The sequence below is a fragment of the Eggerthella lenta DSM 2243 genome (assembly GCF_000024265.1).
Classification (GTDB): Bacteria; Actinomycetota; Coriobacteriia; order Coriobacteriales; family Eggerthellaceae; genus Eggerthella; species Eggerthella lenta.
Window position 1 is genome coordinate 1 of the sequence record NC_013204.1, and the last position, 57,671, is coordinate 57,671.

General features: G+C 61.3%; 44 protein-coding genes and 4 tRNA genes (1 of these 48 running past the window's edge). 42 read left to right on the forward strand and 6 right to left on the reverse strand.

Annotation, left to right across the window (positions count from 1 at the left end):
* The first annotated feature begins 66 nt into the window (after positions 1-66).
* The 8 genes from ELEN_RS00005 (at position 67) to ELEN_RS00040 (ending at position 13,253) form a co-directional block, all read left to right on the forward strand.
* Positions 67-1,182, forward strand: a complete 1,116-nt coding sequence (locus ELEN_RS00005) for an ATP-binding protein (RefSeq protein WP_012809449.1) — start codon at positions 67-69, stop codon at positions 1,180-1,182.
* Positions 1,183-1,305: 123 nt separating this feature from the next.
* Entirely contained in the window at positions 1,306-2,868 is a 1,563-nt protein-coding gene (gene dnaA / locus ELEN_RS00010) for a chromosomal replication initiator protein DnaA (protein ID WP_009305586.1), read from the forward strand.
* A 362-nt stretch (positions 2,869-3,230) separates the two neighbouring features.
* Positions 3,231-4,331, forward strand: a complete 1,101-nt coding sequence (gene dnaN / locus ELEN_RS00015; protein WP_012809450.1) for a DNA polymerase III subunit beta — start codon at positions 3,231-3,233, stop codon at positions 4,329-4,331.
* Positions 4,332-4,349: 18 nt separating this feature from the next.
* Complete coding sequence (recF, locus tag ELEN_RS00020) at positions 4,350-5,612, forward strand: DNA replication/repair protein RecF (protein WP_009305588.1); 1,263 nt, start codon at positions 4,350-4,352, stop codon at positions 5,610-5,612.
* A complete protein-coding gene (locus ELEN_RS00025; RefSeq protein WP_012809451.1) occupies positions 5,609-6,184 on the forward strand; it encodes a hypothetical protein in 576 nt (191 codons plus the stop codon). The genes recF and ELEN_RS00025 overlap by 4 nt, the downstream gene beginning before the upstream one ends.
* Positions 6,185-6,349: 165 nt before the next feature.
* Entirely contained in the window at positions 6,350-8,302 is a 1,953-nt protein-coding gene (gyrB, locus tag ELEN_RS00030) for a DNA topoisomerase (ATP-hydrolyzing) subunit B (protein ID WP_157011223.1), read from the forward strand.
* Between the two features lie 71 nt (positions 8,303-8,373).
* Positions 8,374-11,172 (forward strand): DNA gyrase subunit A, encoded by a 2,799-nt coding sequence (gene gyrA / locus ELEN_RS00035; RefSeq protein WP_012809452.1) that lies wholly within the window; start codon positions 8,374-8,376, stop codon positions 11,170-11,172.
* Between the two features lie 413 nt (positions 11,173-11,585).
* The gene (locus ELEN_RS00040) at positions 11,586-13,253 is read left to right on the forward strand and encodes an MATE family efflux transporter (protein WP_009305592.1); all 1,668 of its coding nucleotides are present in this window, start codon (positions 11,586-11,588) and stop codon (positions 13,251-13,253) included.
* Between the two features lie 31 nt (positions 13,254-13,284).
* Here the strand turns inward: ELEN_RS00040 and ELEN_RS00045 are convergent, their stop codons facing one another.
* Positions 13,285-13,794, reverse strand: a complete 510-nt coding sequence (locus ELEN_RS00045) for a bifunctional nuclease family protein (RefSeq protein ID WP_009608949.1) — start codon at positions 13,792-13,794, stop codon at positions 13,285-13,287.
* Positions 13,795-14,019: 225 nt separating this feature from the next.
* Between ELEN_RS00045 and ELEN_RS00050 the strand changes: the two genes are divergently transcribed.
* Positions 14,020-14,096, forward strand: a tRNA-Ile gene (locus tag ELEN_RS00050).
* Between the two features lie 109 nt (positions 14,097-14,205).
* Positions 14,206-14,281: transfer RNA gene (locus ELEN_RS00055), tRNA-Ala, on the forward strand.
* Between the two features lie 136 nt (positions 14,282-14,417).
* On the opposite strand, the gene ELEN_RS00060 is transcribed toward ELEN_RS00055, so the two are convergent.
* Positions 14,418-15,536, reverse strand: coding sequence for an IS256-like element ISEle1 family transposase (locus ELEN_RS00060; RefSeq protein ID WP_009307321.1), 1,119 nt, complete (start codon positions 15,534-15,536; stop codon positions 14,418-14,420).
* A 478-nt stretch (positions 15,537-16,014) separates the two neighbouring features.
* Between ELEN_RS00060 and ELEN_RS00065 the strand changes: the two genes are divergently transcribed.
* From ELEN_RS00065 to ELEN_RS00090, 6 genes are all read left to right on the forward strand, one after another.
* On the forward strand, positions 16,015-16,584 hold the full coding sequence (locus ELEN_RS00065) for a J domain-containing protein (protein ID WP_012809453.1): 570 nt from the start codon (positions 16,015-16,017) through the stop codon (positions 16,582-16,584).
* 212 nt (positions 16,585-16,796) lie between these two features.
* Positions 16,797-18,608, forward strand: a complete 1,812-nt coding sequence (gene typA / locus ELEN_RS00070; protein ID WP_009305596.1) for a translational GTPase TypA — start codon at positions 16,797-16,799, stop codon at positions 18,606-18,608.
* Between the two features lie 247 nt (positions 18,609-18,855).
* The gene (locus tag ELEN_RS00075; RefSeq protein WP_012809454.1) at positions 18,856-20,112 is read left to right on the forward strand and encodes a peptidylprolyl isomerase; all 1,257 of its coding nucleotides are present in this window, start codon (positions 18,856-18,858) and stop codon (positions 20,110-20,112) included.
* 193 nt (positions 20,113-20,305) lie between these two features.
* Positions 20,306-21,316: an ABC transporter ATP-binding protein gene (locus tag ELEN_RS00080; protein WP_012809455.1), complete on the forward strand. Its 1,011-nt coding sequence runs from the start codon at positions 20,306-20,308 to the stop codon at positions 21,314-21,316.
* Positions 21,317-21,379: 63 nt separating this feature from the next.
* Positions 21,380-21,471 (forward strand) — tRNA-Ser (locus ELEN_RS00085).
* 57 nt (positions 21,472-21,528) lie between these two features.
* Positions 21,529-21,621 (forward strand) — tRNA-Ser (locus tag ELEN_RS00090).
* A gap of 155 nt (positions 21,622-21,776) precedes the next feature.
* Here the strand turns inward: ELEN_RS00090 and ELEN_RS00095 are convergent.
* Positions 21,777-23,657 carry an RICIN domain-containing protein gene (locus ELEN_RS00095; RefSeq protein WP_012809456.1) on the reverse strand — a complete coding sequence of 627 codons (1,881 nt, stop codon included), beginning with the start codon at positions 23,655-23,657 and terminating at the stop codon, positions 21,777-21,779.
* A 132-nt stretch (positions 23,658-23,789) separates the two neighbouring features.
* Complete coding sequence (locus ELEN_RS00100) at positions 23,790-23,987, reverse strand: hypothetical protein (RefSeq protein ID WP_143924724.1); 198 nt, start codon at positions 23,985-23,987, stop codon at positions 23,790-23,792.
* A 137-nt stretch (positions 23,988-24,124) separates the two neighbouring features.
* Here ELEN_RS00100 and ELEN_RS00105 point away from each other — a divergent pair, with 137 nt between their 5' ends.
* The 4 genes from ELEN_RS00105 to ELEN_RS00120 all read left to right on the forward strand — a co-directional run bounded on the left by ELEN_RS00105 (position 24,125) and on the right by ELEN_RS00120 (position 29,261).
* Positions 24,125-25,105, forward strand: coding sequence for a hypothetical protein (locus tag ELEN_RS00105; protein WP_012809457.1), 981 nt, complete (start codon positions 24,125-24,127; stop codon positions 25,103-25,105).
* A 9-nt stretch (positions 25,106-25,114) separates the two neighbouring features.
* Complete coding sequence (locus ELEN_RS00110) at positions 25,115-28,177, forward strand: LamG domain-containing protein (RefSeq protein ID WP_012809458.1); 3,063 nt, start codon at positions 25,115-25,117, stop codon at positions 28,175-28,177.
* A 13-nt stretch (positions 28,178-28,190) separates the two neighbouring features.
* Complete coding sequence (locus tag ELEN_RS00115) at positions 28,191-28,646, forward strand: hypothetical protein (protein WP_012809459.1); 456 nt, start codon at positions 28,191-28,193, stop codon at positions 28,644-28,646.
* 144 nt (positions 28,647-28,790) lie between these two features.
* The gene (locus tag ELEN_RS00120; protein ID WP_009305599.1) at positions 28,791-29,261 is read left to right on the forward strand and encodes a MarR family winged helix-turn-helix transcriptional regulator; all 471 of its coding nucleotides are present in this window, start codon (positions 28,791-28,793) and stop codon (positions 29,259-29,261) included.
* Positions 29,262-29,654: 393 nt separating this feature from the next.
* Here ELEN_RS00120 and ELEN_RS16070 read toward each other — a convergent pair whose 3' ends face one another.
* A complete protein-coding gene (locus ELEN_RS16070; protein WP_143924725.1) occupies positions 29,655-29,990 on the reverse strand; it encodes a hypothetical protein in 336 nt (111 codons plus the stop codon).
* 29 nt (positions 29,991-30,019) lie between these two features.
* On the opposite strand from ELEN_RS16070, the gene ELEN_RS00125 reads away from it, so the two are divergent.
* The 8 genes from ELEN_RS00125 (at position 30,020) to ELEN_RS00160 (ending at position 38,371) form a co-directional block, all read left to right on the forward strand.
* Positions 30,020-30,538, forward strand: a complete 519-nt coding sequence (locus tag ELEN_RS00125) for a hypothetical protein (protein WP_012809460.1) — start codon at positions 30,020-30,022, stop codon at positions 30,536-30,538.
* A gap of 851 nt (positions 30,539-31,389) precedes the next feature.
* Entirely contained in the window at positions 31,390-31,683 is a 294-nt protein-coding gene (gene rpsF, locus ELEN_RS00130) for a 30S ribosomal protein S6 (RefSeq protein WP_009305601.1), read from the forward strand.
* A gap of 58 nt (positions 31,684-31,741) precedes the next feature.
* The gene (locus ELEN_RS00135; protein ID WP_009305602.1) at positions 31,742-32,197 is read left to right on the forward strand and encodes a single-stranded DNA-binding protein; all 456 of its coding nucleotides are present in this window, start codon (positions 31,742-31,744) and stop codon (positions 32,195-32,197) included.
* A 21-nt stretch (positions 32,198-32,218) separates the two neighbouring features.
* Positions 32,219-32,479 (forward strand): 30S ribosomal protein S18, encoded by a 261-nt coding sequence (gene rpsR / locus ELEN_RS00140; RefSeq protein ID WP_009305603.1) that lies wholly within the window; start codon positions 32,219-32,221, stop codon positions 32,477-32,479.
* Between the two features lie 15 nt (positions 32,480-32,494).
* Positions 32,495-33,031, forward strand: coding sequence for a 50S ribosomal protein L9 (gene rplI, locus ELEN_RS00145; protein ID WP_012809461.1), 537 nt, complete (start codon positions 32,495-32,497; stop codon positions 33,029-33,031).
* Positions 33,032-33,332: 301 nt separating this feature from the next.
* On the forward strand, positions 33,333-34,745 hold the full coding sequence (gene dnaB, locus ELEN_RS00150) for a replicative DNA helicase (RefSeq protein ID WP_009305605.1): 1,413 nt from the start codon (positions 33,333-33,335) through the stop codon (positions 34,743-34,745).
* Between the two features lie 36 nt (positions 34,746-34,781).
* Positions 34,782-36,068 carry a metallophosphoesterase family protein gene (locus tag ELEN_RS00155; RefSeq protein WP_009305606.1) on the forward strand — a complete coding sequence of 429 codons (1,287 nt, stop codon included), beginning with the start codon at positions 34,782-34,784 and terminating at the stop codon, positions 36,066-36,068.
* Positions 36,065-38,371, forward strand: a complete 2,307-nt coding sequence (locus tag ELEN_RS00160) for an AAA family ATPase (RefSeq protein ID WP_009305607.1) — start codon at positions 36,065-36,067, stop codon at positions 38,369-38,371. Before ELEN_RS00155 ends, ELEN_RS00160 begins: the two co-directional genes overlap by 4 nt.
* Before the next feature lie 310 nt (positions 38,372-38,681).
* Here the strand turns inward: ELEN_RS00160 and ELEN_RS00165 are convergent, their stop codons facing one another.
* Positions 38,682-38,939 (reverse strand): helix-turn-helix domain-containing protein, encoded by a 258-nt coding sequence (locus ELEN_RS00165; RefSeq protein ID WP_009305608.1) that lies wholly within the window; start codon positions 38,937-38,939, stop codon positions 38,682-38,684.
* Positions 38,940-39,109: 170 nt separating this feature from the next.
* Between ELEN_RS00165 and ELEN_RS00170 the strand changes: the two genes are divergently transcribed.
* The 14 genes from ELEN_RS00170 to ELEN_RS00235 form a co-directional block, all read left to right on the forward strand.
* Complete coding sequence (locus ELEN_RS00170) at positions 39,110-39,901, forward strand: helix-turn-helix domain-containing protein (RefSeq protein WP_009608913.1); 792 nt, start codon at positions 39,110-39,112, stop codon at positions 39,899-39,901.
* Positions 39,902-40,069: 168 nt separating this feature from the next.
* Positions 40,070-40,990 carry an AEC family transporter gene (locus ELEN_RS00175; protein WP_009608964.1) on the forward strand — a complete coding sequence of 307 codons (921 nt, stop codon included), beginning with the start codon at positions 40,070-40,072 and terminating at the stop codon, positions 40,988-40,990.
* A gap of 57 nt (positions 40,991-41,047) precedes the next feature.
* A complete protein-coding gene (locus ELEN_RS00180; protein WP_009305611.1) occupies positions 41,048-42,631 on the forward strand; it encodes an amidohydrolase in 1,584 nt (527 codons plus the stop codon).
* Between the two features lie 36 nt (positions 42,632-42,667).
* On the forward strand, positions 42,668-43,894 hold the full coding sequence (locus tag ELEN_RS00185; protein WP_012809463.1) for a bifunctional ornithine acetyltransferase/N-acetylglutamate synthase: 1,227 nt from the start codon (positions 42,668-42,670) through the stop codon (positions 43,892-43,894).
* A gap of 105 nt (positions 43,895-43,999) precedes the next feature.
* On the forward strand, positions 44,000-44,923 hold the full coding sequence (locus ELEN_RS00190; RefSeq protein ID WP_012809464.1) for an AEC family transporter: 924 nt from the start codon (positions 44,000-44,002) through the stop codon (positions 44,921-44,923).
* 502 nt (positions 44,924-45,425) lie between these two features.
* A complete protein-coding gene (locus tag ELEN_RS00195; RefSeq protein ID WP_009305614.1) occupies positions 45,426-46,742 on the forward strand; it encodes an adenylosuccinate synthase in 1,317 nt (438 codons plus the stop codon).
* A 342-nt stretch (positions 46,743-47,084) separates the two neighbouring features.
* Positions 47,085-48,377 carry a phosphoribosylamine--glycine ligase gene (purD, locus tag ELEN_RS00200; protein WP_009305615.1) on the forward strand — a complete coding sequence of 431 codons (1,293 nt, stop codon included), beginning with the start codon at positions 47,085-47,087 and terminating at the stop codon, positions 48,375-48,377.
* On the forward strand, positions 48,378-49,694 hold the full coding sequence (locus ELEN_RS00205) for a coproporphyrinogen III oxidase family protein (RefSeq protein ID WP_015759778.1): 1,317 nt from the start codon (positions 48,378-48,380) through the stop codon (positions 49,692-49,694).
* A 287-nt stretch (positions 49,695-49,981) separates the two neighbouring features.
* The gene (locus tag ELEN_RS00210) at positions 49,982-54,097 is read left to right on the forward strand and encodes a prepilin-type N-terminal cleavage/methylation domain-containing protein (RefSeq protein WP_015759779.1); all 4,116 of its coding nucleotides are present in this window, start codon (positions 49,982-49,984) and stop codon (positions 54,095-54,097) included.
* A complete protein-coding gene (locus tag ELEN_RS00215; protein ID WP_015759780.1) occupies positions 54,097-54,738 on the forward strand; it encodes a hypothetical protein in 642 nt (213 codons plus the stop codon). The genes ELEN_RS00210 and ELEN_RS00215 overlap by 1 nt, the downstream gene beginning before the upstream one ends.
* A complete protein-coding gene (locus ELEN_RS00220; RefSeq protein WP_009608928.1) occupies positions 54,738-55,058 on the forward strand; it encodes a hypothetical protein in 321 nt (106 codons plus the stop codon). Before ELEN_RS00215 ends, ELEN_RS00220 begins: the two co-directional genes overlap by 1 nt.
* Position 55,059: 1 nt before the next feature.
* Positions 55,060-55,596 carry a hypothetical protein gene (locus ELEN_RS00225; RefSeq protein WP_009608934.1) on the forward strand — a complete coding sequence of 179 codons (537 nt, stop codon included), beginning with the start codon at positions 55,060-55,062 and terminating at the stop codon, positions 55,594-55,596.
* Positions 55,597-57,303 (forward strand): GspE/PulE family protein, encoded by a 1,707-nt coding sequence (locus ELEN_RS00230; RefSeq protein WP_015759781.1) that lies wholly within the window; start codon positions 55,597-55,599, stop codon positions 57,301-57,303. It abuts the gene before it with no gap.
* A 63-nt stretch (positions 57,304-57,366) separates the two neighbouring features.
* A protein-coding gene (locus tag ELEN_RS00235; protein WP_015759782.1) for a type IV pilus twitching motility protein PilT crosses the window boundary here: on the forward strand, positions 57,367-57,671 show its beginning. The gene runs 751 nt beyond the window's last position; the window shows 305 of its 1,056 coding nt (coding positions 1-305); the start codon lies at positions 57,367-57,369; its stop codon lies off the right edge, out of view.

The window sequence follows — 57,671 nt, forward strand, 5'->3', positions numbered from 1 at the left end:
AAACGCTACAATGCCTTTGAATGTTGCTGAAAAATGCTGAATATCGAATCTGAAAACGGAACACCATTGGACAACCAGATTGAAAAAGCAGATCATCAGGATGAAACCGCTGATGAAAACGTGGAGCCTTTCGACTACACGCATGTACACGCCGTAGCGCGCATCGCGCTGTATGACGATCTTCGCAGCGCCCCGCGCGTGACGGAGATACACCCGGCGCCGACGGCTGAATTCATTGAAAGCCTTGCTTCGAAAATTTATGAACAGGCTAAAAACGCCGGAGGGACCATTCCGTACACCGTCATCCGCGAAGTATCGGAAAACTTCATCCACGCGCGTTTCGCCGAGGCTACCGTGTCCATCCTGGACGAGGGCAATACCATCCGTTTCGCCGACCAGGGCCCGGGCATACCTTATAAGGATCAAGCGCAGATCCCCGGGTTCACATCCGCCGTGGAGCCGATGAAACACTATATTCGCGGCGTGGGGTCGGGCTTGCCCATCGTGAAAGAGTACCTCGATTTCTCGCACGGCACCATCACCATTGAGGACAACCTGGGAACAGGCGCCGTAGTGACCATCAGCCTACGTGCGGGCGAGGCGACCGATATGCCGCCCGTCGACCAATCGAGCGCGCTTCACCCTGCATCCGCGCAACCATCGGCCATGGAACCCGCTTACCCGATGCACGAGGCGCCGCAGCAGCTGCAGCAGCAGATTCCTCCCCAGCAGCCGATGCAGCAACCCGCCTACCCGGCGCAATACGGATACGCAAACCCACCGTATCCGCAGGAAGCCGCGCCCGCACGACCGCCTTACGGTTACGAGCCCGAACCGCAGTACGCGCCCCCGCGCTATGCGCAGAATCCCTACGCGGCAGGCGCGCCCTACTATCCCCAGCACGGTGCCCCGGCTCATCGCGCTCAGGGCATGGACATGCAAGCCCAGCATGCGATGGCGCCGCTTATCCCCCCGTTGTCGCAACGCGAGCGCGACTTCCTGCCCATCTTCCTGAGCGAAGGAGCCCTGGGAGTAACGGACCTGTCGCGTTTGACCGGCGTGCCGCAATCAAGCACGTACGTGGCGCTGTCGAAATTAGAGGAAGCCGGGCTTATCGAGAAAACGGTCGGACAGAAGCGCATTCTGACCGATCTGGGATACCACGTGGCAAATTCCCTATAATCGGCCTTTACCCGGCTTCGATCTGTTAATACAATCGAAGCGGCGGCGGGTGGCGCCCGCTTGACGCACGAGAGAGATGTTTCACGTGAAACATTCGCGATGCCCCCATCAAGGAAGCAAGCTATGAACAGCGAAAAACTCGAGCAGGTCTGGTCCGAAGTATGCGGCCAGGTGAAAAGCTACAACAATATCGATCCGTCGCAGATCAACGCGTTCTTCTCACGCCTGCATCCGCAGGCTATGAGCGACGGGTTCCTCATGATCACCGCGGACAACGACTTTATAAAGACATGGATCGAGCGTCATTATGTCGAGTTCATCAAACGCGCGCTGAACGACCTGTACCACATGCCGTTCACCGTGATCATCGAAGTGGACATCACAGCCGCCGAGCCTCCCGCTCCGGCGCCTGCTCCTCCCGCCGCGCAGGCAGCCCCGGCGGCAACCATGGCGACGGCGGCAGAAACGCCTGCGCCCGTCAGCTCTCCGCAGCCCGCGCCGGCTCCTGCCGCGAATGCCGCAAGTTCGCCGCAAATCGACGCAGGCCGTCCCGAAGCGCATAGAGGGGCGGTAGGGGAAGAGGTCGCCGGCGTCGGCGCGAAACGAGAAATAGCGCTCGACGGCCCCGACAGCCCCGCGTCCACGCTTACGTTCGAGAACTTCGTCATCGGCGATTCGAACCGCATGGCGTACTCCATGGCCGTGGCCGTGGCCGAGATGCCGGGCAAGGCGCACCTCAACCCGCTGTTCATCTACGGCAAGTCGGGTCTGGGGAAAACGCACCTCATGCGCGCCATCCAGAACTACATCAACGAGACGATGCCGCAGCTTTCCACCATCTACGTGGACTCGGCCGAGCTGTTGAGCGACTACATGGAGGCCAGCGCGGCGCACGACAAGCAGAAATCCAGCTACAAGAACTTCAAGACGCGCTACGAGGAAGCCGACGTGCTGCTCATCGACGACGTCCAGTACCTGCAGGGCAAGAAGCAGACGCTCGACATCGTGTTCCAGATATTCAACAAGCTGACCAGCCAGGGCCGCCAAGTGGTGCTGTCGGCCGACCGCGCGCCGAAGAACATCGACATCGACGAGCGCTACCGCAGCCGCTTCAACTCGGGCGGCACGTTCGACATCCAGCCCCCCGAGATCGAGACGAAGCTGGGCATCGTGAAAAGCTTCGTGGACGAGTACCGCGAGTCGGAAGGGTCGCACGACTTCAACATCCCCGACGACATCCAGATGTACATCGCGGAAAGCTCCAGCTCGAACATCCGCGAGCTGAAGAGCGCCGTCACGAAGGTGATCTACCAGATGACGTTCTTCAACCAGCCCGACCTCAAGCTGGACGACGTGCGCACGCTGCTGGAGAACCACTTCACCGGCGGCCCTTCGAAGCGCCTCACCATCGCCGACATTCAAAAGGAAGTGGAGAACTTCTACAAGGTGAGCCACGCCGACCTCGTGGGCAAGAAGCGCACGCGCAACATCATCTACGCGCGCCAGATAGCCATATACCTGTGCCGCCAGATGCTCGACCTGCCGTTCAACGACATCGGCAAGAAGTTCAACCGCGACCACTCCACCGTAATGTACTCGGTGACCAACGTCGAGGAGAAGATGAAGGAGAACCGCGAGCTGCGCGAGGAGCTGGAAGCGCTGCGCGGGCTCATCAACGAGATGTAGCGTACGCGCGTTCGGCGGAAAGATGACTGAAACATGACTGACAAGTTGCCGAAAAGCGGTGCAACCCTATGGAAAGATAATAAAAGCGATAATTGATGTTGAGGGAGGGCGCTCGGTCTGCACGATCGATTCAGGAAGAATTCCAAGGGTTGACATGCGATAACGTAGGTTTTCCACATTTCCACCGCCCTTATTATTACAACTATTAAAACCTTAGATATATTAGAGAAGATCAAGAGCAAAGAGCAAAACCCGAAAACCCGCATTCATACGTCATGCCGATCATACGCAATGTTTCACGTGAAACATTCGAACCTCTATAATGACGGCAGCGCTCGCTGCTTCTAGAGAAAGGGAACGTCTTGAAATTCAGCATCAACCAATCGGAATTGCAGAACGCGTTGTCCGTGGTGCTCAAGGGCATCGCAACCCGATCGACGCTTCCCATTCTGTCGGGCATCTACCTCGACGCGCACGACGACACCCTTACGCTTCAAGCGACCGACCTCGAGCTGTCCATCCAGTACTCGGTTGCGGCGCTCATCGAGGAGACGGGCAAGGCCGTGGTTCCCGGCAAGCTGTTCTCCGAGATCGTGAAGAACCTGCCCGACGCAGCCGTGCACGTGGCAGCCGAGGACGACTCGGCGGTCATCACGTGCGACACGGCGTCGTTCTCCATCAAGACGCTCGACGCGGAGGACTTCCCCGGATTCCCTCACGTGGACGTGCAGCAGGAGGTGTCCATCCCCTTCACGCAGTTCGCTTCCATGGTGAAGCGCGTGGCGCGCGTGGTGTCGAAGGACGAGAGCCGCGCCATACTCACGGGCGTGCTGATCACGCTCGAGGACACCACGCTCAAGATGGTGGCCACCGACTCGTATCGCCTCGCCATCACCGAGGCCGAGCTTCCCGAATCCAGCGCCGAGGAGTTCCAGGCGGTCATCGCGGGATCGTTCTTGCAGGAGATATCTTCGCTGCCGCGCTCGGAGGACGACCTCAAGCTGGCGCTGGCTGAGAACCAGATCGTCGTCACGTACCATGACACCGTATTCATCAACCGCCGCCTGGAAGGCAACTTCCCGAACTACCGCCAGCTGCTGCCCGATTCCTACGCCACGCGCGTGAGCATGGACGTGGGGCACCTCGTGGCCGGCGTGAAGCGCACGTCGCTGCTGGGGCAGACCAGCTCGCCGGTGCGCTTCGCCATCAACATGGCGTCGCAGACCGTGCAGCTGTCCGCCGTGGCGCAGGACGTGGGCTCGGCCCAGGAGACGCTGTCGTGCGAGGGCGAAGGCGAGGACGTGGAGATCGCTTTCAACTACGCCTACGTGTTGGACGGGCTGTCCTCGGTGAGCACCGACAACGTGTTCCTCGAAGTGCAGTCGTCCATGAAGCCCGGCATCTTCAAAGCTGACGAGGGCGAGAACTTCCTGTACCTCGTCATGCCCGTGCGCATCGCGTAAGGACGCGCGCGGCATATCGTGGATCTGGCCATCGCCCATATCTCGTTTCTGAACTTCCGCAGCTACGAGGCGTTCGATCTCGACGGCATCGGTCCGCTCACGGTGCTCGTGGGTCCGAACGCCGCGGGGAAGACGAACGTCGTCGAGGGAATAGGCCTGCTGACGGCGCAATCGTCGTTTCGACATGCGCCCGTCGACCAATTGGTGCGCGCCGGGGCTCCCTTCGCGCGCTTGACGGCCGACGTCACCGACGGCAGCCGTCAGCTTGAGCTGGCGGTACAGATGGCCGAGGGCAAGAAGAAGCACCTGCTGAACGGGAAGCCCAAGCGCACAGCCGACCTGAAGGGCCTCGTACCGTCCGTGACGTTCACGCCCGACGACCTGGAGCTGGCGAAAGGGGCCATGTCGGTGCGCCGCGCCGCGCTGGACGCGCTGGGCTCGCAGCTGTCGGCCAACCACTACCTCATCCGGCGCGATTACGAGAAGGTGCTGCGCCACAAGAACCGCCTGCTGAAGGACGAGGCGCCGGCTGCGCTGGTGGGGGCGATGAACGAGACGCTGGTCACGTGCGGCGCGCAGCTTTCGTGCTACCGCGCCGCGCTGTTCGAGAAGCTGGCGGCTTCGATGGCGTCGTACTACGCTGAGATCACCGACGGGCATGAGCGGCTGGACGCGGGCTTCGTCCCTTCGTGGGAAGAGCACGATCCCCTTTCGTTCGCCACGCGCACGTTCGGGCGCGACGAGGCGCGCGAGGCGCTGGCGGATGCGCTTGCGCGCCGCGGCGGCGAGGAGCGCGTGCGAAAGCGGGCGCTCGTGGGCCCGCATGCCGACCGCATCGAGTTCTTCATCGACGGCAAGAACGCCGCCCTGTTCGGCAGCCAGGGGCAGCAGCGTTCGGTGGTGCTGGCGTTCAAGCTGGCCGAGGCCACGCTGATCCAGGACATTTTGCGCCAAAAGCCGGTGCTGCTGCTGGACGACGTGATGAGCGAGCTGGACGCCGCGCGCCGCCGCGCGCTGGTGGCGTTCATCTCGGGCGACATCCAGACGTTCATCACCACGACGAACCTCGCCTACTTCGACGACGACCTGCTGGGCGGCGCTCGCATCGTAGAGCTGGAGAAACCGCGCAAAACCGGCGAAATGCCTGACGAGGATCGAATGTTTCACGTGAAACATTCGCCGATCGACGCGCAACCGGCGCGCGGGGAGGCCGAAGAGCGCGACGGGCAGCCGTCCGATCCGGCCGAACAACCTTCGGCGCGAATCGAGGGGGACTCATGAGGAAGCTGGGCGAGAGCATCAACGAGCTGATGGCCGCGCTGGCCGCCGGCGACGACGCGTCGCGCAAGGCGCAGCGCGCCGCCGCCGTGAACGTGGCGTGGCGCAACGCGGTGGAGGCCGTGTACAAGGATGCCGCGCAGATGGTGCTCGACCACGTGAACGCCGTGTACATCATGGCCGCCGACGAGGTGGTGAAGGGCGCGACGACGAAGGCGTCGCATACGGGCACGGGCGCGCAGCTGGTGGTGTACGCCGACGACAGCCTCATCCGCTCGGATCTCGATGCGCGCCAAGAGTTCCTCAAGATGAAGTTGAAAGAACAAGGCGAGCACGTGGAGACGTTCAAGATCCTGCCTTCGCGCTTCGAAATGAAGGCTCGCCATCCCTTCCGCCGCGCGGAAGAGGACGGTGCCGTCGAGCGCGCTGCGCGCGCGAGTCGCGAGGAAACCCCGCGCACGCCTTTGTCGCCCGAAGAGGAAGCTGCTCTCGAAGCCAGCGTGGGGGCGGTGGAAAGTCCCACGGTCCGCAGGGCGCTCGAGAGGGCGATACGTGCCGATAAAAATCGCATTTAGCGGTTCGATGCGAAAAATAATGATCGAATACGAGATCGCGGCTCGTACGGCTTCTAAAACCCTTCATACTTGATGGATTTTATTGGTATCAAGGCATGGTTATGGTAGAATTTTCAGGTTAGCGCGAATCAGCGCTGCACTCACACATCGCACTATAAAAGGAGCATGTCAGTGGCAAACAAACCTGACCATTACGACGGTTCTGACATTCAGGTCCTCGAGGGCCTGGAGGCGGTCCGCAAGCGTCCGGGCATGTACATCGGCTCGACGGGTCCTCGCGGCCTGCACCACCTGGTGTACGAGGTCGTCGACAACGCCGTCGACGAAGCGCTCGCCGGATACTGCGACGAGATCAAGGTGTGGATCCATCAGGACAACTCGATCTCGGTCGACGACAACGGGCGCGGTATCCCGATCGACAAGCACCCGAAAGAGAAGATCCCCACCGTCGAGGTGGTGCTCACCATCCTGCACGCAGGCGGCAAGTTCGGCGGCGAGGGCTACAAGGTGTCCGGCGGCCTGCACGGCGTGGGCGTCTCCGTCGTGAACGCGCTGTCTTCCCGCGTGGAAGTGCAGGTGCGCAAGGAGGGCAAGGAGTACTTCATCGGCTTCGACCACGGCAAGACGTCCGAGAAGCTGCGCGAAGTTGGCCCCACGAAGCGCGGCAACGGCACGACCGTGTCGTTCTGGCCCGACCCGGAGATCTTCACCGAGACCACCGTGTACGATTTCGACACTCTGGCGAACCGCTTCCGCGAGATGGCGTTCCTCAACAAGGGCCTCAAGATCGTGCTGTACGACGAGCGCGTCACCGATGCCGACGGCAAGCCGCGCACCGAGGTGTTCCAGTACGCCGGCGGCATCGTCGACTTCGTGAAGTTCCTGAACGAGGGCAAGGAAACGCTGAACAAGCCCATCTACTTCGAGGCCGAGAACGACGACGGCACCGTTGAAGTGGCCATGCAGTGGTCCACCTCGTACTCCACGAACTCCGTCATGGCGTTCGCGAACAACATCAACACGCACGAAGGCGGCACGCACCTCGACGGCTTCAAGCAGGCCGTCACGCGCACCATCAACGAGTACGCCCGCTCGAAGGGCATCCTCAAAGAGAAGGATTCCAACCTCTCCGGCGACGACACGCGCGAGGGCTGCGCGGCCATCGTGTCCGTGAAGCTGCACGACCCGCAGTTCGAGGGCCAGACGAAGACGAAGCTGGGCAACACCGAGATCCGTCCGCTGGTGCAGAACGCCGTGACCCAGGGCCTGGCCGAGTACCTCGAGGAGAATCCGACCCCGGCCAAGCGCATCATCGGCAAGGCCACCCAGGCGCTCAAGGCTCGCGAAGCCGCCCGCAAGGCGCGCGAGATGACGCGCCGCAAGGGCGTGCTGGACTCGTTCGCGCTGCCGGGCAAGCTGGCCGACTGCTCGTCCAAGACCCCGGAGAACTCCGAACTGTTCATCGTAGAGGGCGATTCCGCAGGCGGCTCGGCCAAGCAGGCCCGCGACCGCAAGACGCAGGCTATCCTGCCCTTGCGCGGCAAGATCCTCAACGTTGAGCGCGCGGGCTTGCACCGCTCGCTTTCCAGCGACACCATCAGCTCGCTGATCACGGCTATCGGCACGAACATCGGCGACGACTTCGACGCCGACCAGTCGCGCTACCACCGTATCATCATCATGACCGATGCCGACGTCGACGGCGCGCATATCCGCATCCTGCTGTTGACGTTCTTCTACCGCTACATGCCGGAGCTCATCAACCGCGGCTACATCTACATCGCACAGCCGCCCATCTTCGGCCTCAAGAAGAAGAACTCGCGCTCGCCGAAGATCGAGCGCTACATCTACGACGAGAGCTCGCTGGGCTCGGTGCTGGCCGAGTACGACGATCCGAACAAGTTCGACGTGCAGCGCTACAAGGGCCTGGGCGAGATGGACCCGGATCAGCTGTGGGAGACCACGATGGAGCCGGCTACCCGCACGCTTCTGCAGGTGAGCATCGACGACGCCGCCGAGGCCGAGCGCGTGGTGAGCGACCTCATGGGAGACCAGGTGGAGCCGCGCAAGGAGTTCATCCAGAAGCACGCGCGCGACGTCCGATTCCTGGACATCTAGCGTTCTGGTGGTCTGACGACCGCCGGAATACCTCGCTGACTTACTACGCCAACCTGTAAGGTAGGAGATTTATGGCAGACAACAACGATTCTTTCGACGAGTTCTTGAATCGCGCCGAAGAGGATTACGACGCGGGCGACATCGAAGCGGCCGAGGCCGGCGACGAAGACGACGTGCTGAACGACGTCGAGGGCGGTGAGGACGAGTCGCGCCCCGGCGCGTTCGTGTCCGAGGAGAACAAGGCGCGCTCGCTGATCGACATGTCGTCGATCGCGAACCCGCACGGCTCCATCGTCGAAGGCGCCAACGGCGGCGAGGGCACCATCGTGCGCTCCGCCTACCTCGGCAAGGAGATGCAGACGTCGTTCCTGGAATACGCCATGAGCGTCATCGTCTCGCGCGCCCTGCCGGACGTGCGCGACGGCTTGAAGCCGGTTCACCGCCGCATCCTGTACGCCATGAACGAGTCCGGCTACACGCCGAACCGCCCGCACATGAAATCGGCCCGTACGGTCGGCGACGTCATCGGCAAGTACCACCCGCACGGCGACTCCGCCGTGTACGACACGATGGTGCGCTTGGCCCAGCCGTTCTCGATGCGCGTGCCGCTGGTGGACGGCCACGGCAACTTCGGCTCCATCGACGGCGACGGCGCGGCGGCCATGCGTTACACCGAGTCCCGTCTGGACAAGGTGGCCATGGAGCTGCTGCGCGACCTGGACAAGGAAACGGTCGACTTCCAGCCCAACTACGACGAGAGCCTCGAAGAGCCCACGGTTCTTCCCGCGCGCTTCCCCAACCTGCTGGTGAACGGCTCGCAGGGCATCGCCGTGGGCATGGCCACGAACATCCCGCCGCACAACCTGGGCGAGACCATCGACGCCACGTGCCTCATGCTGGACAACCCCGACGTCACCACCGAAGAGCTGATGAAGGCGCTGCCCGGCCCGGACTTCCCCACTGGCGGCATAATCATGGGCAAGAAGGGCATCCGCGACGCGTACGAGACGGGCCGCGGCTCGCTGACCGTGCGCGCGAAGTGCAAGGTGGAAGAGGGCAAGAACGGCCGCAGCTCCATCGTGGTCACCGAGATCCCCTACCAGGTGAACCGCCAGCGCCTGCTGGAAAAGCTGGGCGAGCTGGTGCGCGAGAAGAAGCTGCCCGAGATCAGCAACATCCACGACGGCGCCGACCGCCACGGCATCGACATCATCATCGACCTCAAGAAGGACGCCATCCCGCAGGTGGTGCTGAACAAGCTGTACAAGCACACGCAGCTGCAGGTGGGCTTCGGCGTGATCATGCTGTCGCTGGTGGACGGCGCGCCGCGCGTGCTTTCGCTGAAGGAGATGCTGCACTACTACATCGCGCACCAGGAAGAGGTCATCGTCCGCCGTACGCGCTACGAGCTGGCGAAGGCCGAGGAGCGCGCGCACATCCTCGAAGGCTTGATCATCGCGCTGGACAACATCGACGAGGTCATCCACATCATCCGCTCGTCGCAGACCGACAAGGAAGCGGCCGAGCGCATGACCGAGCGCTTCGGCCTGACCGACAAGCAGACCGCCGCCATCCTCGAAATGCGCCTGCGCCGCCTGACCGGCTTGGAGCATCAGAAGATCGAGGACGAGTTGAAGGAGCTGCTGGAGAAGATCGCGTACTTCAAGCGCGTCCTGTCCGACGACCAGCTGGTGCACGACATCATCAAAGAGGAGCTGTCCGAGGTCAAGAAGAAGTTCGGCAGCCCCCGCCGCACGCTCTTGTCCGAGGCGGCCAAGGATCTCGATGTCGAGGATCTCATCGCCGAGGAGAGCATGGTCGTCACGATGACGAAGGCCGGCTACGTGAAGCGCCTGCCCGTGGCCACCTACCGCCAGCAGAAGCGCGGCGGCAAGGGCATGTCGGGCGTGAACCTCAAGGACAACGACTACGTCGAGCACCTGTTCGTGGCGTCGACGCACTCCTACATGCTGTTCTTCTCCACGAAGGGCAAGGTGTACCGCCTGAAGGTGTACGAGCTGCCCGAGGCGTCGCGCCATGCGCGCGGCACGGCCATCGTGAACCTGCTGCCGCTTGAGAAGGGCGAGACCATCTCGGCCGTCATCGCGACGAAGGACTTCCCGTCCGACGAGTACCTCATGTTCGCCACCGAGCACGGCATGGTGAAGAAGACGTCGATGGACCTGTACGACCGCACGCGCCGCGACGGCCTGATCGCCATCAGCCTGAAGGACAACGACCGCCTCATTTCGGTGAAGCGCGTGGCTCCGGGCGAGAAGGTGCTCATGGTGTCCAGCGCAGGCAAGGCCATCATGTGGGACGAGGGCGAAGTACGTGCCATGGGCCGCGACACCATGGGCGTGCGCGGCATGAACGTGCCGCCCATCGCCAAGGTGCTGGGCATGGAGATCGCGCAGCCCGATACCGACCTGTTCGTCATCACCGAGAAGGGCTACGGCAAGCGCACCCCCATCGCCGAGTACCCCGAGCACCATCGCGGCGGCCAGGGCGTGTTCACCATCACGATGACCGAGAAGAAGGGCCTGCTGGCCGTCATGAAGATCGTCGCCGAAGACGACGAGATCATGATTATGTCCGAGGAAGGCGTGTGCGTGCGCACCCCGGTGTCGGGCATCTCCGAGCTCGGCCGTTCCACGCAGGGCGTGTGCGTGATGAAGACGGCCGACAAGGACCGCGTGACCGCAGTGGCCATCTCCAGCCGAGGCAAGAAGAAGAAAGCCTCCGGCGCGCAGGTGGAAGGCGAGGAGCTGGACGAGAACGCCATCGATGAGCTTGAAGACGGCGCCGAAGGCACCGCCGAGATCGAGAGCGTCGAAGAAGCAGAGAACGCGGAAGGCGACGAAGAGTAGAAAACAGCCTCCAGCGTAACCTTGAATGCCCCGCCTCGCATCCTGCGAAGCGGGGCATTTCTTGTCGTGAGAGCCCGCAAGCGGGCGGCCAGCAGGCCGCCCCTACGGCGTGCGATCCCTCGTAGGGGCGGCCTGCTGACCGCCCGCCCACCCGCAAACGACGCGGGCGACCCCCCATGCAAGAAAATGTTTCATGTGAAACATTCAGCCTCTTTCGCGTTATCGCTTGCGGCTCTCTTCGTTCGCGATGTTTCACGTGAAACATTTTCTTTCCCTCTGCCTCATGAATGCGAAAAACATGAAGGAACCCGCAGCCCCCTGGCGGGTTGTTGACGTGCCGTATACTGCACGCCTCATGACTGTTATCGACGGCCGCCAACGCGGCCGTTCATGCGAAAGGAGGACGGAAACCCATGTATCGAGCAGCTGCCGCGCAAGCGGCGCGCCTGTCGTCGAAAGCGCGCGGAGCCGCGAAGCGCGCGCAAACGACGCGCCGCGAACGCGCCCTGCGTTCTCCGGCGGAGAAAACCACAGCCGGCGACGTGTTCGTGCTTTCCGTCCCGCTGTTCGTGGAACTGTTCATGCAAATTATGATCGGGAACATCAACCAATTTATGCTGGCGCCGCTGGGAACCGAGCCGGCCGCCGCGGTGGGAAACGCGCTGCAGATCCTCAACATCGTGACCATCGCGCTGTCGGCCATGGGCACGGCTTCCACCGTGCTCGTGACCCGCGTGCTGGGGAAATCGTCGGCGACCAGCAAGGTGTCGGAGATCGCCACTGTGGCCCTCGTGGTGAACGTAGCGCTCGCGGCGGCCATGACCGCGGTGCTGTTCCTCTTTTGGCCGCAGTTCTTCTCCTGGCTGCACATCGACGGGTCCATCACGGGAATGGCGTCGTCGTTCCTGCTGATCGTCGGCTCCACCACGGTGGTGCAAGGCGCGTTCTTCGCGTTCACGGCTTTGCTGCGCAGCTACGCGCGCGGCGCCGACGTGATGCGCGCCAGCCTGGCGATGAACGCGGTGAACATCGCAGCCAGCGCCGTGCTCATCGGCGGCGTCGCGTTCGTCCCGGCGTTCGGGGTGGAAGGCGCGGCGGTAGCGAACGTGGTGGCGCGCGTCGCAGGCCTCGCGGTGGCATGCCGCCTCGTGCTGCGCCATACCGATGTGCGCATGCGCCTGGCGTACCTGCGCCCGTTCCCCTGGAAGACGCTTCGGCGCATGCTGGGCGTGGGCATCCCCTCGTCGGGCGAGCAGATGAACTACGACCTCGCACAGATCGTCATCCTGTCGTTCATCAACGTGCTGGGCACCACGGTGGTCACCGTGAAGGTGTACTGCTCGATGATCGCGGGCATCGCCTACCTGTATTCCATCGCGTTGTCGCAGGCGACGCAGATCGTGCTGGGGTATCTGTTCGGCGCGGGCAAGTTCGATGCGGTCGCGCGGCGCGTGTGGGTGGCCGATCTCATCGCCGTGGCGCTGACCACCTGCGTGTCCACGCTCATCTGGATCAACGCCGACGCGGTGTTCGGCCTGTTCACCGCCGATCCGATGGTGCACGAGCTGGGTCGCCAGGTGCTGCTTGTGGAGATATTCCTGGGTATCGGGCGTGCGCTCAACATCGTGATGGTAAAGGCGCTCATCGCGGTGGGCGACGTGAAGACCCCGGTGACGGTGAACGTCATCTCGTCGTGGATATTCGCGGTGGCAGGCGGCTATGCGCTGGGAATCGGCTTAGGCTGGGGCATCGTGGGCATGTGGGTGGCCATGTGCGTGGACGAGTGGCTGCGCGCCGGGTTCCTGCTGGTAACGTTCGCACGCGGAGGATGGCGGCGGCGCGCTCAGGAGCGGCGGCCCGAGCCTCGGCTCGAAACGCCTCCGGATGCCGTGGAGACTCCGGCCGTGTCGTACGCGAAGCCGTCGATGTTCGTGTTGAAGAAGCCCAGCGCAACGGGCCGTCCGAAAGAACCGGGCGCCGTCAGCCTGTCGGCGATTATGGGGCTGGCGCTGGCCGACGACGGGGGCTTGACGCATGGGATCGTTCAGGCCGTCATCGATGCCTTGACGGCACTGTGGTAGGCGGCGGAAAGCTTTCCGCCGGCTGAATCGGTCAGCCCTCGAAATCTTCCGGGGCGAGACCTTCGAGAAACTTTTTGAACTCGGACAGTTCGGCTTCGCTCGCTTCCGGTTCCGTCCGCCTCAGCACATAGGGGAACGAAGCACGCTCCAGCACATCCTCCTCGATATAGATGGGAGCTTTCTGCCGCACGGCCAGCGCCAACGCGTCGCTCGGGCGCGCGTCGAGGTCGATGAGGCGGTCGTGCTGGCGCAGCGTGAGCCGCGCGAAGAACGTCGCACCCTGCACGTCGTTGATGACCACGTGGTCGATCTGCGCGTCGAGGTTCGTCAGCGCGTCGAGGAACAGGTCGTGCGTCATCGGCCGCGAGAACCGCGCTTTTTCCAGCGCGATGCCCATTTGCGTCGCTTCGTTCACGCCCACCCAGATGGGGATGATGCGCGACTTTCCTTCTTGGACGATCTCCTCTACCGGTTGCAGCACGATGATGGACGGCGACGGCGCCGCCGAGACGATCAGCGTTTGAACGGTAACGGGAATCATCGGCACTCCTCCTCGGGTTTCTTGCGTCGCGTCGCGCGCGGCCGGCCTACCGATTATAGCGCTTCGGCAGGGTCGCCGGTCGCATCGCCGTGGCGTTTCGGTTTCAAGATACGGACGGCCAAGATCGCGCTGCCGTTACCGGATATTCAAAAAGTGGTAAGAAATATTCAAAAAGTGCTTGACCTACCTTAGTGATTCGACGTATAGTGATCAGGCACTTTTTTTGGGCCCGTAGCTCAGTTGGTTAGAGCGCACGCCTGATAAGCGTGAGGTCGCTGGTTCAAATCCATTCGGGCCCACCATTTTTTTGCAATAAACGCTCCACCGTGAGCCGAGTTAGCCGGTGGAGCGTTTATTAATTTCTAGACGCGGTTTTATGCAGTTCGCGACTAGCCGAAGAATGTGCAACTTGGGGCATTAGCTCAGCTGGGAGAGCGCGGGCTTTGCAAGCCTGAGGTCAGGGGTTCGATCCCCCTATGCTCCACCATACGTTATTCATCCGAACCCCCGCCGAGAGGCAGGGGTTCGTTGCTTCTGGTCGTGATCGGTTGAGAGCCCTGCCGCGCGCGTTCAACTCTCAGATAACACTGTGCGGGTTATAGGCAAGAAAGTGTGTCCAGAGCCTAATCGTAATCCATGCGATAAGGGCCGCTTGCATGCAGGTCATTCCATTGCACAGCAGTGCCCCAGCGCCCCACCGCTTCATCTTTTTCGCTAGCTTCGGCAGCTGCTCGATAAAACTCAGCAATCAGGACGTCCGTCGGCATTTCCTTCAGGATCTCTTTCGGGCTTGCACGGGCTTCAAGGTCCATATAGCACCACCAGAACGCCGCCTTGACGCGCCTCGTCAGCCTCAATCCCCGATGCTCTCGCAGCATGTGGCGGATCTGGGCGTTCACGCCGCCTTCGATCCTGTTCGTAGTCGCCGGAACAGGTCCTCCCTCGAGCAAGCCTTCGTCGAGATAGGTGAATAGGGTACCGGCCCTACAAAGCTTCAGAAGCCCGCCGCGCGCAGTGCGCAGCCTCTCGTGCTTGTAGCGGATCCGCCCGTCAACCACCTCTTTTTCCTTTAGGAATCCTTCCCATGCCGTGCACCAATTAGAGAAGCCCGCAAGCCACTCCGCAGCTTCGTTGAGGCTACCTATGCGCATGAGCTTCTTGGCGATGCCATAGAGCTCAACGCCCGCCTGGAGCCGCGGCCTGGTCGTGGTCTGGCGCTTCACCTGACAGAACGCATGGAAGACGCAGCGCTGCACGCGTGTGTTCGGCCACACGGCGCGTCTCGCCTTCTCGAACCCCTTTCCGCCATCGGTAATCACGACGTCGGGAGGGGCTATGCGCGCCATGAGCGCCGCCCACGCCTGCGCGTTCTCGCTTCTCGCTAGATGCCAGCCGATCACGTGCTTCTCGGTGCAGGCGATCATAATCACGACGTCGCGCCCCAGCCAAAGGCCATCCACCTCCACCACGTGGTGGACCTCGTCACAGACAGGAGCCACGGGCCACAGGTCCCAGAACTTATTCGTGAGATGCCGGAAGGTGCGTCCGGGCATGCCGAACTCGCCTTGGGTCTTTTTCGAGAGCAGCCACCTCAGGAACAGCTCTAGCAGTTTAGGCTCGTTGTCGTAACGTTGCGTGGTGGATGCGCCGCATGCCTTGCAGCGCCAACGAGTCGCCCCCGACGAGGTCTTCCCGTTGCGTTTCGTGTCGCCCCCGCACGCAGGGCACAGTATCTTCTTCATCCCGTGATTGAACCACGGAATTTAAGAGGGCGGTTTACGGCCTCTGACCTGCGGTGTCAAGTCGAAAGCGGACACACATTCTTGCCAGGCACTTAAACCTGCCTCCGAAATTTAAACGATGGTTTATCGAGGGTTTGACCTGCCCTTACACCCCTAAAACGGACACACTTTCTTGCCTATAACCCCACTGTGCGTACCCGGTCGGAGAACTCCGTCGCCCGGTTCCGACTCGCGAACTTATGAGCTCGCTGTCGAAGGGACTTCTCTTTACCGAAGATGTTTCACGTGAAACATTTGTTCGTTTATCTTGCGTCATTGTGACAAGTGTTTCACGTGAAACACAGCCTCCCGCGGTTTCGCGCTGCGCTCTTTTCCCACGTGCATTCTGTGAGCGCAAGCCGGAAACATCGTGATCGTGCAGGTGGCATGGTAGAATCCTGCTTCGGATATCAACCGCGAAACCGGCACATGGGGAGCTATGAATCGAACGGAAGCACTGCGCATTTTAGGACTGGACGATGATGCCACGCCCGAAGATGTGAAAACCGCCTACAAGGAAACGGTGCAGATCCTGCATCCCGACCGGTTCGCCAGCAATAAGAAGCTCCAAGATCGCGCGACTGAGCAGTTCAAGAACCTCCAAGAAGCATACGACTACCTGACCAGCGGAAAAGGCTCGCGCACCTCCGCTCGCGATCCGCGCGCCGCTGCCGAGCGCGCCCGCAGCTACACGTCGTCCAACCAGGTTGAGGCGCGCATGGCCGGCGTAGCCGCCGCACGCACGCAGCTGGTTAAGCAGCGCGATGTGGCGCTTGACGAGCGTCGTAACGGCATTGCCATGACCGCTATCGGCGGCATCGTGGCGCTGATATCCGGCCGCCGGCCGTTCGGCCTGTTCGGTATCGTTGCCGCCATTGCAAGTGCCGCCGCTGTGTGGGGCATCGTGCAGGTCGTGTCGTCCCAGAGAACCATCGCCACGCTCAACGAACATATCGCCGAGCTCAACAAGGAAGAGCGCCGCCTCGCCGAGGAGTTGGACGACGTGTAACCGCCGTACTTCGCCGGCGGTCGCCTCTCCTTATCGTCCCGATCGCCCGGCAGCGCCTGCCTTGTCGCCCGAAACGTGCGGAATTCAAGCGGAAAACGCACCTTTCGGGCGACAATCGTCCTCTGCGGGAGCGGTACCCGCCGCAGGCCCCATCGTAAGGATCATCGCCGCGCCGATTTAGGCATGGCTTGAATAGAAAGAAGAAGAAAGGCATGAAGCAAGAGAACATCCGCAACGTCGCCATTATCGCGCACGTTGACCACGGCAAGACCACCATCGTCGACCGCCTGTTGTACGCCAGCGGCGTGTTCCGCGAGAACCAGCAGGTTGACGAGCGCGTGCTGGACAGCAACGACCAGGAGCGCGAGCGCGGCATCACCATCCTGTCCAAGAACATCTCGGTCGTGTACAACGACGTGAAGATCAACGTCATCGACACGCCGGGCCACGCCGACTTCGGCGGCGAGGTGGAGCGCGTGCTGAACATGGCCGACGGCGCCCTGCTCATCGTGGACGCGTTCGAGGGCCCCATGCCGCAGACCCGTTTCGTGCTGCGCCACGCGCTTGAGCAGGGCCTGCGCATCATCCTGGTGGTGAACAAGATCGACCGTCCGGGCGCGCGCCCCAACGAAGTGGTGGACGAGGTGTTCGACCTCATGGTGGAGCTCGAAGCATCCGACGCGCAGCTGGACTTCCCCGTCGTCTACGCCAGTGCCATGAACGGCTACGCCCGTTTCGCGCCCGACGACGACAACATGGACATGATCCCGCTGCTGGAAACCATCCTCAAGGAGATCCCGGCTCCCGACTGCGAGCCGAACGGCCCGGTGGCGCTGCAGATCTGCACCGTCGACCATTCCAGCTTCGTCGGCCGCATCGGCGTGGGGCGCCTGTTCTCCGGCACCATCCATAAAGGCGAGCCCTCGCTGGTCATCAAGAACGACGGCACGCGCTACAACACCAACATCAAGCAGGTGTTCACGTTCGAGGCGCTGGGCAAGAAGGAGCAGCAGGAGGTGCACGCCGGCGACATCGTGGCCGTGGTGGGCGTGGAAGACGCTGACATCGGCGACATGGTGACCAGTCGCGAGAACCCCGTGCGCTTCGATCCCATCCAAGTGGAAGAGCCCACGATGGCCATCGTGTTCGAGGCATCGTCCAGCCCGCTCGTCGGCCGCGAGGGCGACATCGTGGGAGCGCGCCAGCTCAAGGAGCGCCTGATGCGCGAGAAGGAGAGCAACATCTCCATGCGCATCGAGGAGCTTGAGGACAAGTCGGGCGTCGAGGTTGCCGGCCGCGGCCTGCTGCACCTGTCGGTTCTCATGGAGACGATGCGCCGCGAAGGATTCGAGTTCCAGGTAGGTCGCCCGCGCGTGCTCATCAAGAAGGACGAGTCCGGCCGCAAGCTGGAACCCATCGAGGAGGCCACGGTGGACGTGCCCAGCGAGTACGCAGGCAAGGCCATCGAGGTGTTCGGCAGCGCCGGCGGCGAGATGTCCGACATGTACCAGCGCGGCGACCAGACGCACCTCGTGTTCAAGATTCCGTCGCGCGGCACGATGGGATTGCGCACCCGTCTGCTGAACGTCACGCGTGGCGAAGCCACGATGTTCCATCATTTCTCCGAGTACGGCCCGTATCGCGGCGAGATGAACGGGCGCAAGAACGGCTCGATGATCTCCATGTCCACCGAGAAGAGCGTCGCGTACGCTCTGGATGCGCTGCAGGAGCGCGGCCGCCTGTTCGTGGGTCCCGGCCAGGAATGCTACGAAGGCATGATCGTGGGCGAGTCGTCGAAGGAAGGCGACATGGTGGTCAACATCGCCAAGTCGAAGCAGTTGGGCAACCAGCGTTCGTCGGGCGCCGACAAGGCTATCTCGCTCACGCCGCCCATCACGTTCACGCTGGAAGAGGCGTTGGAGTACATCGAGGATGACGAGCTGGTGGAAGTCACCCCGCAGAACATCCGCCTACGCAAGCGGATGCTGTCGGCCACCGATCGCAAGAAGGCTGCCAAGAAATAATCTATCACTATGTAAGAATGCGCCCTGATCAGGGCGCATTCTTACAAGAGGGAAATAAGGCTTCAGCTCGCGCGAACAGGCGGGTATATCCCTAAACCTGGCGTGGGGACTGTGAATCGATAATGGGTATATTGTGCAACGCAAGAACCCGTTTTATCGCGTGTGCGAGAATACAGCGCAGTACTTATCTCATGGGCGATCCAGTAGGCGGTGCGATGGCGAAGCCCATGTTCGAGGGAAGGGTCATATGAAGAAAACGTACATCATGAAGACCGTGTGCGCGGTCGGTTTGACGGCGGCATGCGCATGGGGTCTGGCCGGATGCTCGAGCGATGACAACGCTTCGTCGGGCACCGGCGGTGTGGCGGGCACGGTCAACGGTGTGGAAATCGCCGAAGACACCATCACCAACTACATCCAGGGCGTGCGCGAGCAGCTGGGTGCTGACGATGAAGATTCGTGGGGCACATGGCTTTCTCAGAACGATTACACCCCTGCTTCCGTGCGTGAAGAAGTGTTCAATTCCTACGCCCAGCGTGAGTTGCTGAAGGAAGGCGTCGAGGAGAAGGGCATCACCGTCGAGAGCTCCGAGATTGACGAGCAGATCGACAAGGTGAAGGCGAACTACGACACCGACGAGAAGTGGCAGGCCGCGCTCGATCAGGCGGGAATGACCGAAGATAGCTATCGCGCTGAAATAGAGCAGAAGCTCAAGGAGAACAAGCTGTACGCATCGTTCGCCTCCGACGAAGATCCCAGCGACGCTGACATGCTGCAGTACGCCCAGATGTACGCGACCGCGTACGACGGTTCCAAGCGTTCCTCTCATATCCTGTTCAATTCCGATGATGAAGCAACTGCTCAGGAAGTGCTCGACAAGCTCAACTCCGGCGAGCTTGACTTCGTCGATGCGGTGAAGGAATACTCGCAGGATCCGGGTTCTGTCGAGCGCGATGGCGATGTGGGTTGGAACAACCCCAGCAACCTGGCGAAAGAGTACAAGGACGGCCTCGAGCCGCTTGAGAAAGGCCAGTTGAGCGGTCTCGTTACCACACAGTTCGGCATCCATATCATCAAGTGCACCGATGTGTACAAGGCTCCTGAAGAAGTGACGAGCCTCGATCAGATCCCGGAAGAGTGGATATCCGTCATCGCTTCGTCGCTGAAGTCCACGAAGCAGCAGGAAGCCTACAAGAAGTGGCTTGACGAAACCACCGAGGCTGCCGACATCAAGATCAACGACATGCCTCAGGGTCTTCCCTATGATGTCGATATGTCCAAGTATCCTGCGCCGAACGCCGATAGCGGCGCAACCGACGGAACTCAGGAAGGTTCGACGGACGGTGCCGAAGGCGGTGAGGCTGCCGACGGTGCTTCTGCCGACGGTACCGACGCTCCCGCTTCCGAGGATCAGGCCGCGACCGATGGCGCCGATTCCTCCGAGGGCAATGCCGATGCCGCCGCGGGCGACAACGCCTCCGAGCAGCCTGCGGAAGCCGCCTAAGCTTCGGGAAGGTTGGTTCATCTGAGTTCGACACGGCGGGCGTCCTTCGGGACCCCGCCGTTTCGTTTCTGGCGTGGCTGCGAGTTTGTTTGTTTGACGGCTCACCGGGTTGCTTGCCAGCCTCGGTTGCTTGTGGATCGCCCGTCCCGACCGGATGTTTCACGTGAAACATCCGCGGCCCCTTAGGAGAACCATGGATATCCAAACGCCTCCCTTCCTCGAACTGCACAACGCGGTCGTGCAGCGTGCGGGCGCGCCTATTCTGACGGTCGACTCGTTTCGACTGGAGGAAAGAGAGCATCTTGCGTTGCTGGGTCCGAACGGGTCGGGAAAGTCGACGTTTGTGATGCTGATCACGCGCGAGGTGGTCCCCTTGCACCGGGAAGTGCCGCCGGTTCGGTTTCGCGGCAGCGAGCGTGCGACCCTTGCGGACGTGAAGCGGAGCTTGGGCGTCGTCTCGTCGACGATGCAGGATCAGATTTCCGTACATCTGCCTACGGCGGACGTGGTGGCGGGAGGGTTGTACGGAACGCTGGGCGTCCCGGCGCGGGTCGACGCCCGGCACTTGCATGAAGCCCGTGAGCGAGCTCGTGAGGTTATGGAGCTGCTGGGTGTTGACGAGTTGGCGGCACGCGACATCATGACGCTGTCCACCGGCCAGGCGCGACGAGTGCTCATAGCTCGTGCGCTCGTGCACGACCCCGACGTTCTTGTGTTCGACGAGCCGTGCACCGGACTTGATCCCGAAGGTATGTATTACGTTCGGTCGAGTATGCGCACGCTTGCAAAAGCGGGAAAGGGAATCGTGCTGGTCACGCACTATCCCGAGGATATTATCCCCGAGATCAAGCGCGTCGTGCTATTGAAAAACGGTACGGTGTTCGCCGACGGGTCGAAAGGCCGGCTCTTGACGGATGGCGTGATGAGCGAGCTGTTCGACGTTCCTTTGCACGTGCAGCGCATGATCGCCGGACGTTCTACGGAGCCGGCCACGCAAACTTCTCATTCCGCTGCATCCCCCACGACGTCTCCGCGATCAGCCGTACCTCATAGCACGCTTCCGCGATCCGTTGTTGACGCTGCGTCGACATCTTCTATACCCTGCGCGTCGAGTGCGAAATCCGCCTCGCCCTGTGTGCAAGCAGACGAAAATTTCGATGATGCTCGTGAAGAGGAATATTTCTCGCTTGTGAGTGCGTATTAGCTGTTGTATACTACGTAGCTGCTGCATGACCGCGCAACGCGCGAGCATGCTCGACCAATAAGCGGAGAGATGACCGAGCTGGCCGAAGGTGCACGATTGGAAATCGTGTGTGCTCCAAAAGAGTACCTAGGGTTCGAATCCCTATCTCTCCGCCAGATTACTCCCGCGCCCCCGAGGCGCGTTTCATACGGGGTTTTGCCCCGATCATACGCGGAAGGGTGGCAGAGCGGCTGAATGCGGCGGTCTCGAAAACCGTTTCACCGGCGACCCCGGTGACCAGGGTTCAAATCCCTGCCCTTCCGCCAGTAAACAGCAAACCCTCCCGGCTCCGCCGGGAGGGTTTTTTCTTAAGCGTCTGCCTGCAGATGTTTCACGTGAAACGGTTCCGCACAAGCCGTCGGCTCGGCGCGCGATCCCGCCGCCTTCCAACTCCAAGTGGCACAGGATGCCATTTTGCAGGTTAGAAGGTCTTTCCCCATGAACGCCAAAAACGATCAAGCCGCTCGTGCAGATAGTCGTAGTCGACGCCAAGATGGGACAACATTTTCGAATGGCTTATATGCATGTTCTCGTATGCTCCGTTCAACACGATTCTCATCGCGAATTGCTGATGGTTGATGCCCAGCGAACTCAGCTTTATCCCCGAATCGTCCGGGTTGAAGATCGCACCGCCGAGCGAGCTTCCCTCGCTGTTGAGGGTGAACTCGATCACATGGCTGAACTCGTGGAAGAACACGGGGGCGAGCGTTTGATTCCCGACTATTTCTTCGAGTTTGACGAGGTACGCCCACGCCCTCACAAGCTTCCTCTTCGTGATGTAGTCGGCATGGGAGAAGTGCCTGAACCCCTTCCTTCTCCATGAGGTGACGAATCCGTACAGCGGATCGAATCGAAACGGGTTGTTGCGAACGGGCACGACGTCCCGCTGGAAACCGTCTTTCTTGTTCAGCATTCCTAGATTTAAGCGTATCGCCATGCAGCGCCTGTGGTCGAAGCCCTCTTGAAGTTCGCCAGGCTTCGGGATGCGTATTTCGTTCATGTCGATGAACTGGGCGCTGCTCCCGCCGTCGTTCGTGTTGGAGAGGAATATCACCAGGTCGATGTTGAGAGGTGTTTTGGTTTTGTGATCGCGCCCCCAAATCTCCAGGTCGTTGAAGATACCGTGCATGACCTCCTCTTGGTCGAGAGAGGTGGTTTTCTGGTCGTACGTCAGGAAGTAGCCCTCGAACGCGGGAACTTTATTGAGGGCGGTTCCATCGGGAAGCTTTCGAAGCGATTCTTCGGTGAGCTGCGAGATCGAGATCATGTCGAAGCAAGACGAAAGGGTGTAGAGATACGGATCGGGCGCCGGGTGCTCTCCCTTCGCCGGAATCGGGCGATCGTTGACGAACCGGGCGGGCTCCACGCCTTCGGGAAGGAAGTTCGTCAAAACGAGGTAGTTGATGGTTCTCTCTTTCATGTATTCGGGGATGAGCGGCTTCGTGTGCTTGCATCGGACGTTGATCCGTTCGGATTTCTTCGACATCAGCAACAACGTGGCTTCATCCCCCGCGAACGGATGATACTCGGCTTCGGGGGCGGAGAGGTATGAGCCCCAGGATTCCGTGTCGGTCATCTGGTCGAGGGAAAACGTGGGTTCGATGGTTTTGAAGAGGTCGAAAAAGCTGAGGGGCTTCGAACTTCCGTCGTCCGCGCACAGAAGTTCGCTCTCGCCCGAGTCGTCAGCCTCTTCCGGCAAGGCGGAGAGATCCGTATCCAGGGTGCCGGCGCAGTCGAAATGGAACTGCTGGTTCCATCCGTTGTTCCTCGGGTAGGCGATAAGGGGGCTTCCATCCGCCAGCTGGAAGTTGCACAGATCGACAACCAGCCCGTTTCTCTTAGACACGAGATAATACGATCCGTGGCCGGTTGGCTCGAAACGCCAAAGCTGGTGGGTAGCCCCTTCTTCGTATGCGCCTAGCACGATGCGGGCGTATGCGTCGTCCGATGCGTGCTCGATCTGCAAAACTCCCGACGACCGCTCGTCGATGATCAGATAGCTGTCGTCGTCGAAAGAAACCAGGATAAACGTGGAGCTTTCTTCCGTCATCGTAGTCAGCACCAGCGGGGTGTCGGACTCGGTTTTGCCGTCCAGCAAGCTGGCGCTCTTCCTGTCTCTTTCGGATCCCTCCGCGTTGACGTGCATCGTGTAGCGGATGGGATAGACGATGCATTCGGACGGCAGTGCCAGAGCCATGCGGTCGCTGGCTTGTTCGGGTTCGGCAGTGGAATCCCTACGGCTGTCGGGGTTCCATCCCGGCTCGTCGCAGTCCATCCAGCGGGGTCTGAATCCTGAGGACATGGCGATCACTCCTTTTGTCGAGATCTTATTGAGCCGTTCCTTAATTTGATGATATCACCGCACATAATTAAGCGGGAGGAAACGAGTATATGGCGATGAAAAGGCTTTCAATGGTTGTTGCCGGCGGGCGTATCACTTCTCTGCGTCTGCGTGCGGCAGCAGCGCCGGGTTGTAGCTTCCCTCCGGCAGTTTCGTGCGCAGCGCGCCGTCAAGATCAGCCCATCTTGCTGAAATCCCGCAAAGGATCTCTCTGTGCTCCAAGCGAAACACGGCGAACCGCTTGCGCGCCAGCGAGATCGTTGGCAGGTGACTTCCGATACTGTCGGCCATGCTCAGATTTTTTAAAGTATTATAGAAAAAATCATATATAGGCGAGAGGAGGCTTCGTATGTCGTTCCTCACTTGACCGTCCAGCATCCGTGCATAGCTTTTCCAATCACACCCCTCTTTTCAGGAAAGCGAAGATCATGGCCTATCAAAACAAACTTCTGTTTCGCGACGATACGAACGACGACGGCTCCACTCCCTCGCATGGCGGCACGTATCAATCGCCCGATATCATCTCCCACGACCAAATTGCCGACCCGCAAACCGAGCTTTCCGGCTCGTATGCGCGCGACGTGAACCAGCAGGTGTCCAGCGGAAGCAAGACCAATTTCGTGTACACGCGCGTGAAGAGCCTCGACTCGTCGCCGCAGGAGGGCTACCTCCGCCTGTACCGAGCCGGCGTCAGCTTGTTCATGACGCCTAGCGTGTGGCGCGGAAACGCTATGAAAACCCCTGCTGGCGATCCATTCGTCAAGGTCAGCGCAACCAGTAAAGGCGACGTCGCCGTCGGCGTCACCCCTTTCGTCCTCGATGCTACGGCAAGCAACCGGTTCTGCCTGGTCGGGATAGCCAACACCGATCGCACGGAAACCGTGCCCGAAGATTTCCGCACGTACGACGAATTCGTCGTATGGGTTCACCAGAATCCGGGCGTGTGTGTCCGCAACCTCAACGTTATCGGCACGACGAAAACCAACTATGAGCAGCTCGACGGCTTGAAGAATCCGGAAGATACACCGCGGCATGCCGCATTCTACCTCACTGCGACTAACGTGCCCGTAGGAACGACGATCGGTATGCAGTGTGAACCAGCGAAGCTCGAAGCCAGCGTGGTGACCTCATCTGAAACCGAGACGCTTTCGGCGGCCGTGCCTGCCGTGCCGCCGCATTTCGATGGGTTCGTGCGTGTGTGGGCTGTGCTGCCTCCGTCGGAGCCCTCATGGCCGGACGATGCTCGACTTGATTTGGACTACGGCGTGGAGATGGCTCCATCCATGCAGAGCCACCAATGGGGCGTCCATCCGCGCGAGGTGCTGTGCGCTGCCGACGCAAGCCTGTTCAACTCGGCGTTTCGCCTGGTGATGGTTGGATCCTGCGGCACTATCTTCAAGTCGGCGTAAGGGGGTCGCATGGAGTACGCAGAGCAGTACATCGCGCTCTGCCTTGGCGGCGCGGGCAGTGCTTCTGCCCCGGCGCCGGGTATCGTGTTGGACGGAACCGCGCCCTTCACGCTCGATATGATGGTGCGAGGCATTCCGGTGGAAAGCGCCGCATCGGTGCTGCACCAGGAAGGGGCGCTCGACGTCAGGCTGACGGCGAAGGGGTTTTCCTTCTGGCGCGAGGGGTTTGGCATCTTTTCCACTTCAAGCGACGGCGAAACGTTTCAACAGGGCGAGTGGAACCACCTGTGCATCGCCTACGAGCCGGGAACGGTGCGCCTGTTCGTCAACGGCGCGCTCGATTGCGTTGTGCAGAAGCCGTGCAAGGGAAGCGCGTGCCCGAAGCCGTTCGTCGTGGGAGCGGGCGTCAAGGGAGGGGTTCGTCAACTGCGGTTGTTCGACCGCGCGTTCGGCGGGATGGAAGTGCAGGATCTGCTGCTGATGGACTTTGCCGATATCCGGGCGTCCTCCTACGCGGGCTCGCTGGCGGCGTTCTACGACTTCGGATGCAAGGCTCCTGTCGAGCGCGTGTCCGGCTCGACTATCGCGCTGCAGGGCGATGCGAAGATGCGCGCTCTGTTCCCTTCCGTTCAGCTGCGGGGCAGCGCGTACCTGGCCATCTCCAACGAACCGGGGATTAACCCTGCGGGGCGGCGCAACGACGCCTATTCCATCCAGGCTTGGATCAGGCTCGAACCGTTCGACGGCCAAGACGCGTATACCGTGTTCGCGAACGGCGACTTGTCGGAGGAGGCGGGCATGTCGCTGTACGTGGCGCGCGACGAAGCGAGCTGGCGCCTATGCGCGCTGCGGGGCGACGAGGAGCCCATGATTTCGAAGGGGCTCGTGCAACCGCAGCTTTGGACGAACGTGTGCCTGACGTATGACGGCCTCCAAACCCAATCGTTGTACGTGGACGGCGTACTGGACAGCCAGATTTCCACATGCCTGCCCATTTCAGACGTGCTCGAGGAGCCGAAACTTCGCATCGGCGCCGACCTCTCGAACGGAAGCGACAACGGCAAAGACTGTTTCTCGGGCGCCATCTCGCGCGTGGACGTATGGAACCGCGCGCTCACGGCCGAGGAGGTGAAAAGCTACGCCGCCGAAGAGCCTTCGTTCGACGCGGAAGGGCTGCAGGCATCCTACGATTTGAGCTTCGCCGACATCAACAACGCCGTGTCCAGCGATCCCATAGGATTGCGCAACGGCGTAGTGGTCGACGACGTCAGACAGGAGGCAGGTACGACTCCGATGCCGACTGCATGTCCGCCGAAGCCCGATCCGTTGAGCGACGAGGAGCTGCGGCGTTGCCGAGCCGCGTGCCTGAAGGGGAACGACTCCTCTCCTCTACGCGTGAGCCGCTTGGAAAAGGATGGGTATGTGTGCTTCGTCGGCCACTACCACGACGGTTCGCAGACCATCGCGTGCGCAAAGGAAGGCTACGACGAATGGACGCTGTGGTATATCGAACTCGTTCTGCTGCTGGTGGGCGGCGTGCTCACCGTGCTGGCAGGCGTGAGGATTGCCGGAGGCAATAAGATCACCAACTTCATCGTAACGAAGATCATGCCAAACCCGGCGTTTCGCTCGCTGTTCTCGGGGCCGGTGTCCTTCAAAACAATCATCACGTTCTTCTACCTTTTGAAGGCGAACGGGTTGCTGACACCGCTTTTGAAGGCCGCAATGAGCGGGCTGCGCTGGTTCAAAGTGGCCTGGTCGATTGCCGTGATGACAACTATGGCTGTAGCTATTTGCACGGGCATGGGTCTGATCTATTACGCCGCAGCGTTTGCCGACCTGGCCGTCAGCCTGATCGTTCACCTGGCCGACATGCCCGCTTCGGGCACGTTGTTGCCGTGCGGAGTGAGCGCGTTGTTCTTCGATCACCATGCGGTGACGAGCACTGTTCCGCTGCCTACGGGCGAAGCCGACGCCATCGCGCTGGCTTGGAACGGGACCCAGCTCGTGTCCAAGCCCGAGTGGGATAGCAGCAAAAGCGACCCGTGCGCCTACTGCATCGAGGCGGTCAAGGGAAAGAAGATCACGATCAAGGCGAACCTCACGTGCTCCGACCCTTCATTGGCTTCCGTGAAAGTGCGTGCCGTCGACAAGAGCCGATCGACGTTGCTCGGCGATTCCGACGAGATCGCGGTGACGTTCAGATACGGGCGGGCCTCGGGCGCGACTTTGGCGTTTCCTCGTCACGCGCTGGCAAACAAGGGCGTGGGCAAGCACGAGCTGCAGCTGGAGTGGCAGTGCTACTATCAGGGCGGATGGAAGAAGATGTCCACTACGAAGCATGTAATGTATACGTTGCTGTCGTACCCGAACGAGCCGTGGCTCAGCCGCAACGGATCCTCCCAGTATCCGTGGGTTTCGCTGCTCGAAAAGGCCTGCTCTTGGGCGTCGGGGAAGAAGACGCCCGCCGAAGCGGCGGGCACGATCGAGCGAAAGGTGAACGAAGGGCTGGGCCTCGAATACGATACGTCGGGATGGGGGCGATCCTACTACTGCACGAACACGGGCTACTTCCTGTTGGGCAATTTCTTGAGGCAAACCTCTTCTCTGGTCAACTGCACGGACTGCGCGATCATCGTGACCACGTTCGCCAACGCGTTGGGCTGCGACTTGCACGAAGCGCGCATGGAGGATCCTTCGCCGAGCAACAAGCAGCAATTCACGTTCTTGAAGGTGAAATCGATCGGCAAGAAGGTCTGGCAAGATGGCAGGTTCACCTATCATGAAGTGGCCGTATCCAGGAAAGCGGCGACGACGAACAATCAAGACCGTGCGGTGTACGACGCATGTTGCACGCTCAACGGGTCTGATACGCCCTCTTCGGCGAGCAAGCGAGATCCTGTGCTGTCGAACGGCATGAACTTCTCCGACTTCGACGATACCGAGCCTATCCCGCGTACGATCACGGCGCGATCCTCCTATCGGGAGCATTTTGCAACGAACGACGCGGCGGGTGTTGGAAGGTGTGCCTACGTTTGGTCGAGTGAGACCCGTCGTCCGGCTATGCCGTAAGGAAGGATGGATCATGGACGTAAACGCTCTTTCCCAGCTGTACGGATCTGATCGCTGGCCGCGCCGCGCGGAGCTCGACGGCCGCTGCGAGCGGTTCGTCATACCGGATGCCTTGTTTGATGGAGCGGGGTTTCGCCTCGTATGGCGCGACGCGTTGCCCGGCGCGCGCCATTCGTACCGCAGCTTCTACCATCGCGACGACGACTGCCGCCTGATGGTTGATGTCTTCGCTGCTTCCTCGTTCGACGACGCGAAGCGGGAGCTGCTGGCCGGTTTCCACAATTGCACCTCTCTGGTGCCGCCCTCGGTTGTGCCCCAGCTCGGCGACGTCTCCTATGGGAATCGAGCCGCCCAGCAGTTCGTGCGCGGAAATCTGTTGGTTAGCGTGGCGAATGCAGGCACCGTGGAGGTCGACGTCCGACCGTTCGCCGTCGCCCTCGACGAGAAGGTGTCGGATTGTTTGCATTGATACTTATTCATGAATAATATAATTAAGTGTATTTACCTCGAAAGATAATTATTCAATGAATATTTTTGGATAATCTTTTTATGCTGTGCGTGAGGTTCTATAGTTGCCCCGTAAGAGACGAATACGAAGAGAGAAGGACCCTCCATGAACCAGGCATCCCAGACCCTCGCGCAGCTCAAGAAGGCCAGCAAGCTCGTCCGCCTCGCCTTTCACAAGAACGGCCCGAAAAGCTACAAGCGCGGCCAGGGCGCGCTGCTGAACGCCCTCGTCGACAACGACGGCACCACTCAGCGCGAGCTGGTGAAGATTCTCGGTCTCAACCGCAGCGAGCTCAAGGATATCGTGAAGAAGGCCGAGCGCAACGGCTACGTCACCATCGAGGACGCCGAAGGCGAGCGTACCTACGCCGTGAAGCTCACCGACGAGGGTCGCGAGGTCGCTCAAAAGCGCGTCGCCGCGAACGACAAGACGGCTGACGACATCATCGGATGCCTGTCCGAGGAGGAGATCGCCCAGCTGAACGCCATCACCGAGAAGCTCATCCTCTCGATGAAGGACAAGGGCATCAACGGCAAGAAGAAGGGTCGCAAAGCCCACGAGTGCTGCTGCCGCTAAATATCGCAGACGGGTTTAACCGCCGCGCATATGCGCCATCGTCCGAGCCCCCGGCTTCTCCCGAAGCCGGGGGCTCGTCCATGCAAGCCGCCCCAGCCTGCGAAGTCCACGCCTTCCGCAGCGCCCGCGCGGTTCTGACGGTCGGTAGCCGTCGCGCCGACATCGGCGCGGCTCAGCTCAGAGCCCGGCGGGGAGCGGTCGTGTCGGTTGCGGTTCAACGGCGGATCCCATCCCCCTGCGTTCCGTTCCGTCCGATGTTTCACGTGAAACATTTGTGCTGGCGAGCCGAACGCTAAGGTCGAGAAGGTTTGGCACGGGTAGCAGCAATCGAAAGTCGCGTCAGCAGCAAATAGGGCGGCCCGTGCAAGTTTTTCGACTTCGTGGCATAAGCCATCATTCACGACCAGGGGTTTTGTTCTCGACGCTTCGCAACGCCCAGTCGCTCCTTCCCGATGCCGACGTAAAACGCCTGGTGAGAAAACCGGTGCTTGCAAACGGTTTGCCACGAAGTCGAAAAACTTGCAGAACCAGCCCGAAAACCAGCGCTGGCGAAACGTTTGCAGCCGCGTGACGCTCGATCTCGGCGCCGACGAAGTTGAGCAGACGCGCCTCTTGCATCCCGCGTGCGCATCGTGCTTGCATGTTCGCGCGGCCAAATTCTGCAGATACGCCGAAATAGCTTGGGGCGCGAGGCGAAGCTGCGGCTGCAAGCTCTACACTGGTTGGCAACGAAGTACCTCTTTTGAAAGGACAAGGCTATGGCCGATCGCGAAGTTGAGAGCTCTGACGTGGAAGTTCCCGAGATCCCCGAGATTCTGGAGAAAGTGCTCCTGTTCTCGCTCGATGAAGCCAAGGAAAAGATGACGCAGGGTTCCGACGTTGTGCCGTTCACGGCACTGGTGGTGAAGGAGAACCTGTTCATCGAGAACCATCCTGCCGACTCGGCTGAGGAATGCTTCAACCTGGCTCGTCATACGGTGGAGCATGCTCGCGGTGCCGCGGCGTACGCGCTGTGCTACGACGGCTACATCGAAATCGACGACGGCGTGAAGGACGCGCTCATCGCCGAGGGCGGCGTACCGGGCGAAGATACCGGCTACGCGGTGAGCTACCTCTACGAAATGGACGAAGAGGGCAACGTGACGTTCGAGGAAGAGCCTGCCTATGTGGGCGAGGCGCCGAACTTCATGATCGCGCTGAACGACGCCGATTCGTACTCCGAAGAGGATATCGACGAGAAGTACCTCGAAGAGGATGCGGTGGACGACGAGGAGTAGCTTCGCCCATCCGAACGAATGTTTCACGTGAAACATTCGCACAAACGCAAGTTTCTCCGAATCGGCCGCATCCTGCAAAGGTGCGGCCGATTCGCATGTGCGGCTTCTTCGGCCGTCAGGGGCGCCGCCTCAGCTGGCGGGCGCGCCGCTCACCTGTCGGGGACGCCGCCTCAGCTGGCGGGCGCGCCGCTCACTTGGTGGAGGCGCTGCCTCACCTGGCGGGGGCGCTACCTCACCTGGCGGGGATGCTACCTCACCTGGCGGGGATGCCGCCTCGGCTGGCGGGGGCGCTGTCTCGGGTGTCGGGAGACCGCCGGCGTTTCGCGTCCGCGAAGCGCCAAATGGTTTCCACTGCGGCGAAAGCGCCGCCCGCTGCAGCTGCACGCGCAGCTGCAGCGGGGTTTTCCACAACCCGCGACCATCCCATCGTCGCTTGTGTCGCAAGCTCCCCACCTGCGTCGTTGGTCTTCACCGCGCTGATTCAGCTCGCCGACTCTCCCGCAGCGTTGGATTCGCGCTGGAAAAGATGGCAAACGGCGGGTAATCCGCGTTGGAAAACGTGGCAAGAAACGTGGAATCCGCGTGAGATCGGTGTGAGAAACGGGCAAGGTTGAGGAAGCTGCGCGCTGGATCTGCGCCATATAAACGTGAGATGAGCTTGGTATCATGTATGCAAGATGTTCGGCACGTTGCTGGAACATGGTAAGTATGGCGAAACCATGCTGAAACGATGATCGGGAAGATTGTGTTGGTCGTTTCGGCCCCTGTTTGCTAGAATAGTCGGGCTAATCCTGCCCCGGCAATCTTGCCTTCTCAGCACCGGGGCCGTAAAGACCAAAGGAGGTGAGCTGATGAAGGCTTATGAATTGCTGTTTTTTGTCGCTCCGTCTATCGACGAGGAAACCCGCGCAGCCGTTATGAAGCGTATCGACACCACGATCGCTGAGGGCAAAGGCACGGTTGACAACGTCGACAACTGGGGCAAGCGTAAACTCGCTTACGAGATCAACGGATTGACCGATGGTGACTACACTCTCATCGATTTCCACGCCGATCCCGCTGACGTTGCCGAACTCGATCGTGTTCTGCGCATCACCGACGCTGTGGAGCGCCACATGATCGTCAAGCGCACGGACCGCGACTAGGAGACGAGCGGGGACCTGGGCACCGCCCAGCGTCCGGCATGAGAAGAGGTAGACACACATGAGCATCAACCGAGTTATCATCAGCGGAAACCTTACTCGCGATCCCGAGCTTCGCTCCACCGCGAGCGGGCTTCCCGTACTGGGCTTCGGCGTGGCGGTCAACGACCGCCGCAAGAACCAGCAGACGGGCGAGTGGGAGGATTATCCGAACTTCATCGACTGCACGATGTTCGGCGCGCGCGCCGAAAGCCTCTCGCGCTACCTCGGCAAGGGCACCAAAGTGGCCATCGAGGGCAAGCTCCGCTGGAGCCAGTGGGAGCGCGAAGGCCAGAAGCGCAGCAAGATCGAAGTGATCGTCGACGAGCTTGAATTCATGTCGAGCCGTAACAGCGATTCGTCGTCGTACGGTGGCGGTATGGGCGGCGGTTATTCCGCTCCCGCAGCAGCCCCCGTGGTTGCCGCGCCGGTGGTTGATGCCTCTTCTTCGGTTTATGACGAAGATATCCCGTTTTAAGCGAAACGAAAGAGGTTAGAAATGTCCGATTACGCGAAGCAGCCGCGTCGCAAGTTCTGCCAGTTCTGCAAAGAGGACACGCAGTACATCGACTACAAAGACACGCAAATGCTGCGCAAGTACGTTACCGATCGCGGAAAGATCAAGCCGCGCCGCGTGACGGGTGCCTGCACCCAGCATCAGCGCGACATCGCGAACGCCGTGAAGCGCGCCCGCGAGATGGCTTTGATGCCCTACGCGGTGCCCGCCATCAGCGGTCGCGGCGACCGTCGCAGCCGCTAGGCGCAAGGAGGAACCATGAAAGTCATCCTGCTCCAAGAATTGAAGGGCAAGGGCGGTGAAGGCGACGTCGTGGACGTGGCCCCCGGTTTTGCCAACAACTACCTGCTCCCGCAGAAGGTTGCCATCCTCGCTACGAAGGGCAACCTGAAGCAGCTCGAGCAGCGCAAGCACAACATCGCCAAGCGTGAAGAGAACCGTCTTGCCGACGCCGGCAAGATCAAGGAAACGCTCGACGGCGCGCTGGTCAAGGTCGAGGCCAAGGTGGGCGAAGAGGGTCAGCTGTTCGGTTCCGTTACCGCTCAGATGATCGCCGACGCCATCAAGGCCGCCACCGACGTGGACGTCGACCGTCGTCGCATCGAGCTGGGTCACGCCATCAAGACGGCCGGCCAGCACGAGGTGACCATCTCGCTGTACCGCGACATCAAGACGACGGTGAAGCTGTTCGTCGGCGGCGCGGGCGACGAGGTCGCTCCTGCCGAGGCTGAGGCCGAGGTCGTCGAGGAGACGATCGAGGAAGTCGCCGAGGCTCCCGCCGAGGCCGCTGAATAGCAGCTCGGGAGGTATCCGAAGTATTTCGCGGCAGCGGCCGAACGGTCGCAGCCGTAGCGAGACCCCCTTCGCCCTTTACGGCGCGCGAAGGGGGTCTCTTCGTTTCGCAAGGACGGCACTGTTCTTTCCGGGATGTTTCATGTGAAACATCCCTCCGTGCGGCGGCGAACCGCCGAGGCTGTTGCGCGTGGAGCGTCGGTTGCTCTTCGATACGCGGCCGAGGCTTCCGGTAACAGTGGCCGGCCCCGCGCGACAAGTGTTGTATCATAGGGACTCACGCTATTCGAGAGGGAGTTCGAGCATGTCTTCACCCGCGCCGTACAGCGCCGACTTCGCACCGGAAGAAACCACCGTATCGGATCGGCGAAAGATCGATCCGCAGAACATCGAGGCGGAGAAATCCGTCCTGGCCGCCTGCATGCTCAACCAGGAAGCTATCGAGGAAGTGGCTCCGAAGCTGGTCAAGGAGAACTTCTACCGCATCGCCCACCAGCGCATCTACGAGTCCATGATGGACCTGTACGTGCGCCACATCCCCATCGACCACATCTCACTGGCCGACAACCTGAAGGCCATGGGTCAGCTGGAGGCCGTGGGCGGCAAAGCGTACCTCATCGAGCTGGCAGACAACACGTTCGCCCTCACCAACTGGCAGAACCACCTGGAAATCGTCAAGCGCACCTCCATCCTGCGCGACCTCATCCGCGCGTCGGGCGAGATCGAGGCGCTGGCCTATGACGCCCCCGACGATTTGGGCGTGGTGGTGGAAGAGGCCGAGAAAACACTGTTCCACGTCACCGAGAAGCGCGTGTCCTCGGCGTTCAAGCGCATGGACGTGCTGCTAACCGAGGCGTTCGAGGAGCTGACGAAGCTGGCCGAGCAGAAGGACGCCATGGCCGGCATCCCCAGCGGGTTCAAGGACGTGGACGACCTGTTCCACGGCTTCCGTGGCGGCGACCTGGTGATCCTCGCGGCCCGACCCGGCGTGGGCAAGACGTCGTTCGCACTGAACCTGGCCACGAACGCGGCCAAGGCTGGGGCAACCGTCACCTTTCTCTCGTTGGAGATGAGCGCGGCGCAGCTGGTGCAGCGTATCCTGTGCGCCGAAGCCCGCGTGAACCTGTCGCGCCTGCGCGCCGGCCAGGTGCAGGAGTCGGACTGGGGCGCCATTGCCGACGCGTCTAACACGCTGAGCAAGCTGGACATGTTCATCGACGACACGCCGTCGCTGTCCATCTTGGAGCTGCGCGCCAAGGCCCGCCGCGAGCTGCGCTCCGCCGAGAAGGGCATCATCATCGTCGACTACCTGCAGCTCATGTCGCCGCCGCAGTCGCGCAAAGACGGCAACCGCGCCGTCGAGGTCGGCGAGATCTCGCGAGGCCTGAAGGTGCTGGCGAAGGAGATGGACATGCCCGTCATCGCGCTGTCGCAGCTGTCCCGTGCGGTGGAGATGCGCGGCAAGAAGCGCCCGATGCTGTCCGACCTTCGCGAATCGGGCTCCATCGAGCAGGACGCCGACATCGTCATGTTCATCGACCGAAGCATGGACGAGATCGAGGCCGAGAGCGAAGACCGCCCCGACCTGGGCTCGGCCGAGCTGATCGTCGCGAAGCACCGTAACGGCCCCACGCGCGACATCCCGCTGGCCTTCAACGCCGAGTACACCCGCTTCATGGATTTCATCGACGATTCGCGCGTGGGCGGCTATATGTAAAGCCCCTGTTGAGCCGTTTCGCGGTACACTGGGCTCATGTCGAAACGCGTCACATTCATCCATGCATCGGACCTCCATCTGGGGGCGCCGTTCCGCGGGTTGCGCGCGCTTTCGTCCAAATGGGCGAACCGCCTGCTCAGCGCCATCCCGGAATCGTACGACCGCATGGTCGACGCGGCCATTGCCCGCGACGTGGACTTCGTGGTGGTGTCGGGCGACATATTCGACTCCGCGCGCCCCTCGTACGGCGACTATCTGCACTTCTTCGAAGGGTTGGAACGCCTAGGCGAGGCGGGCATTCCGGTGTACCTGATCACGGGCAACCACGATCCGTACACCTCGTGGCAGCACGACTTCTTCTCGCTGCCGCCCAACGCCACCATGCTGCCGGGCGACCGACCCGGCTTCGCGCTGGTGGAGCGCGACGGCCAACCGCTGTGCCTGATCGGCGGCCGCGGCTACTACAACCAAACGTGGCCGATGGACGAGTGCATCGCCGAAGGCGTCACGCGCGAAGCGGCCGAGCAGGCGCTAGCCGTCCAGCATCCGCACGCTGCGGAAGCCCCGTTCGCAGTGGGCCTGCTGCACACCGGCCTCAACCTCGATCCGGTGAAAGCCCCGGTAGACCCCGCCGTCCTCATGCACGCGGGCATGGACTATTGGGCGCTTGGGCACATCCACATGAAGTACGCCTACCCCTCTTTCGACGACCCGCGCCTCGTGTTCTCCGGCTGCATCCAAGGCCGCGACATCAAGGAGACGGGCGAGCGCGGCGTGTTCTGCGTCACGCTGCGGGAAGGCGCGAAAAACGAGCTGGAGTTCATCCCCACGGCAAGCGTCGTGTGGCAGCGGATGCACGTGGACGTGTCCGATTGCGCGAACCTGCCCGACATCACCGACAAGATCATGCGCGAGCTGTTCCGCGAGAACGGCAAGGCGCATTGCGAGGAGATGGTGGTGCGCATTGCGCTGGAGGGCGCGACCCCGATGCACGCCATGCTCGACCGCGCCGATGTGATCGCCGGCCTGCGCAAACACGTGAACGATGCGTATTCGGCATTCTTCTGCGACGCGTTGACGAACCTCACGGTGCCGCCGCGCGACAAGGAGGCGCTGCGCCGCGAAGGGCTGTTCCCTGCGGTGTTCCTGCAGGTGGCGGACGCGCAGCGGCGCAATCCCGACGAGGCCATCGCGTTTTTGCAGGATGAGTTCATCAAGAAGAACATCCAGCTGCCCAGCGCCTACACGCGCAATATCGATGCATTCGCCGAGGCGGCCGAGAACCTCGTGCTCGATTTGCTGGCCCAAGGGGACGAGCAATGAAGCGGTCCTATCTCGAGCATATCAAGATCGTCAGCTTCGGCGCGTTCTCAAACAAAGCGGTGGGTCCGTTCGCCCCGCACCTCAACGTGGTGTACGGGCCGAACGAAGCCGGCAAGACCACGCTCGCGTCGTTCGTGGGCGGCGTGCTGTTCGGCTGGGAAGAAGCGCGCGGCAGCCGCAACACCTACAAGCCTGCGAATGCGGAGCGATCTGGATCGCTGTTCTTCGCCCAGCGCGACGCGTCCTCCGGCGTTTCGTCCGCGCCGTCGGATGCGCCCGCCCTCGCCGCCCCGGACGGGCGCGTCGCCGCCGTCGAAGCCGACGGTTCCCTCGCGGCGTCAGCTGCGCCGCTTCCCACGCCTGAACCCTCTCGCGCGCCCGAGCTCGAGCTCTCGCGCGTGCGCAACAGCGACGGCTTGCAAGGCGACGCATCCCTCGTGGCCGACATCGACAAAGAGACATTTCAGACGATGTTCTCCCTGACCAGCGACGAGCTGCGGACGCTGCGCAACACCACCGACGTTACGGCTAAGCTGCTCACCGCCGGTTCGGGAACGGGCGCTTCGCCCGCTCACGCGCTGGCCACCGTGCAGGAAAAGCTGGCTGAGTACACTTCGCGCGCCGCCGGCGTCGAGCACTCCATCGCCAACCTCACGACGCAGGAGAACGAGCTGCGCGCCAAGATGACGGCCGCCGCCGAGGAGGCCGAGCGCTTCAAGCGGCAGGATAAGGAGTTCCGCGAGCTGGAACCCCAGCGCAACGAGCTTCTGGCGCGCCTCGATGCTCTGAACACGTCTATCGAGACGCTGACCGTCCAACGCTCGAACATCGAGAAGCTGGATCACGAGATAGACTCGCTGACCGACCAGGTAGCGTCGCTGTGCGACGAGGAGGACGTGCTGGTCACAACCCATTGCGCCGCCGACCGCAGCGTGTCTGAGCTGGTTGAGCTGCCAGCGTCGGAAGAGCGCGCCCTGCGCGACCAGATCGACTCGCTGGCGGTCGACGAGGCGAAATGCGAGCACGCCGTCGATCTGGCGCAGGACAACTTCGCAACGTCGAAGGCCGCTTACGAGGCGCTGCTGGAAACCGACGACGAACGCGCCCAACGCGAACGCGCTCGCCGCCAGCGCAGCGTGCAGGTGGGGCTGTCCATCGCGCTGCCGCTCATGTTCGTGTGCACGGGCTTGCCCCTGTTCATTCACGGCCGCGAGATCACCAGCTTGTCGTTCACGGCGCTCGGCATCGGTCTGGTGGTGTTCGCCATCATGCTGGCGCTGGCCGCGATGGTGATGCTGTTTCGCCCCAACAAGGAAGAGGACGCGAAGGAAGCGCGCAAGCAGGACGCCCAGTGGGTGATGCTGCAAGACAAGAAGAAGCTGGAAGCGTGCCTGGAAAGCCAGGCAGCGTTCAGGAACCGCGCCCGTGCCCAGCTGGACGCCGCGGGCTTGGCCGAGGCGCAGGGATCGCTGCGCCGATCGCGTACGCTGCTGGACGAGGCGAAGGACGCGCGCGCCGAGAACAACCTGTTCCAGCAGCGGTTGCAGGCGCTCGTGTCGCGCCGCAGCGCGCTGGAGGAGAGCCTGGCCAGCGCGAAGCGCCAACGCCGCCGCCTGTACGAGCGAATCGACCTGCGCGCCGAGCGCACCCTCGACGCCGTCGACGAGGCTATCGCGCAGAAGTCGCAGCAGCGCATGGGGCTCATGGAGGCCAGCGAAGGCCTCAACCGCCGTTACGGCGAGCTCAAGCAGGAGCTTTCCCATGCCCAGCACCTGCGCGACTTCGACGAGTACAAGCTGCTGTACCAGCAGATCCGCACGCGCCAGGACGAGAGCGCGCAGGACTACGCGCGCCTGCTGCTGGCGCGCCGCATGCTGGAAAGCGCCATCGCCACTTGGGAGAGCAAGAGCCAGCCGGAGGTGTATCGTCAGGCCAGCCGCCTGTTGTCGTTGATGACGGACGGCCGCTGGACGAAGGTGAGCCTCACCGCCGAGGGCCGCTTGCAGGTGACCGACGCGGTGAAGACCACGCGCGATCCCGGCCATCTGTCGCTGGGCACGTGCCAGCAGCTGTACCTCGCGCTGCGCATCGCCCTGCTGATGACCGCCGACAACGTGGGTCGCGCCGTGCCCATCCTGGCCGACGACATCCTCGTGAACTTCGACACGTCCCGACGTGCGGGCGCCGCCCGCGCGTTGGCCGAGCTCGCCCGTATGCGCCAGGTGATCCTGTTCACCTGCCATGAGGAAGTGGTGGAGGCGTTGCGGGAGGCGGACCCGACCTTGAACGAGGTCGAACTGTAGTCTGCACGCGCCTGGATTGCGTTCTCCTTGCGCGCAACCTGTTCTCGCCTGGATTCTTCTCTCGTTGCTTCCTGTTCTCTTCCCCGTCCGACTCGAGCGCTTTTCAATTTGTCGAGAGTTCACTCCCGGCGCAGCCGCTATTGTCGCGCCCGTCGAGATGTTTCACGTGAAACATCCCGGGCGCTTTGGGATGCGGGGGGGGGGTCGGCTTTTCCAATTTGCCGTGTTTGCAGAGCTTCGCGCAAAACGACTCGGAGTTTTCGCTGTTCTTCGAGCACCGTAGGAGGGGCGCGGAAACTCGCCGGTTGCGTTAGTCGGTTTTGCTGGAAGTCCCGTCTCTCTTCTCCGCTTCCTCAGCTTGTGCGATGAGCTCGCTCAATGGGACGCCCAGCCCTTCGGATATGCGATACATGACATCCAAGGTCGGATTTGCGTCTCCGGATTCGATCCTCCTCAGCGTGAGTCGGTTGATGCCCACCATAAGGGACAGGCGTTCTTTCGTGAGGTTGCACACCGCGCGCTGCATCCTCACCGCTTCGCCGAATCCTGATTTGTACTTCTCATTCATGAGGACAGGGTATTGCGATCTCTTTCCCAAAACGGTTACTATAGTTATCGTTTTGGATACTTTTATAACCATTTTGGTTAGAAAAGTAAGGAAACGCTGAGCGGCTGACGTTTTCGCCGTCGGCTGGCGCATGGGGGGGGTGCCGTCTTCGTCGCCGGAAAGGGGGACGGGTGAATCTGAGATCGTTCTGCTCGCGTGCAGGTCTGGGTTATCAAGAGTTGATCGTTGACGACTCCTTGATCAACAAAGTGTACGAGATAACGTTTTCGCCAGCAGCGCGGTCCTCCACGTTGGGTATACCCGACGGCTGTGTCGACGTGCAATTCTTGGGAAGCGGTGCGCAAGAGGAGTGTTTCGTTGCAGGAAGCCTTCTCAAAGGCCATAGAAGCGATTCTTCTTGTTATGAGCGTTGTTTTGGTATTAAGTTCATGCCGGGACCCAAATGTTGTTTCTCTAAGCTCGATGCACAGGCGCTATTTAATCGAAGAATCGAAGCGTCGGCGTATGTGGATATCGATGTTCTAAGGGATATCGTTCATCTCTCGCTGCCTTTTGAGGAGCGCGCTCGGTTGGCGGCGTCTCATTTCGCCGCAAGCAGTCACTCGGAGCTTTTCTGCGAGTCGGACTCACTGGTATCTTTTATAACGAAGGTCATCTTGGACAGGGTTGGGGTGGTGCGTGTGGAAGACGTGGTCGAGCGCACGGGTTACAGTCATACCTATGTTTCCAAGAGGTTCAAAGAAGCGGTTGGCTGCACCATGAAGACGTACGCCAGCATCATTCGCACTCAGAATGCCATCAGGTTTCTCTCTGACAGTCGATATAGGGGTGTGACCGGACTCGATATCGGGACCGGTTTGGGGTATTACGATCAATCGCATTTCGATCGGGAATTTAAAAAGTACACGACGCTCGTCCCTGGCGATATTCGTGCCGGCCGCTCGACGGTTTTGTTTCATTGACCTTCGACAGCTTTTTAATGGCGAGTGTGAAAATATACAAGCTTTCGGTTGCCGATTTGTAAAGAATGAGTGCGCACGCGAACCGAATCCGCGTTTCCGATCCCGAGGGGCCCTGATCGGGGAGGCGAGGCGGTTCGTGTTCCGCATCGTCTTTATAAGGAGGTTTTCATGACACCGGAAATGTGGGGGATTTTCCTGCAGATCGTCATCCTGCTCGCGTTCGGTTACTTTTTCACGAAGAAGAAGATTCTCACGTCGGACATCAAGAACGGTCTTTCCACTCTGTTGTTGAAATTGGTTCTACCCATCAGCATCTTGGGTTCGTCACAGATCGCCTATGATGCCTCTACCCTCAGCGGTTTCGGTATCACTCTGGTCATATCGTTCGTATTCTACTTTGTGTTCCTGTTTATTTTGCGTATGGTGGCAAAGAGGCTTCCTTTGAAGGACAACGCCGACCGTGTTTTCCCGTTGCTGTGTGTGTTCGGAAACGTTGGTTTCATCGGGATTCCCTTGTCCACGCAATTCTTCGGGCCTACAGGTTTGATGTACGCCTTCTCGCTTAATGTGGCTTTTAACATCGCCCTGTTTAGCTACGGTTTGATGATCCTGTCGGGCGAGAGCAAGGTAAGCGTGAAGTCGGTCCTAACCGACCCGTGCTTGATCTGCACGGTGGTCATGCTGGCGTTGTACGTCGCTCCCTTCCGTTTTCCTTCCTTCGTCGGCACCGCTTTTACTATGACCGGCAACATGATGACTCCGCTGGCTATGCTCATTATTGGTCACGAGATCGCCAACATGAAGGTGCTTGATTTGATAAAAGACGGCTGGGCGTACGTCGTCTCCCTCCTGCGTTTGCTGGTAATTCCTACTATCGTGTGCGTTATCTTCATGTTCCTGCCTGTGGATCACGAGGTTTTGAAGGTTCTCGTTTTTCTTTTGGCTATGCCGTGCGGAACTTTGAACGTGATCCTGTCGCAGCAGTATGGAACTAACCCCCAGTTCGCTTCGCGTGCCACAACGCAGACCATGATCCTGTTCTTGATTACCGTTCCCATCATGCTCGTCATCATCAATACCTTGTTGTAAGCGTGCACCGTCCAGTTCGACAGCGCATGAAAACGAAGCTAGGATAGGAGTTGAGCTATGAAGATCGATCGCGTGTATTACAACGGCGTCATTCGAACCATGGTGTCCGAAGGTGATACAGTGGAGGCGCTGGCCGTTCATAACGGAACCATTGTGGCCGCCGGTACGAGCAAGGAGATGCGTGCAATTGACGCGTGCGAGTACGTTGACCTGCAGGGAAGAAGCGTGCTTCCCGGTTTCGCTGACACCCATATGCACCTATTCCATGATTGCATGGGCCGTATTACGCCGAACCTAAGCGGGTGCCATAGCATTCCAGAAATCTTGAGCCTTCTCGAACAGCGAAAGGAAAGCATCAAACCTGGTCAGTGGCTTACTGCCGAGAACATGCACCTCGAGTTCTTGAAAGAGGGGCGTTTTCCGAACTGTGATGAGCTCGACAGCGTTTCTTCTGAAATTCCTATTTGCATCGGCAGTTTCTGCCACCATGTTCATGTGTTGAACTCTGCGGCACTGGCGCTAGCGGGTATCGATGCGTCTTTTCAGCCGATGGTGGCTGATCATGTGGGCCGATTCGATGACGGTCGTCCGGACGGCGTCGTACGCGAAGTGGTGTATCCCGAGCATGTTGATCCTGTCATACCCCGCATGAGCTTGCAGGAATGCGTCGATGCGGTTCACGAGCATTTGCAGTATTGCTCTTCACTTGGACTTACCCAGCTCGAGGTGAATCAGGAGGACGGACCCTTCGGTGCCCGTCTTTATACCGAGATGCGTCGTCAGAAGGGGCTGCCTTGCCACCTTACGCTGAATTGGTATCCCGAGTATCCCAATGTCCGCGGTTTGGTGACGGGATTCGGAGATGATGATTTGAAACTAGGCGCCATCAAGATGCTTACCGACGGCGGCATCGGATCGGCCGGTGCGCTCATGCTCGAGGATTACGAGAATCCGGTAGGGACTCGAGGCGAGTGCAACTACACGCAGGAAGAGTTGGACGAGCTGGTGAAAACCGCCTACGACGCTGGTCATGACGTTTCGATTCATGCTATCGGCGACGCGGCGAACGATATGGTGCTCACTGCGTTCGAGCGCGCCTACGATCCTGCAGTGGGCGACGCGCGCCGCTTCTACTTCGTTCATGCCACGTTGGTGTCCAACACTTTCATCGAGCGTGCGGCCAAGATTCCCTGTGTAATAGCCATCCAGCCGGTGTGGCTTGAGAACTTCGTGAATTTCGGCGAGCTGCGCTTGGGTAAGGAACGCGCGAACCGTCTGTTCCAGATCAAGGACATGATGGATGCCGGACTCATCGTGGCTGGCGGAACCGATGCGCCGGTGTGCACAGTGAATCCCTTCTACGGCGTCGAATGTGCGGTCACCCGCCAGGCCGTCGGTCGCGACGACGTGACTCTCGGTGCTGATCAGGCGATCTCTGTGTACCAGGCGGTGGAGATGGTGACGAAGAACGCCGCCTACTGGTGCAGCGAGGAGCATCGCAAGGGCACGCTTGAGGTGGGCAAGCTGGCCGACTTTATCGTGCTCGATCGCGACATCTTCGCTATCGATCCGAAACTGATCCATGAGACGCAGGTGCAGTTGACCGTGTTGAACGGCGACGTGGTGTTCGAGCGCGCGTAGCGCAATCTATTCGAGGGTGCGGAAGGAGCGGAGAAGATGAGACGGCCGAGGGCGGTGCGGCATCCTGAGATGCCGAGCCTTGCGACGATCGACGAGGGAGGCGTGACTTCCGCCCTCGGCTTCACGGCTTCGGGCGTGCATGCGGGCTTCTACGAGGGTAACGACCGCCTCGACTGCGCGCTGGTGTCGGCTGACGTACCCTGCCCCTGCGCGGCGCTGTTCACGCGCAACGCGTTCAGCGCCGCGCCTGTGGACGTGTCGCGGGACCATCTTCGCCGCGTCTCGTTCGGATTCGTGCGTGCCGTGCTGATCAACTCGGGCAACGCCAACGCGCTGACCGGCGAGAACGGCCTCGAGGTGGCGCGGCGCTCGGCAAGCCTCGCGTCGGGAGAGCTGGGTTGCCGGGAAGGCGAGGTGCTGGTGGCTTCCACGGGAATCATGGGCTCGCGCCCTCCCGTCGAGCCGTTCGAGCGCGGTGTTCCGCTTGCGTGCAGGCGGGCGGCGCGCGACGGCGGCCACGATGCGGCGCGCGCCATCCTGACCTCCGGCGCGCACCCGAAGGAAGCTGCCGTTTCGTACCGCAGCACCGATGCTGCGTACCGGGGCTGCACGTTCACCGTAGGCGGCATGGCGAAAGGCCCCGAGATGCTGTTGGTGCTGACCACTGACGCGCCGCTTTCTCCTGCGCTGGCATACCGGGCGCTTGAGAAGTCGGCTTCCGCAAGCTTCAACAAGGTGATTGTCGATGCCGGCTCGTCCACGAACGATAGCTGCTTCCTGCTTGCCAGCGGCTATGGCGCGAAGCCGGGAAAGCCCATTCGCGAGGGCACCCAGGCGTTTCGCGAGTTCTCCGAGGCCTTGAAAGAGGTGAGCGGCCGCCTCGCGCGTTGCATAGCGTCTGACGAGCAATGTGTATCGTGCCTGATCACCGTGCATGTCGTCGGAGCCTTCGACGAGGCCGACGCCGACCGGGTGGCGCGCTCGGTCGCCCATTCGCTGGTGGTTCGGTCCACCGTTGCCGGACGTCATGCGAACTGGTCGCATATCGTCTCTTCGATCGGGTACGCCGACGCGCTGTTCATGAGAGAGCGCGTGTCGGTGGATGTCATGGGCGTTCCTGTGCTGAGACGCGGAGCGCTATGCCCCTTCGACGAGCAACGGCTGCTGCGCGAAGCGGGCGATCGGGAGATCGTTATCCGCGTGGACCTTGGGGCGGGCGGTGCGCAAACGACGTACTGGACTGGCGATCTGCCGCCGGGCTAGGCGTCCGGACGACGGGATGCGGGCCGTGCGAAGACCGTGCGGTTCGCGGCGCGGCGTCGCGGACGGCGCACGCGCGAATCGACGGCGCGATGGAAGGTGATTTCGGTGACGGTCGAAATGGTGGAAATTTTCCTTCAGATTCTGATCCTGTTGGCGTTCGGCTTCTTGTTCTCCAAGCGCGGCATCATCACGGAGTCGATGAAGAACGGCTTGTCGACCTTGCTCTTGAAGGCCGTGTTGCCGCTGGTCATCCTGTCGTCGTCCCAGGTTGCTTTCGATGGATCGGTGCTGCAGGGGTTCGTGGTCACCATGGCGGTGTCGTTGGTCTTCTACGTGGTGGTTGTCGGCGGCTTGGGGCTTGTCCGGAAGCGCATTCCCATCCCTGACGGCGGCAACCGCATCTTCGTGCTTTTGTGCGCATACGGCAACGACGGGTTCATCGGCATCCCGTTGGCCATGCAATTCTTCGGCTCGTCCGGCATGTTGTACGCCATCGCGGCGAACATCGTGTTCAACATCACCCTTTTCAGCTTCGGCATCGCGGTTTTGCAGGACAAGGCGAAGCCCGATATCAAGGGCATTCTGCTGAACCCTTGTCTGATCTGCACCGTCGTCGCGCTTGTGCTGTACGCGCTTCCGTTCAGGTTCCCGACCCCCATCGCGGACGCGTTCAATATGGCCGGTTCTATGATGACGCCGCTGGCCATGTTCATAATCGGCTACGAAATGTCGCGCATGAAGCTGTCGGATGTGGTGAGAGACAAATGGGCGTACATCGTTTCCTTCATGCGCCTGCTGGCCTTGCCCGCTCTGGCTGCGGTCGTCCTCTCGTTCGTGCCCGGGATCGACCCGCTGGTGGCTTCGGTCAGCGTCTTCCTGCTTGCCATGCCGTGCGGCACGCTCAACGTCATTCTGTCCCAGCAATACGGTGCGAACCCGAAGTTCGCCGCCCGGGCCACGACGCAAAGCATGTTCCTGTTCCTGCTCACCGTGCCTCTTATCCTGATCCTGGTGAAGGTGCTGTTCTGACTGATGGGGCGGCTCTTCCCGCGCGCCGAGCCTTCTCTCGGCTCGAATTGTTTCACGTGAAACATTTGAGGTCCGACGCGGATTGTTTCCCGTGACACAATCCGGGCGCGACACGAGATGCTCTTCGTGGGACATTCGAGGTTGCGATGTGGGATGTTTCGCGTGAAACATTCCGGATGCCGCGGGATGCTCTCGCAGGCTCTTTCTGCGATGGGCGCAGCATTCGATGCCCTGGGCGAGCCGTGCCGATACCGGTTTTCCGACCGCTTGCGACCGCGTTGCCCGATCCCTTCCTCTGCCTGCCGCGTCGGTGGGCTCTCTGCGTGAACGCCTCACCCGTTGCCGCTGTGCGCCTTTGGCGTCGGCGCCCTCCCCGCCGTCCGGCGATCGAACCCTCCGGAACTCATGTGGAGACCTCGAAAAGAACATGTGCAAACTCCATTTGCCTTCCAGATTGATATACTGTAATTCTGTGGTTCGAACACCGAAAGGAAAAACAGACATGCCGAGCACGGTTCTGATTGGCGCCCAGTGGGGCGACGAAGGCAAGGGCAAAGTCACCGACCTGATCGCGCGCGAATACGATTACGTGGTTCGCTACCAGGGCGGCAACAACGCGGGTCACACGGTCATCCACGGCGACAAGAAGCTCGCGCTGCACCTCATGCCCTCCGGCGTCATGTACGAGCATGCGGTTCCGGTCATCGGCAACGGCGTGGTCGTTGATCCCGGCGTGCTCATCAAGGAGATGGCCATGCTGGAAGCCGAAGGCATCTCCTGCAAGAACCTCAAGATCTCGTGCGACGCGCATGTGATCATGCCGTACCACAAGGATTTCGACGGCGCCGACGAGAAGCGCCTGGGCGAGAACAAGATCGGCACCACGAAGCGCGGCATCGGCCCCTGCTACCAGGACAAAGTGGCTCGCAAGGGCATTCGCATCCAGGACCTGCTGGACGAGAAGATCTTCCGCCTCAAGTTGGAAGCGGTGCTTTCGCAGAAGAACCCCATCCTCGAGAAGATCTACGGCCTGCACACCTACACGGTGGAGGAGATCTGCGAGGAGTACCTGCCCTATGCGCGCATCCTCAAGCCGTATATGGCCGAGACGGCCCAGCTGCTGAACGAGGCCGTGCGCGCCGGCAAGTCCATCCTGTTCGAGGGCGCGCAGGGCACGCTGCTCGACATCGACCACGGCACGTACCCCTACGTCACGTCCTCGTCGTGCTGCGCCGGCGGCGCCGCCACGGGCACGGGCGTGGGCCCCACGGTCATCGATCGCGTACTGGGCATCCAGAAGGCCTACGTCACGCGCGTGGGCGAAGGCCCCTTCCCCACGGAGCAGCGCTTCCCCGAGGATGGCGGCGAAGGCGAGGAGGCCGAGGTCGGCGAGCTGCTGTGCAAGGTGGGCCACGAGTTCGGCGTGACCACGGGGCGCAAGCGCCGCTGCGGCTGGTTCGACGCGGTCATCGCGCGCTACGCGGCCGAGGTCAACGGCCTCACCGACGTGGCGCTGACGAAGCTCGACGTGCTGTCGGCCTTCGACACCATCAAGGTGTGCACGGCCTACGAGTGCGAGGGCAAGGTGTACGATTACTTCCCCATGCAGCAGAGCGTGCTGTTCCACGCGAAGCCCGTGTACGAGGAGCTTCCCGGTTGGAAGGGCGTTGACATCACCGAGTGCCGCACGTTCGAGGAGCTTCCCGAGAACGCCCAGCGTTACGTGGAGTACCTGGAGAAGATCACCGGCGTGCCGGTCAGCATCATCGCTGTCGGCCCCGACCGCGACCAGACCATCATGCGAGGCTGGGATCGGTAATGTTCCGCCGTTCTGTCGAACGGCGGAACGACTCGACGCTGCGAAGCGCCGATGCACCCGATCTCGCGGCGATGCCGACGGCTCGCGTACCGAAGTATCCCCTACGGGGACTTCCTTCGGGGCGCGCTTCGCCCTCGCCATCCCCACGATCTCGGGCACCTCGGCGCTTTTCGCTGACGTATGAGTTCGACCTATAAAGCGACGAAACGTTTCACGTGAAACACTTCGTCGCAATGACGTGCGACATGGGAACAAATGTTTCACGTGAAACAGTGGCAACACCAGCAGCACTGAAGCGCTTTTGCACGACGTAAGTAGTTTGAGGGTTTGAAAGGACCTGACATGAACATCTTGGTATTGGGTGGCGGCGGTCGCGAACATGCCATCGCGTGGGCGCTGGCGAAGTCCCCGCGTACCGACAGCCTGTACGTAGCGCCGGGCAACGGCGGCACGGACGGCATCGCCCAGAACGTACCCGACCTGAACCCCGAGGACGGCCAGGCCGTGTTGGCGTTCGTTCGCGAGAACGCCATCGACTTCGTGGTCATCGGACCCGAGGCTCCGTTGGTTGCGGGTGTTGCCGACGTGCTGCGCGCCGCGGGGGTTCCCACGTTCGGACCGGACGCCCAGGGTGCCCAGCTGGAAGGCAGCAAGACGTTCAGCAAGAAATTCATGGATGCCAACGACATCCCCACCGCTCGCTACGCCAGCTTCACCGACCTCGAGCCTGCGCTTGCCTACGTGCGCGAGCTGGGCGCGCCCATCGTGGTGAAGGCCGACGGCCTGGCCGCTGGCAAGGGCGTCGTGGTAGCCGACGAACTTGAGGACGCGGAAGACGCCGTGCGCTCCTGCTTCGACGGCGCATTCGGCGACTCGGGCAAAACCGTGCTCATCGAGGAGTGCCTGACTGGCCCCGAGTGCTCGATGCTGGCGTTCGTCAGCGACGGCAAGGCGCACTGCATGGCCACCGCCCAGGACCACAAACGCGCGTTCGACGGCGATCGCGGTCCGAACACGGGCGGCATGGGCGCGTACTCGCCGGTGCCCATCGTGACGCCGGACGAGCTGGCGGCCATGCACGACATCATGGAGCGCGCAGCGGTTGCCACCGCGCGCGAGTTCGACAACGATTACCGCGGCGTGCTGTACGGCGGCTTCATGCTGACGCCCGAAGGTCCGAAGATCATCGAGTTCAACGCTCGCTTCGGCGACCCTGAGACGCAGGTGGTACTGCCGCGTCTCGAGTCCGACCTGGCGGATATCATGCTGGCCGTGGCCGAAGGACGCCCCGACGACATCGACCTGCGCTGGTCCGAGCAGTGGGCCGTGTGCGTGGTGCTGGCCAGCGAAGGCTATCCCGGATCGTACGAGAAGGGCAAGGTCATCCTCGGAATCGACGAGGCCGAGCAGATCGAGGGCGTCACGGTGTTCCATGCCGGCACCGCCAAGAATTTCGACGACGAGCTGGTCACTGCGGGCGGCCGCGTGCTGAACGTGGTGGCGCTGGGCGACTCGTTCGACGACGCGCGCGAGAAGGCGTACGAAGCGTGCGATCTTATCAACTTCGAAGGCAAGCAGTACCGCAGCGACATCGGCAAACGCGCTGCGGCCGGTCGTGCCGCTTGGGAGAACTAAATGCTTTCAGAACGCTTGCTCACGTCCGTTGTTCGCGAATGCACGAAGAATTACCTGCGCCTCGAACCGACGCAAGAGCGACGCGTGCCCGGGCCGAAGCCCGGCCAGAAGTACATGCTGTACATGCACGTGCCGTTCTGCGAGCGGCTGTGCCCCTACTGCTCGTTCAACCGCTTCCCGTTCGCGGAGGATCGCGCGCGGCCCTACTTCGCCAACATGCGCAAGGAAATGCTCATGTTGAAGGACCTCGGCTACGACTTCGAAAGCCTGTACGTGGGCGGCGGCACGCCCACCATCATGATCGACGAGCTGTGCGACACCATCGATATGGCGCGCGAGACGTTCAGCATCGGCGAGGTGTCCAGCGAGACGAATCCGAACCACCTGATTCCCAGCTACCTGGACAAACTGCAGGGCCGCGTGCAGCGTTTGAGCGTTGGCGTGCAGAGCTTCGACAACGACCTGCTGAAGCAGATGGATCGCTACGACAAGTACGGCAGCGGCGAGGAGATCCTCGAGCGCATCGGCGAGGCCAGCCCCTACTTCACGTCGCTCAACGTGGACATGATCTTCAACTTCCCGGCGCAGACCGAGGACGTGCTGTTCAGCGACATCGAGCGCGTGGTGGAAAGCGGCACGAGCCAGACCACGTTCTACCCGCTGATGGCCAGCCCCAGCGTGGCGCGCTCGCTGGCGCGCACCGTGGGCAAGGTTGATTACGCGCGCGAGCAGCGCTTCTATGAGATCATCTCCGAAGTGCTGGCCGGCGGCGAGAACCCGCTGTTCGAGCACGGCAGCGCCTGGACGTTCAACAAGCGCGGCACGGGCGCGGCAGGCGAGGACGCGATGATCGACGAGTACGTGGTGGATTACGAGGAATACCCCGCCATCGGCAGCGGCGGCATCACGTATTTGGGCAACAACCTGTACGTGAACACGTTCTCGGTGAACGACTACAACGACGCCATCGAGCACGACCGCATGTCGCTGATGGGCAAGGCCACGTTCAGCAAGCACGACCAGATGCGCTACCGCTTCATGATGCAGCTGTTCGGATTGCGCCTGGACAAGCGCCAGTTCAAGAAGGACTTCGGCGTGTCCGTGGAGCGCGGTCTGCCGGTGGAGATGGCGTTCATGAAGGCCTCGGGCGCGTTCGACCGCGACAACGCCGACGAGCTGACGCTTACGCCGAAGGGCCGCTACCTCATGGTGGTGATGATGCGCCAATTCTTCATCGGCGTGAACAACCTGCGCGATCAGGCGCGCGCAGCCCTGGTGGGTGAGGAACGCGAGCTTATCTTCGGCGACGGCAAATAACCGTCTGTCCGCATCCGCTCGAACACCGAAACGCCTGCGCATCTGCCGCGGGCGTTTTTCGTGTGTGCCGAGCCGCGCCCGGCAACGTGTTCCGGTTCGACTGCGGGCTCGGGTGTCCGACTGTTTCACGTGAAACGCGCTTGTTTCCGTGTTCCGCGGAGTATCCAACGTAGACGTTTTCATCGGCGGGCACGCGTTTCGGCATTCCTCGGCAATTTACGTGCTATGATACAAAACCACAACGAGGGACGTTCTATTGCCTGATAGGAGGAGGAAACGGCATAGACATGGCCAAGAGGGGACGGCATACGGAGGGCTTTACGCTCGCCGAACTTCTGATGAGCGTTGCCATCATACTCATTCTTGCTGCCATCGCCTTTCCTTCCATCGTGTCGGCGCAGAACAACATGCGCATGTTGGAGCTGAACAACGCCGCCCAATCCATCGCGAACGCCGCCCAAGCCCAGATGACGGCCAAGAAAGTATCGGGCACGTGGGTGGATGCCGTGAAGGACGGCGACTCTTATCGCGCCTGCTTCCCCGCCGCGCTTGCGGGCTCATCCCATTCGCAAGGCGAAACGGAAGATGTTTCACGTGAAACTCTCGGGTCCGACGAGGTTGCTCCTCCTTCCGCTTCTGCTGCGGAGTCTTCCAAACGTTACATGACGGCGGACACCGCCCGCGAGCAGGGCATCGTCCCGGCGCTCGCCGTGGAGGAGGCTGTGCGCGACGCCGACTATATCATCGAGTTCGATGCCGACACGGCGCAGGTGACCGGCGTGTTCTACGCCGACGGAAGGTCCGGCTTCTTCGGATCGACCCCTGCCTCCACGAACGCCGCGAAGACGTATTACGAAACCGAGGGCGCCTCCACCGATCAGGCGGCGCGCATGGGCCACGACCCCATGATCGGCTACTATGGCGGCACCCCTGCCGGCGCCACGCCCGAGAAAGCGCTCGCGAACCCGGTGATCTGGGTGGACGAAGCAACGGGCTGTCTGATGGTGCAGGACCCCAACATTGCCGCGGACGGAAGCGCGGGCTCCACCACCTCCACGGTGGCTATCGAGAACACCGGCAAGAACGTGGCGTTCTCGATCTCCGGCTTGAGCAACGGAACAACCATGGTGTCGTTGTACACGGCCGATGACGGTTCGGAGTCGGTTGGCTTCACCAACTTCGCCGCAGCCATCAAGCAGCAGACGCGCGACAACGCGAACGTGAAGGGCAATGTGTGGGCCATCGACCTCAACGCACTTTCGCAGCTGGTGGCGAAGGGGAATGACGGCAAGCCGGCGGCGGATGACTCGCAGAAAGCGAAGCTCAAGCAGGTGTTCGACGCGTGTGTGGCGGGCGACGCCCTGACCGTGTCGGTGGAGACGAAGGACGCCTCGCGCAGCTGCGTGCCGGGCACGGCTGCCGCCCATGTGGAGTGGCCGAGCCCTGCGGGCAAGCTGACGATGCTAATAACCAACCCGTACTCCGTCGTCGTGGCCGGCGAGAAGAACGAAGCTTACATCGAGCCGCAGGTGCGGTCGGCGGTCGCGGACAGCGCGCATCCTTCCATTGGGGCGGGCTTCGGCAACGGCGACGGCGTGGTGAAGGACGGGCTGACGGTCAACCCCTTCTATGAAGATAAAGATAATCACTTCCGCGTTTCCAACGCGAACGCGCAGTTGAAGCAGGAGAACCCGCAGGCCGGCTACCAGTCGTACGCGGGAGGCTGGATAGCCTCGTCGTCCGTGCGCGACGACGCCACGTACCGGCTCGAGGGAACTGTGGGCGCGTACAACAATCATGCGTACCAGATTTGGGAGCTGTGGATCAAGCGAGCCGACACCGGTGAATGCATGCGCGTGGGCTACTTGAACGATGGCAAGTGGGAATGGGGCGTGTTCAACCAGAAGGGGGTCAACTACGACTACCGTTTCCTGAACGACTGCTTCACCTGGTACGGAACGAATGAAACGGGCGATGCTTCGGGTACCCTTGCCGGAACCGATACCGATACGAACAACGTCATATCCCTGCGCCTCGATGTGCAGAAGTTCTACGCCGAGGCCGAGAACCATAAGAACCACGGCTTGGCCGACGAGGACGGCAATGCAACGGTGTACGTGCGCACGGCTCCGAAGGCATCCGAAGTCCAGGCGTACTTCAACAAGCTGGCGGTTCCTGAACCGGCTTCGGTTGAGAATCCGTTGAAGGCTGCCTATCTGAGCGGCAGCGCCCAGGAGACCGGCTCGCGCACCGCGGATACCCCGTCGGTCACGGCACGCGCCGCGTTCGAAGGCGAGTTCGGCGCCTCATCGTCCGACGTGTCGTGGGCGGTGTCCCAAACCACGACCGCCGGGTTTTCCCAGGGGAGCGAATACCTGAGCACCGCCGCCACCGTGCCGGTGCGGGTGTACTACTCCATCGCCCCCGGGGTTGGTTTCGCGAACATCAGATCTTACGATAACGGCAACGGCAGCGGGTACCTAAGCGGCGTGCTCAGCACGCGCTTGACCAACGTCTCGCTTTGGCTGTATCGCGGTCCCTCTATCAACGATCTTGCCGTTATGCCACCCGCCCTTCTGAAGAACTACAAGGGGTTGGAGTTCTCGTGCCGCCAAGGAAGTACGTACGACTTCAAGATAACCACCCAAGAAGACTACCGCTTCTACCGGGCGCTCGCATACACCGTCGAGAATGGAAGTGCGCCGCCATCTCAATACGTCCCGCACGCATCGGCAAGCGATGAGAGCGTCGCGAAAATCGCCGCCGCCGAAAACTACGAAACGGACGATAAGCTGTACACGTTCAAAGGGTGGACAACCAAGGATACCATGTCGGGTGCAGAACTTCTCGTCGAAGCAGACAAGCTGGTTTCCGACTACGACGGACTCAGCTACCAAGGCACGACGCTTGTCGCAAGCTACGACGAGCGGAAGAAGGTGCAGCCGTCTTTGGGCATGATGTACATAGAAACCGGCACCGACAAAACGGGTTCGCCGGCGTACGGTTACTATGGGTATATCGAGAACAACGCGGCTGCGGTCGAAAACTTGCTGTCCAACGAGTACTCCGTCACCGACGGTGGCTATTACGTGGTGGTTCCCACTGGCAGCAATCAGCCGAAAATGACGGGCAGAGGCGACATCCCGAACTATCTCAAGGACTTCTCCGACGTGCTGCAGGGTTTGTCCATCGAAGGAGGCTTATACGATTGCTATCGCATCACGGTGAGCGATAAAGACGTGGGGCAAAACCGCCCGTACGACAAATATAAACTGAAGAATCAGACACTGTCGTTCAAGGCTGATATTCAGACAGGTGCGAGCACGGTCTCCGTCGAGGGCACGTACACGGTGAACTTCGCATTCGCTTGCGCTGTCGAAACGAATGAAGAGGCCGCCCTTTCATGGGGAACGAGCGTTTCGCCCTGGAACGTTCGACTGGGACGGCAGTTCGTCGGCAATTTGACAGCTGGAAGCAACAATGTGCAGGGGAAGTATGCTCAATATAACTGCTTTATCCAAACGCGGAACATCGATTTGGCCGATGCGCCTGTCGTGAGCACGTCTAAATTCACTCAGCCGTTCTTAGGCTCGACGTACGACGGAGGCGGCAACAGCATATTCGGAATACCGTACCGACTGGCACATGAAGGGATTACCGGTGAGAACCAGGGAAGAAACGGTCTGTTTCTTGATGTTGGCGGGGAGAGCCTGATTAAAAACGTGAACATCGTGCTGGATCCCACCGATGAAGGCTCAGAGTATGTGTTCGTTTCCACCCATGGAAGCAAACTTCGATTCGGACTCCTCGTCGGGTCGATTGACGGAGACGGAGCCGATATTCAAAACTGCACGGTCGGCGTTGCCGGCAAGGAGACGGCTACGCTTAGGATCATCAAAAAGGGTACAGGTGGCGAGGCGTATATCGGCGGTTTGGTGGGCTATGCAAGTCAAGCCAATGTGAGCGATCTATCGGTCAAGAATCTTCGTATTGAGGTTGTCGCCGATGTCGAAGCATGGAAAACCTCTCCCGCGATCGGGGGGATCTTCGGCTACGGCTCGCAGTTGAACATGTCGAGGAGCTCCGTCGATGGCTTCGCATGCGCTCTTTTCCAGCCTACGTTCGTTAACGAGAAATATCCCAGCCAAAACACGCGCATCCATTTCGGCGGTTTGGTCGGCAGCGCTCAAATGGCAGTCATTAGCCAGAACGTGAAGAGCAACGCGGTTCTGCAGGTTCCTGCCGGCCAGTTGCGAGATTCTGTTGTTGCTGGGCGGTACGTTGGGCAAGCATCAATGAGCGCGGTTGCTCAGAACGAATCCGGGCAGGTGTTCGTCAAATACGGCGACCCGAGTGAAGGCGGGGAAACCGTTGAGGTGACTGCCGACGTCGGGGTGCAGTAATGACAAAAGCTCGCAACATCCTTCGTGACACTTCCGGGGCTTCTATTGTCATTGCGCTGGTGTTCTTCCTTATTTGCGGCATCATCGGGTCGGTGGTGATGACGGCTGCCTCGGTGCAGGCCAAGGCAGCGCAGACGCATGTGGACTTGCAGCAGAAAGAGTACGCGATGCAGTCGGCAGCGAAGCTGATGGCTCAGCAGCTGGGCGGCGAGGATGCTGTCTGGGAGGAGAAATCGGTAGTCGTTAAAATCGCCTACGATACCGCAGGTGAGGCGAGTGTCGATACGAATAGCTTGCGTTCGATGATCGGCCAGAGTTTCTGGACCGAACGGCGCACGAAGGACATCCTCGCCGCCCGCGCGGAGGGGAAGGATTACGTGCTGGGAAGCTCCGCATCCAACCGGTTGCTCATCGACCCTCCAAGCGAAGCGGGGGGTCTCGCCCCGGTGTACGGCTGTATCACGGTGGATCCCGACCTCAACATCACCGTGGAGTTGTCGCTCGATTCCGCTTTCGCGGCGGATTCCCCCTACAACACCACCATCTCCATCCAATGCACGCCCACGTTCGATAGCCAAGGCCGCGTGACGGTGATCGAGTACGGCGACAACACCACCGTGAAGAAGACGGAGGCGGCGTGATGATCGGCAAAACGACGCGTGTGCTGCGCGAGAAACTACAAGATTGCCACGGCGACACGATGGTGGAGGTGCTGGCGGCAGTGTTCATCGCGGCGCTGGGCGCCACGATGCTCGCCACCATGGTGACGGTGTCGGCAACTGCTTCGGCCCGAAGCCAGCAGGTGCTGAACGCCTCGTACGCCGCGGAGGCTTCTTTATACGATTCGTCTTCCTACGGGCCTGTCGTGTCTGTAACGCTTCCGGACTCTTCGACCGCAGTTCCCATCAAAGTGAGCGTATACCAGTCGGGCGGCTATGCATACTACGAGGAGGGTCGGTAGCATGACGCCCCTTCTCGACAAAGCGTCGCTTCGATCCCGCCTGCGCGACACGCGGGGGTTCATGATTGCGGAGCAGCTGGCCAGCATAGTGTTCATCGGGCTTCTTTGCGTTGCGGTGGGCGTCGGGCTGCAGGTGGCCATGAACTCGTACACCTCCATCACCCGGCAGGCGCAGGCCGACGCGCTGCTGCAACAGGCGGTGGAGGTAGTGAGCGACGAGCTGACGTACGCGCGCGACGTGGAGGGCGAGGGAACGCAGGCGCCCGATAACCCGCTGTACTTCACCAGCCCCACGCGTCACGAGCCGGCGGTGCTGCAATCGCGCGATGCCGGCGAAGACGGCATCGAAGACGGCATCTGGCTGAACGCGGCCGGAGAGCAGTCGCAAATCGTGCCGGCACGCGACGGCCTCGCGCCCAAGCTGGCAGAGCTTTCATACAACGCGGACAACGAGACCTGGAGTTTCCGCATCACCATCGCATCAGGTGAGGACGTGGCGGCCGAAACCGCCATGACCGTGAAGAGGATAGGATCGTAAATGGCGTACAAACGGTTGGGAGACGTGCTGATAGACGCGGGCCTCATCACCGAGGACCAGCTGGGACACGCGCTCAAACAGCAGAAAGAGACGAAACGCCGCCTGGGCGACGAGCTCATCGCCGAAGGCGTCATCACGGAAGCGGGCCTCATCGAGGCGCTGCAGATGCAGCTGGGCGTGGAGTTCGTCGACCTTTCGGCGATCGACCTCGACCCCGAGCTAAGCCGCGTGATCAGCAAGAACGTCGCACGCCAGTACAACGTGGTGCCCGTGCGCACTTCGCCCGACGAGGTGTGCCTGGCCATGAGCGACCCGCTGAACTTCATGGCCATCGAAGCGGTGAAGAACGCCACTCGGAAGCGCGTCATCCCTATGGTGACCACGCATGATTCGCTGATGCGCGCCATCATGACGCTGTACGGCAACGAGGGTGCCGCCCGCGCCATCGAGGAGATGAAGCGCGACGCCCGCACGACAGGCGCCGACGACGCCTCGACCGGATCGTTCCAAACCTCCACGCTGGGCGACGACGCCGACGCGCAATCGGCTCCCACGGTGCGTCTCGTGAACAGCATCATCGAGCGAGCCGCCACCGAGCGCGCCAGCGATATCCACCTGGAGCCGCGCGAGATCGACCTGCATGTGCGCATGCGTATCGACGGCGTGCTGCGCACGATCCTCACGGTGCCGAAGGAGCTGCAGGCTTCGGTCATCTCGCGTTTGAAGATCATGGGCGGTATGAACACCTCGGAGCGCCGCGTGCCTCAGGACGGCCGCGCAAACATCCGCTTGAAGAAGCAGGACATCGACCTGCGCATCAACACGCTGCCCACCATCCACGGCGAGACGGTGGTCATCCGCCTGCTGGACAAGAGCGAGGCGCTGTTCGACCCGGCGGGCATCGGCCTGGAGGGCGACAACCTGGAGAAGTACCAGCGGCTCATCGGCTCGAACAACGGCATGGTGCTGATCGTGGGCCCCACCGGCTCGGGCAAAAGCTCCACCATGTACACGATGATCCGCCAGCTGAACACCGATTCGGTGAACCTCGTCACGCTGGAAGACCCTGTGGAATACAACATCGACGGCGTGAACCAGGTGCAGATCAACGAGAAAACGGGCATGACCTTCGCCAGCGGCCTGCGCGCCATCCTGCGCCAGGACCCCGACATCGTGGCGGTGGGCGAGATTCGCGACGGCGAGACGGCCGAGATCGCCATGCGCGCCGCCATCACCGGCCACCTGGTGCTGTCCACCGTGCACACCTACGACGCGGCGTCCACCATCGACCGTCTCATCGATATCGGCGTGGAGCCGTACCTCATCGCCAGCGGCGTGCGCGGCGTCATCTCGCAGCGCCTCGTGCGCAAGGTGTGCCCCCATTGCCGCGAGGAGTATCGGCCCAGCCCCGAGGAGTTTGAGGCTATCGGCCTGCGATACGATCCCGGCGTGAGGTTCTACCGCGGAGCCGGGTGCCCCATGTGCTTCGGCACGGGCTACCGCGGGCGCACGGGCGTGTTCGAGATCCTGGTGATCGACCGCGAGCTGCGCAGTCGCATCACGGGCGGCGCCACGCGCGAGGAGCTGAAGGACGCCATCGAGCGCACGGGCTCGTTCAAGACGATGGAGGACAGCTGCCGCGAGCTGGTGCTGACCGGCGTGACCACCGTCGAGGAAGCCCGCAAAACCATCACCGCGCTGGAGTAAGGAAGAGGACGGCGGATGCCAAAAGCGCGGCGATGGCAGCAAACCGAAAGAGAAGGACCACGCATGAACGTTGAGCACATCATAGACATGGCGCGCCAGGTAGGCGCTTCCGACGTGCACCTGGTGTGCGGTCTGCCCGTGAAGTTCCGCCTGGCCGGATGCCTTGAGAACGCGGGCGTTGACGGCGACGCGCCGCTGTCGCATGACGATTGCGAGCAGCTGGCCCGCCGTTTGGCCGGAGACGGCTTCGACCGCATCCAGCGCATCGGCGAGCTGGATCGCGCCGAGACCATCGGGGGCGTGCGCGTGCGCATCAACCTGTTCCGCCAGCAAGGCCATGTGAGTGCGGCTTTGCGCCTGCTGTCCGA

Bases quoted from the DNA above. Each gene is read 5' to 3' on its own strand.
- ELEN_RS00205 (WP_015759778.1), top strand. From the start codon at position 48,378: ATGCTTTCAGAACGCTTGCTCACGTCCGTTGTTCGCGAATGCACGAAG.
- rpsR (WP_009305603.1), top strand. From the start codon at position 32,219: ATGTCCGATTACGCGAAGCAGCCGCGTCGCAAGTTCTGCCAGTTCTGC.
- ELEN_RS00160 (WP_009305607.1), top strand. From the start codon at position 36,065: ATGAAGCGGTCCTATCTCGAGCATATCAAGATCGTCAGCTTCGGCGCG.
- ELEN_RS00025 (WP_012809451.1), top strand. From the start codon at position 5,609: ATGAGGAAGCTGGGCGAGAGCATCAACGAGCTGATGGCCGCGCTGGCC.
- ELEN_RS00040 (WP_009305592.1), top strand. From the start codon at position 11,586: ATGTATCGAGCAGCTGCCGCGCAAGCGGCGCGCCTGTCGTCGAAAGCG.
- dnaB (WP_009305605.1), top strand. From the start codon at position 33,333: ATGTCTTCACCCGCGCCGTACAGCGCCGACTTCGCACCGGAAGAAACC.
- ELEN_RS00120 (WP_009305599.1), top strand. From the start codon at position 28,791: ATGAACCAGGCATCCCAGACCCTCGCGCAGCTCAAGAAGGCCAGCAAG.
- ELEN_RS00110 (WP_012809458.1), top strand. From the start codon at position 25,115: ATGGAGTACGCAGAGCAGTACATCGCGCTCTGCCTTGGCGGCGCGGGC.
- gyrB (WP_157011223.1), top strand. From the start codon at position 6,350: ATGTCAGTGGCAAACAAACCTGACCATTACGACGGTTCTGACATTCAG.
- ELEN_RS00185 (WP_012809463.1), top strand. From the start codon at position 42,668: ATGAGACGGCCGAGGGCGGTGCGGCATCCTGAGATGCCGAGCCTTGCG.
- ELEN_RS00165 (WP_009305608.1), bottom strand. From the start codon at position 38,939: ATGAATGAGAAGTACAAATCAGGATTCGGCGAAGCGGTGAGGATGCAG.
- ELEN_RS00115 (WP_012809459.1), top strand. From the start codon at position 28,191: ATGGACGTAAACGCTCTTTCCCAGCTGTACGGATCTGATCGCTGGCCG.
- ELEN_RS00180 (WP_009305611.1), top strand. From the start codon at position 41,048: ATGAAGATCGATCGCGTGTATTACAACGGCGTCATTCGAACCATGGTG.
- ELEN_RS00075 (WP_012809454.1), top strand. From the start codon at position 18,856: ATGAAGAAAACGTACATCATGAAGACCGTGTGCGCGGTCGGTTTGACG.
- ELEN_RS00210 (WP_015759779.1), top strand. From the start codon at position 49,982: ATGGCCAAGAGGGGACGGCATACGGAGGGCTTTACGCTCGCCGAACTT.
- ELEN_RS00105 (WP_012809457.1), top strand. From the start codon at position 24,125: ATGGCCTATCAAAACAAACTTCTGTTTCGCGACGATACGAACGACGAC.
- rpsF (WP_009305601.1), top strand. From the start codon at position 31,390: ATGAAGGCTTATGAATTGCTGTTTTTTGTCGCTCCGTCTATCGACGAG.
- typA (WP_009305596.1), top strand. From the start codon at position 16,797: ATGAAGCAAGAGAACATCCGCAACGTCGCCATTATCGCGCACGTTGAC.
- ELEN_RS00045 (WP_009608949.1), bottom strand. From the start codon at position 13,794: ATGATTCCCGTTACCGTTCAAACGCTGATCGTCTCGGCGGCGCCGTCG.
- ELEN_RS00195 (WP_009305614.1), top strand. From the start codon at position 45,426: ATGCCGAGCACGGTTCTGATTGGCGCCCAGTGGGGCGACGAAGGCAAG.
- ELEN_RS00175 (WP_009608964.1), top strand. From the start codon at position 40,070: ATGACACCGGAAATGTGGGGGATTTTCCTGCAGATCGTCATCCTGCTC.
- ELEN_RS00155 (WP_009305606.1), top strand. From the start codon at position 34,782: ATGTCGAAACGCGTCACATTCATCCATGCATCGGACCTCCATCTGGGG.
- ELEN_RS00060 (WP_009307321.1), bottom strand. From the start codon at position 15,536: ATGAAGAAGATACTGTGCCCTGCGTGCGGGGGCGACACGAAACGCAAC.
- gyrA (WP_012809452.1), top strand. From the start codon at position 8,374: ATGGCAGACAACAACGATTCTTTCGACGAGTTCTTGAATCGCGCCGAA.
- ELEN_RS00100 (WP_143924724.1), bottom strand. From the start codon at position 23,987: ATGGCCGACAGTATCGGAAGTCACCTGCCAACGATCTCGCTGGCGCGC.
- purD (WP_009305615.1), top strand. From the start codon at position 47,085: ATGAACATCTTGGTATTGGGTGGCGGCGGTCGCGAACATGCCATCGCG.
- ELEN_RS00065 (WP_012809453.1), top strand. From the start codon at position 16,015: ATGAATCGAACGGAAGCACTGCGCATTTTAGGACTGGACGATGATGCC.
- ELEN_RS00215 (WP_015759780.1), top strand. From the start codon at position 54,097: ATGACAAAAGCTCGCAACATCCTTCGTGACACTTCCGGGGCTTCTATT.
- ELEN_RS00095 (WP_012809456.1), bottom strand. From the start codon at position 23,657: ATGTCCTCAGGATTCAGACCCCGCTGGATGGACTGCGACGAGCCGGGA.
- rplI (WP_012809461.1), top strand. From the start codon at position 32,495: ATGAAAGTCATCCTGCTCCAAGAATTGAAGGGCAAGGGCGGTGAAGGC.
- ELEN_RS00225 (WP_009608934.1), top strand. From the start codon at position 55,060: ATGACGCCCCTTCTCGACAAAGCGTCGCTTCGATCCCGCCTGCGCGAC.
- ELEN_RS00230 (WP_015759781.1), top strand. From the start codon at position 55,597: ATGGCGTACAAACGGTTGGGAGACGTGCTGATAGACGCGGGCCTCATC.
- ELEN_RS00220 (WP_009608928.1), top strand. From the start codon at position 54,738: ATGATCGGCAAAACGACGCGTGTGCTGCGCGAGAAACTACAAGATTGC.
- ELEN_RS00135 (WP_009305602.1), top strand. From the start codon at position 31,742: ATGAGCATCAACCGAGTTATCATCAGCGGAAACCTTACTCGCGATCCC.
- ELEN_RS00080 (WP_012809455.1), top strand. From the start codon at position 20,306: ATGGATATCCAAACGCCTCCCTTCCTCGAACTGCACAACGCGGTCGTG.
- dnaA (WP_009305586.1), top strand. From the start codon at position 1,306: ATGAACAGCGAAAAACTCGAGCAGGTCTGGTCCGAAGTATGCGGCCAG.
- ELEN_RS00125 (WP_012809460.1), top strand. From the start codon at position 30,020: ATGGCCGATCGCGAAGTTGAGAGCTCTGACGTGGAAGTTCCCGAGATC.